Here is a 57,671-nt window from a genome sequence, read left to right as displayed (position 1 = left end):
AAAACAACTTGAAACATGTGTCGTTGAAAATTCCGAAAAAGAAAATCACGGTTTTTACCGGTGTGTCCGGTTCGGGCAAATCATCGCTCTGCCTTGATACGATTGCGGCAGAGTCGCGGCGGGAGCTGAATGTGACATTTCCAAGTTTTGTCCAGCAGTTTCTGCCGAAATATGGTCGTCCAGAGGTTGAGCGCATGGAGAATCTTCCGGTCACGATCGTGATCGATCAGAAAAAGCCGGTGGCAAACTCCCGCTCAACGGTCGGCACATACACCGATATATATGCGCTGCTGCGCCTACTCTTCTCACGTGTGGGCAAACCGTTTGTCGGCTATTCGGACAGCTTTTCCTTCAACCATCCGAGCGGCAAGTGTGAGCGCTGTGAGGGCCTGGGCGTTGTGACGGAGCTGGACATCCACAAGCTGGTGGATTTTGATAAATGCCTAAACGATGAGGGCGTTATCCAGTGGCCGGCGTTCACGACCGGTGCATGGCGGTGGAAGCGGTATGCGTACAGCGGTCTGTTTGATTTGGACAAGAAGATCAAGGATTATTCGAAGGAGGAAATGGATTTATTTCTCTATTCGCCGCAGATCCGCCTGAAAAACCCGCCGGCAAACTGGCCGAAATCCGCGAAGTACGAGGGCATTTATCCGCGTATGTACCGCAGTATCATTACATCTAAAGAAGGACAGCTTCATAAGAAAGAGCTGGATCGCATTGTCAGCACCTTTACGTGTCCGGAGTGCCACGGGGCGAGACTGAATGCGAAGATCCGGAGCTGCCTGATTAACGGAAAAAATATCTGCGAGGTTTCGGATATGCCGATCCCGGAGGCGGCAGAGTTTATCCGCCAGATCGATGATCCGCTGGCGCGCGATATCAAGACCGAGATCCTGAAGCGGATGAATGCGCTGATTGAGATCGGACTCAGCTATCTTTCTTTAAGCCGTGGAACAGACACTCTCTCCGGCGGCGAGGCGCAGCGTATCAAGATCGCGCGTTACATCAATTCGCCGCTTACCGATATGATGTATGTGCTGGATGAGCCGAGCGTCGGACTGCATTCGCGCGATATCCAGAATCTCAAAAATTCGCTGATCAAGCTGAAAGAGCACGGAAATACCGTGATGATTGTGGAACACCACCGGGAAGTCATCGCTCTGGCGGATCACATTGTGGATATGGGACCGGAAGCGGGCATAAACGGTGGACAGATCATGTATCAGGGAAGCTACGAGGATCTTCTGAAAGCGGACACTGTGACCGGGCGAATGCTGCGGACGAAAACGCCGATGAAGATGGAGTACCGCAAGCCGACCGGATGGTATCAGGTTGAGCACGCGAAGCTTCATAACTTAAAAGATCTGAGCGTAAAACTGCCGCTTGGCGTGATGACGGTCATCGCCGGTGTGGCTGGTTCGGGAAAAAGCTCCCTGATGGAATATTTTACGAGCCAGTATCCAGGCGAGGTGATCTCGATCCGGCAGAAGGATATCGGTATCAATCTGCGTTCAACCCCGGCGACGTATCTGGATATCGCGGATGCGATCCGGGCGCTTTTTGCGAAAGCGAACCATGTCGCACAGGCATATTTCAGTTTCAATTCCAAGGGCGCCTGCCCGGCGTGCCAGGGAAAAGGTGTAATTATATCGGATATGGCATATATGGACTCGATCGAGACGGTCTGCGAGGTCTGCCATGGAACGCGGTATTCGGAGGAAGTGCTGAAATATCAGTACAAGGGAAAGAATATTGCGGAAGTCATGGATATGACCGTCCGTCAGGCGATCCAGTTTTTTGAAGATGCGGATTTTGTGAGGAAACTCGATACGCTGGTACAGGTCGGACTCGGTTACCTGCACCTGAATCAGTCGATGACGACGCTTTCCGGCGGCGAGCTGCAGCGTGTGAAGCTGGCGAGCAAGCTGGATGAGCGGGGACAGATATTCATTCTGGATGAGCCGACTGACGGGCTGCATCTCGACGATATCCGCCGTCTGATGAAGCTTTTCAACCGGATGACCGATCAGGGCAATACGCTGTTTATCATCGAGCACAGCCTGGATGTGATGAAGGATGCCGATTATATTGTGGAGCTCGGACCGGGCGGCGGACTCGCAGGCGGCGACCTGCTCTTTGCCGGGACGCCGAAGGAGATGCTGGAAGCGGAGCGGAGTGTGACACGGGAGTATCTGCGGGAGAGCTTATAGATAAAGAAAAATATCCCGAATGCATCGGAAAGTGCATTCGGGATATTTTTAATCAATCAATTCGTTCAATACCATGGCAGCTGGAAAGATATTTCTTCGCATCCTTAAAAAACGCCGCCACGATCAGGAGAATGATAAACGCGATCGGAAATGCTGCAATGATGGACACGGTCTGCAGGTTTGCCATTGAATTATCACTGAAAATGAGGACCATCGGCAGTAGAATCAGGCTCAGGGACCAGAAGGTTTTGATCGCCATGTGCGGTTCGTCCTCGCTTGTCAGGTTCTTGTAGGAGTAGGCGGAGGCAACCAGTACGATCGCGTCAAAGCTGGTGGCATAGAAGGCGATCATCGCCGCCGCGAGCAGAACGAGGACCATCGGGGCGAGCGGAAGCGTGCGGATGATGGCAGTGATTGTGGAATAGAGGTCGCCACTGGCGGCATAAAGCCCCATGACATCCAGTTTTCCGAACACCTGGAGTCCCAGGCTGTAGTTTCCGAGGATAATAAAGCTCACAAACGTGCCGCCAAGCCCGAACACGTAGCCGCCGAGGATTGTCTGCCGGATTGTACGTCCACGAGAGATGGTTCCGATGAAGAACGGGGCAGCGACGCACCAGACCATCCAATATGCCCAGTAGAACATTGTCCATGTCTGCGGAAATGAGGTGGTGCGCTGTGGGTCGGTGTAGGTGGACAGTCCGATAAAGTTCTGTACCAGATTTCCGATGGAGGAAAAGCCGGTTTCGATGATATAGCGAGCTTCACCGCCAAACAGCAGCACATAAGCCAGAAGAGCGAAGAAGAGGTAGACGCAGGACGCCGCGAGCTTCTGGATGCCCTTCATGCCACGCACGACGGAAACGGTATATACCAGGCAGGTGACTGCCAGAATCGCGATGGTGATGAGGCGGGTGTCGCCGAATCCGAAGAGTTCGGAGACGATCTGGCTCATCAGAGGGGTCGCCAGCGTAAAAGTCGTGGTTGTGCCGGCCAGCAGTGCGAAGACCGCCATCAGATCAATCAGGGTTCCGGCAAGCCCGTCTGTGTGTTTTCCGAGGATCGGGCGGCAGGCTTCGGAGTATTTCTGTTTATGGCAGCCGCGCACATGAAGCATGAAGCCAAAGGCAGCGGCGAGCACGACATAGAAGCCCCACGGGATCGGACCCCAGTGAAAGAGCGGGTATGTGCTCGCCCAGTCCTGAATACTGCCCATTTCTGCCAGATGCGGGTCATTGGCGTAGAGAACCCACTCACACAGGGAGTAAAAGAGAATGTCCGCCGCAAGTCCGGAGGTAAACATCATCGAACCCCAGGCAAAATTGGAATAGAGCGGCTTCTCATCCGGTTTTCCGAGCCGGATGGTTCCGTAGCGGGAAAAGGCGATGTAGATTGACAGAAGAAAGATGCCGAGTCCGATGGCAAGATAGCCGACACCGAAGTTTTCCCCGAGAAAGCTCCGGAGATTTTCCAACACTGCCTTGGATGCATCTGGCGCAGCCAGAAAGCAGAGACAGAGTATTATAATAAGAAGAAATGGGACGACCATCGTGGTCCAGTCCAGGCGTTTCGGCTCTGGCACTGTTTGAGATTGTGGATTTTGCATGGGAAACCTCCTTTTAAATCATTTGTAAAAATGAGGATTTTTGCAAATGGTTCATGTTCATTTTTTGATAAATAAATTAAATATTGAACACATTATAGCATTGGGTGGAAAAAAAATCAATGAAAAATTTGGGAAAAAATAGAGAAACAAGGAAATAGATGTTACCGGTTCACGGGTAGGCACTTTTGGAACCGAAAGTGCCGTAAGAAAATGTGGTGGCAGCAGGAATTTGCCGTATTGAAATGCGAAGCCACGGCAAATTCCGTTACTGGGCACGTATGCGTGAACAGTAACGAATAGATGGAAAAATGTATGGGAGGCGGCAATGGAAAAATCCTGCCGCCTCCCTACTGCTCAATCTGCACATCAAATCCCAGTCCGCGCAGCATGTTCGCATAATTCTCCATATCCTGGCCGGAGAAGGTCTGCTCGCGGGCAAGCGTCGGAGATTGCATGTATTTTTCATATTTAATGATCCCCAGATTTGAATAGGAGAGCAGAATTACATGTCTGATGTGGTGCTCAGACAAAAGGTGGGCATACCTGCGGGCATCGATGAGCGTGTCGTTGATGCCGGGGGTAATGGTAATGCGGACCGCCACTTTTTTTCCGATAGAGATGGCAAAGTCCAGATTTTCCAGAATCGAATGATTTGAGACACCGGTGAACTGGACATATTTCTTTTCAGAATAATGTTTTAAATCGATGATAATCATGTCCGCGTTGGCGATGAAGCGGGAGAAAGCCAGCGGTTTGGCGAAAGCGGTCGTCTCAATCGCGGTGCGGATGCCGTGTTCTTTACATTTTTTCAGGACAGCGGTGGCTGCTTCCGGCTGCATCAGCGGATCGCCGCCGGAGAGAATGACGCCGCCATTTCCATAGAGCTCCCGGTCGGCAAGAATTTTTTCCATGATTTCATCCATATCCATCATCTGACCGACGAAATGAAGCATTCGGGACGGACAGTGATCCGTACAGGCACGGCAGAATGTACAGGTGTCCGGGGTAAAGGTGAGACGGTTGTCTGAAAATGCCAGACTTCCGGTGGGACATTCGCTGACACAGAGATTGCAGTAGAGACAGTGCTTGCTGTCCCAGAGAATCCGGGTCGGGCGCTCATGCGCCTGCGGTGTTGAACACCAGACACAGCGCAGGGGGCATCCTTTAAAATAAATCGTAGTCCGCAGCCCGGAACCGTCAGCCAATTCATTTCGTTTGATCTTAAATATATTCGCCTGCATGAATACAATACTCCTGAAAATCCTTCTGATATTTATAAAACACGATAAGACATTGAGAATTCCGGCACGGGATGACACCGGAATTTCGGAATGGATTCGTAATACATCTGAATGCAAAATACAGGCTAACTATAGCATAAAGAAGATAAAAAGTAAATGAGACAGTTTCTCCAATTTGCTACTTGATTTTTTTACAAAGATTTGACAAAAAAGCGGAAATAAATTTTACAAAAAAGCGCTATAATAAAACAGGTTCGAGAGAGAATATGTGTGAACGCTGCGAAAGAGCAGGTTATACAGCGGCAGATTTGCCAACTGGCACATATCGAAAAAGAAACCACGAAAGAATACCGCGAGAGATCGGGCGGCTGGCTTAAAATGAAGCGCGAAAACAGCTGCAGGAAAAAGATGGAAGATGGCGGGGAAGATATGGAATTGAAATATGAACTCTGGAAAGAGAGTATAGTTCAAGAGAAAGTTATATATGAATGTAGGAAGCGTCTGTCGGGATATCGGCGGGCGGTTTTTTGTGTAATGGGAAATTCCTTGGAATCCCCTATTACACAAAAAGGCACTAACGTGAAATTACAGTATTATACATAATTTCTATACACAAAAGAGGTATTTGTTTATGTTATGAGTACAGACTTACAACACTTATTAGTAAGAATTAATATAAGGTACTTTTAACGAAAAATTTACGGAAAATCACGCTTACAACGTGAAAAACACGGTTGTAATTAGGAAATAAACTTGTTATAATGGGTGGCTGAAATGGAAAAATGTAAAACAAAAAAGAAAAAAGTTGGGAGGTTACGAAGGTGAAAAGATTGAGTGCGTTTTGCGCGAGCCTGGGATTATTTTTGATGGCAAATCCGATGACGGCTCTGGCAGCAGAACAGGAAGGCGGTGCATCGGCATCCTCTGTGCCGCTCTGGATGTGTATTCCATTTGCGGGACTGCTTCTCTGTATTGCGATTCTGCCGCTTGTGAAGGCAGAATGGTGGGAAGAGCACCAGCCTCATGCGGTTGCTCTTTGGTCAATTCTTTTTATCATTCCGTTTGCGATGCGTTACAGTGCGGGGACAGCACTGGAAACGGTTCTGGAATGCCTGGTCAATGACTATTTGACCTTTATTATTTTGTTATTTGGACTTTTCTGCGTTGCCGGTAATATCACGATGTCCGGTGACCTGGCAGGTTCTCCGCGTGTCAATGTGGGATTACTGGCACTGGGAACCCTGCTTTCAAGCTGGATCGGTACGACCGGTGCCAGTATGCTGATGATTCGTCCGGTTGTCAAGATGAATGCATGGAGAAAGAAGAAACGTCATATCATTATCTTCTTTATTTTCCTTGTATCCAACATCGGCGGATGTCTGACCCCGATCGGTGACCCGCCTCTGCTGATGGGCTTCATGCGCGGCGTACCGTTCTTCTGGAGCTTACATCTGGCGCCGATCTTATTCTTCAATATGCTGGTGCTGCTGACAATCTTCTATTTTATTGATAAGAGGGCATATCGTCAGGATATCGCGAGCGGTCTGAAACCGGATATCAGCAAACCGGGTACCGAAGTGAAGCTGCGCGGCGCGCACAACCTGATTTTCCTGGTCATGATCGTGGCAGCCGTTATTTTAAGCGGTACCTTACCGTCCATGCCGCAGTTCCAGGATGCAGCCGGAAGGTGCTTGGCATCCACCTGTTTGGAGAGGTAGAATTAAGCTATCCGGCCATCATTGAGATTGTGATCATTCTGGTGGCGGCCTTCCTGTCCTTCAAGACCACGAAGGTTGAGATCCGCCGTGAGAACCACTTTACCTGGGGCGCGATTCAGGAGGTTGCGGTTCTGTTTATCGGTATTTTCATCACGATGCAGCCAGCCCTGATGATTCTGAAAGCAAATGGCGCGAACCTGGGCATCTCCGAGCCGTTTGAAATGTTCTGGGCAACCGGTCTGCTGTCCAGCTTCCTGGATAACACGCCGACCTATCTGGTATTTTTAACAACGGCAGGTGCGCTTGGATTTACGGAGGGCATGGTGACGACGTTAGGAACGGTTCCGATCAAGATGCTGATGGCGATCTCCTGTGGTGCGGTATTTATGGGTGCGAACACCTACATCGGAAATGCACCGAACTTCATGGTTAAGTCGATTGCGGATGAAAACGGTGTGCGTATGCCGTCCTTCTTCGGATATCTGCTCTGGTCGTTCGGTATTCTGGTTCCGGTCTTTGCACTTGATATGCTGTTATTCTTTTTATAGGGGGTGAGTGACGATGAGCAACAATCAGGAACATACCAATACAGATAATATGGAAAATCAGACGCAGCAGGCGCTTGAAAAGGACAGCGCCCAGTATGCGAATGAAGTAACGGGTGCGGAAAATGCAGCCGAAAAGGATTCAGCAGGGAAGAAGCCGGGCAGCACGGTGCCTGGAAGAGATGAAAAACGAATCCGTGAACTGGCGGAGAGTATTTACGATCTGGATGCGGAGGTTTATGCACAGTTAGGTTCTTCTCTGGGACGTGTTTTCAACCGTGACCGGAAGCGCTGCGTGGATGAGCTGACTCATCTGATGCTGACACGCCCGCAGGGTAACCTGGTTCGAAGTGAGATTGCCCTGATCGGAAACATGGCGCGTACCATCGAGAATAAGGAAGAGCGGAAGCTCGTCATGACTGAGTACAACCGGATTCTGACCGAAGTCATGAGTCTGCCGACCAGTTTCGCGAGCGGCGACGTTATCAACGCAGAGCTGGCGAAGCTGAATACATTTAACCTGAAAAACCGTTTCTCCGAAAATGACCACCTGATCGTATGTATCAGCTGGACCTACGGAAGCGGCGGTGTAAATATCGGATTTAAGCTGGCAGATAAGCTGAAAATCAATTTCTACGACGCGGAGATCTTTGAAGCGGTTCTGAAACGTCTTGAGGCTCAGAAAGATTCTATACAGGATTCTGTCAGCTACGGAATCAAGCCGGGAATCAAGAAAGAGCCGGCGCACGATCAGGATGCCAATGTAAACCCGAGTGAGGCATTCATCCCGGAGCGCCATCTGACCCTGCGCCAGCGCATGCGCGAGTTCAGCCGTTTCCACGGACTGCCGAAGCGTGATGCGGTCTTCTTCAACGAGAGCGACCTTCTGGTTGACATGGCGAAGAAGGAAGATTTTGTTATTCTGGGACGATGCGGAGATGCCATCATGGCAAACAACAACATCCCGCATATCAGTATCTACATCACGGCGCCGTTTGAGCAGCGTATCAAACGTGCGATGGAGATTGACAGCTCCCTGACGGTCAAGCAGGCACGCCATATGTTAAAGCATCTGGATCATGTCCACAGCCAGTACTATCATTACTATACAAACCGAAACTGGGGACATTCCAACAACTATGATCTCTGTATCAACAGTGCCAGCTACGGTATCGATGGAACCGTGGATTTCATCTATCGGATGATCACGGCGCGGGAAGAGGATAAATAAGAGAACGGCTGAAGATGATGGGAGTCAGCGAAAGACAACAGACGCTGTCCCCAGATTCTTCGGCCGTTTTTTTACATTTATAGTTTACTGCCAATAGAATGTATAACTAAAAAGATTCAGAATTTTTTGCGGCGGAATACTTGCAAATTTGAGGGAAAGCCAGTATACTAGGTACCATATCACAGGGAAGTCCTTCGAAAGCGGGAGATTGGAAGAGGCATCCTTCTCGAAAGGAGAAATAAATTATGGAAGAAAGAATTATGCGCCGCGTAGCGGATTCAGCTGTTATCCAGACACAGCTTGTATTAAATAGTCACTTAAATGGTGCTGGTCGTTTGTTTGGCGGTCAGCTGATGGAATGGATCGACGTTGTAGCGACCGTTGTTGCGCGCCGCCACGCGCACTGCAATCCGACAACTGCATCGGTTGATAACCTGCAGTTCAAAGAGGCAGTCCACCTGAACAATACCCTGATTATCGAGGGAAAGCTGACTTATGTCGGCAGAACCTCCATGGAAGTGCGTGTCGATACATTCGTAGAGTCTTTAAGCGGCGCGCGTAAACTGGTTAATACCGCTTATGTGGTTATGGTAGCGCTGGATGAAAACGAGCATCCGATGGAAGTTCCGGGACTGCTTGTCGAGACCGATGAGGAGAAGGCAGAGTGGGAAGCTGGCGTGAAGAGAAACGATTTGCGGAAGCACCGCCGTGCGGAGAACTACTAATCGGCAGTGTTTTTGTTTGGGAAAGGGAATTTGCATAAACCGGAAACAGATGTAATAAGATGTAAAAAACGTTCTCAGGGGAACTCCCATGAAGGAATATATCGAGGAACGGGCGGTTGCGATCGCTAATTACATCATAGACTACAATGCGACAGTGCGGCAGGCGGCGCGGAAATTTGGGATCAGTAAATCTACCGTGCATAAAGATGTGGCCGAGCGCCTTTCCCATATCAATCCGCCGCTTGCATCCCGGGCGCGTGTAGTACTGGACATCAACAAAGCGGAACGCCATATCCGGGGCGGGATGGCGACGAAAGAAAAATATGAGCATGAGCACCAGCTGCGCGCGTGCAGCCGGGACGAGAAATAGAAAAGCTGGTAAAATTGGAGCTGAAAGCAGAAAAAGGGGCATTCCGCCTGGACGGGCGGAGTGCCATTTTTTCTGCTTCATTGCAAACTATTTCAAAATATGCTATAGTAGCTTCGATTCATAAAGCTATATGTCAGCCAGATTCAGGCATATGGCAGCGTAGGAGGAACGGGAAAATTCTGAATCGAAAGATAAAAAACAAAGAGGAAGAATGATAGATGGAACCAAGACAGGCAATCCTGGTAGTCAGCTTCGGGACAAGCTACAATGATAGCCGGGAAAAGACGATCGGAGCGGTTGAGCGTGCAGTGGCGGAGGCATTTCCGGCATATGAGGTGCGCCGGGCATTTACCAGCCAGAGGATCATTGATAAATTGAAAAAGCGGGATCAACGGTCGATCGACAATCTGAAGGAGGCACTTGACCGGGCAGCAGCCGATGGGATTAAAAGTCTGATTGTGCAGCCGACCCATCTGATGGATGGATTTGAATACATGGATGTAAAAGCGGAAGTGGAAGCGAATCAGGGGCGTTTTGAACGGCTGGCGCTGGGAGCACCGCTTCTTGCCAGTGAAGCGGATCTGGATGCGGTGATCCTGGCGATGGCAGGAGAACTGGGCGGATATGACGATGGAAAAACGGCACTCTGCCTGATGGGGCATGGGACGGACGCGGCTTCCAATCAGGTGTATCAGAAGATGCAGGATAGGATGATCGCGGGCGGCTATGCAAATTATTACATCGGAACCGTGGAGGCGCAGCCGGATTTACAAGCGGTGATCGAGAAATTGGGCGCGCAGAAACACTATCAGAGGGCAGTGCTGCAGCCGCTCATGGTGGTTGCAGGCGACCATGCGAATCAGGATATGGCAGGTGAAGAGGAGGATTCCTGGAAGAGCCGCCTGGAACGCGCCGGATACCAGGTGGAATGCCGCATCCGGGGACTGGGAGAGGTTGAGGCGATCCGGAAGCTGTATGTGGCGCACGTGAGAGAGGCAGAGTGGGAAAAATGAAGAAAATAGGATGGATAACGGGAAAGAAAAGGTTACTGTACACGGGTAGGCACTTTTGGAACCGAAAGTGCCGTAAGAAAACGTGGTGGCAGCAGGAATTTGCCGTATTTAAATGCGAAGCCACGGCAAATTCCGTTACTGGGCACGTATGCGTGAACAGTAACAAGAAAATGGCACTTAGGATGGCAGGACTGTCGCTTATGGGGGTGCTGCTCTTGAGTGGCTGTGGAAATATGGGAAAGAGTGCGGTGGCGGCAGCGTCGTCTACATCCGCCAGTGAGATATCCAATGAGGCGGGTAAAGGTACGAAAGTGTCCCAGCCGGCAGAAAACGTGGATGCACAGGTGGCGGAGGCATCACTTCCACAGCCGGGTGAGGCGATCAGTGCGTCCCTGGCCTGGAAATCGCGGATGGAGCTTGCCTATGCGACCCAGTTTGCGGTCGATACCTATGAGGATGCGGACGGGATGCAGTACGAAGCAGTTTCGGTTGCGGATGGAAGCCGTTTTCTTCTGATTCCAGAGGGCGGAAAGGTGCCGGAAGATCTTCCGGATTCGATCCAGGTGCTTAAGCGCCCGGTCAAACAGATTTATCTGGTAGCGACCGCGACCATGGATATGTTCCGGATGCTGGGAGCGCTCCCGGATATCCGGTTTTCGGGAACCGATGCGTCGGGCTGGTACATCCCGGAGGCAAAGGAGGCGATGGAGAATGGGTCAATTCTCTACGCAGGCAAGTACAGCGAACCGGATTATGAGCGGATTGTCTCGGAGGGCTGCGGTCTGGCAATAGAAAATACGATGATTCTCCATTCGCCGGAGGTAAAAGAAAAGCTGGAAAGTTTCGGAATCCCGGTGCTTGTGGATCATTCCAGCTACGAAGCACATCCGCTGGGGCGGACGGAATGGATCCGCCTGTATGGAGTGCTGACCGGTAAAGAAAAAGAGGCGGAAGCGGCATTTGCAAAGCAGGAAGCGGCTTTGCAGCGAGTTACAGAAGAAGGTTCGGATGCGGAGAACGCAGGCGGGAGCGTAAAAACAGAACAGACGGCACAGGCGGAAAAGCCGTCGGCGGCATTTTTCTATATTACGAACCAGGGCAGCGTGAACGTGCGCCGTTCCTCTGATTATATACCGAAAATGATAGAATTAGCGGGCGGCAGATACATATTCGGGCATATGGGGGATGACGGAAAGCGGTCTTCGACCGTCAATATGCAGATGGAAGAATTTTATGCAGCCGCGAAAGAATCCGATTATCTGATTTATAACAGTACAATCGACGGGGAGATTCACTCAATTTCGGAGCTTTTGGCAAAAGCGCCGGTTCTCAAGGATTTCAAGGCGGTACAGGCGGGAAATGTCTGGTGTACGACGAAGAATCTCTATCAGGAATCCATGTCAGTTGGAGCGATGCTGGAAGATATCCATGCGATTTTCAGCGGAAGCCAGGAAGATGGGACATATCTGTATAAATTGCAGTCGTGAGGAAGGAAAGTGTAATAAAGATAGATAGGAGAAACGATGCGTTCAGTATCAGAAGCAAACAGACAAAAACAGGAAAAAAAACAAAGAAACCTGGCGCAGTCAGGCAGACAGGTGCGGATCGCAGGTGCATTTCTGCTTCTGATTATGCTTCTGCTCCTGTCGCTTATCTGGAGTGCCTGTTCAGGCAGTGTATCGGTTCCGATCATGGAATTTTTACAGGAACTGCGGGAGCCTAAGCTGCGTGGAATGGCGTGGACGATCATCTGGGAGATCCGTCTGCCGCGCGCGCTGGCGGCGCTGATCCTTGGCGGGGCGCTGGCACTGTCAGGGTATCTGTTACAGACCTTTTTCCACAATCCGATCGCGGGTCCCTTTGTGCTGGGAATTTCTTCTGGTTCAAAGCTTTTGGTAGCACTTGTGATGGTCGGATTTCTGGAATGGAATATTACGATCAATTCGGGGATGCTGGTGGCAGCGGCATTTGCCGGAGCGCTTCTCTCTATGCTGTTTGTGCTCCTGGTCGCGCGGAAGATGGAACAGATGGCGATGCTGATCGTCGGGGGCGTGATGATCGGCTATATTTGCTCAGCAATCACGGATTTTGTTGTGACCTTCGCCAGCGATGCGGATATTGTCAACTTGCATAACTGGTCGCGCGGAAGTTTTTCTGGTATGACCTGGGAAAATGTGGCAGTCATGGCGGGCGTGACCTTTGTCTCAGCGGCAGCGGTGTTTCTGTTATCCAAACCGATCGGCGCATACCAGATGGGGGAGACGTATGCGAGAAGCATGGGAGTCAATGTCGCACATCTGCGTTTCTTTATGGTGATTTTGTCCAGCATCTTATCTGGCTGCGTAGCGGCATTTGCCGGTCCGGTTTCCTTTGTTGGAATCGCGGTTCCGCATCTGATCCGCTGGCTGTTTGCCGATACAAGACCGCTGGTGCTGATTCCGGGCTGTTTCCTGGGCGGAAGCGTGTTCTGCCTGTTCAGCGACTGGCTGGCGCGGACGGTCTTTGCCCCGACGGAATTGAGCATCAGCACGGTAACAGCTGTCTTCGGTGCGCCGGTCGTGATTTTTGTGATGATGCGGAAACATCGAAAGAGCACCTGAAGCATAGAGCAGCAGAGGAGAAAATACCATGAATCCAGAAACTGAGGAGAAGATCTACTTTTATACAGAGAACTTACAGGTTGGATACGGTGGAAAACAGATCTTAAATCCAGTCCGGATCGGGATAAAGAAGGGTGAGATCCTGACTTTAGTCGGACCGAATGGAGCCGGAAAATCGACCATTTTAAAGAGTGTCGCCGCGCAGCTTCCCCCTCTGGGAGGCGCGGTTTACCTGGACGGCGCGGACCTTCTGGGAATGAAGGGAACGGAGCGCGCACGGCGGATGGCGGTCATGTTTACGGAAAAGGTCCATGCAGAGTGGATGACCTGCCGGGATGTTGTGGCAGCCGGGCGTTATCCGTACACGGGGCGGTTTGGTGTCCTCTCGGAGGAGGACTGGAAGGCAGTTGATGAGGCGATGGAGGCAGTGCAGGTATCAGAGCTTCGGGAGCGGGACTTCCAGACGCTCAGCGACGGTCAGCGGCAGCGGGTGATGCTGGCGCGGGCGCTCTGTCAGGAGCCGGAACTGCTGCTTCTCGATGAGCCGACTTCCTATCTGGATATCCGTTATAAGCTTGAATTTATGTCGGTCTTGCAGGAGCTGGCGCGCCGCAAGAAGGTGGCAGTCATTTTATCCATTCATGAACTTGATCTGGCGGAGCGCGTCTCCGACTGGGTGCTGTGCGTCAGCCCGGGGCAGGAAAGCCGGTTTGGACGCCCGGAAGAGATGCTGACTCCGGAACATCTTTCCGAGCTTTTCCAGATCGAGGAAGGGCGCTTCCGTCAGACAGGCGGCAGTATGGAGCTTCCGCGTCCGGAGGGGGCGCCAGAGGTATTTGTGCTGGCAGGAGGAGGAAGCGGGCGCGCTGTCTTCTGGCAGCTTCAGAGAGCTGGAACTACGTTTGCGGCAGGGATCGTATCGGAAGCCGACTTAGATTATCCGGCGGCTTGTACATTGGCGTCCAGATTGATTGCAGTCCCCGCATTTGAAGAAATATCAGAGGAAAAGGAACAAGAAGCCAGAGAATGTCTGGATGCGTGCCAGTGCGTGATTGCGTGCCGCAGGCAGTATGGGGGCTGGGCGGCGGCGAACGACCGGCTGCTGGCGTATGCCAGGGAAAAAGGAAAAAAGATAGAATATCACAACCTTCCGCTTCATAAAATGCAGTAAATCAAAGCATTTTGCCGCGTGGCTGCGTGCAGGGGAGCGGGAGGTTTTTTATTTGATGAAAAGTAAGAAAAGCAGGAAAAAATGGCTTCTAAGCCTTATGGCTGTGATGGGAATCTTTCTGGCGGGGGTCTATGCGGTTGCATGCGGCGGTGAAAAACAGGCAGAAAAATTGCGGGATCTGGAATTTGCCGTCATAGGTCCCGATGAGACGCCGCAGGAGCTGGCGCAGATCATAGAAGAAAAGAAGAACGATTCCTTCCGCCTGACTTACACAAGCGGAAATGACCTCTACATAGCTGCCGGGTACGGCAAGCAGGAGACCGGCGGCTACAGCATTACGGTTCCGGAGTTGTACCTGACGGACAATTCGATCGTCGTCAAGACCGAGTTAAAAGGACCGGAGAGAAGCGAGCCGACCGGGGAAGAGCCGTCGTATCCGTATATTGTGCTGCGGACGGAACTGCTGGAGGAACCAGTGGTATTCCAGTAGTTTCCTATGAAACAAAAAAACAGGAACCGGCGAGAGTATCATCCGGTTCCTGTCTTTATGCAGTTTCTGCAGAACGATTTCCGCAGGATTTCCTATATGAGTATAAGACTGGTTTCCTGATTACAGGGAAAGAGCCTCTTTTACCTTGGAAATGATGTGAAGTCCGATGTCTCTGGAAGCATCTACGGACTGAGCGCCGATGTGCGGGGAAACGATGAAGTTGTCGCACTCGAACAGCGGGCTTGCGAATGTATCATCACCTGTCAGACCGCTGCCAGCCAGCTCGTTCTCCATAACGTCTGCTGCGTAGCCGCCGATCTTGCCAGCTTTCAGAGCCTCGTACATATCTTTCTCGTTTACGATACCACCACGGCTCATGTTCAGAACAACTGCATCATCCTTCATCTCAGCGATGGACTTAGCGTTGAACAGATCCTTTGTCTCTGGTGTCAGCGGTACGTGGATAGATACGAAATCAGCTACCTTTAACATCTCGTCTACGGACATGCCAGTTGCATGCTCTTTCTCGAAATCTTCCGGTTTCAGGAATGGATCGTAAGCAACGACAGTCATACCAAATGCACGACCAAGTTCGCCGACTCTCTTACCGATACGACCGAAGCCCATAACACCCAGAGTCTTGCCGCGAAGCTCACGACCTTCGAATTTATATTTGTTCCACTCGTGTTTTACTTTTACATCGTAGTTAGCTGTGAAAGTACCACGGGAGATATCTAACATCTTGGAAATGGTCAGCTCTGCAACTGCGTTAGCGTTTAAGCCCGGTGCGTTGAAGATCTGGATTCCTTTGGATTTTGCATAGTCCATATCAATGTGGTTCAGACCAACGGAGCAAACGCCGATAACCTTCAGGTTCTTAGCAGCGTCGATGATCTCCTGATCGATCTTCGGATCTACACGCATGATCAGAACGTCTACGTCACCGATTTCAGCTAATAACTGATCCTTGGTGGACGGCAGATTCTCTGCAGTTTTAACTTCCATGTATTTGCTGAGTTCTTCAGCAATACCAGCGTATACTTTGTCAATGATAAGACACTTCATAGTTTAATTTCCTCCGCTCTTATTTTGTAAAATGTACCTATATGCAAGTATACCTAAAATCTGCTGTCCAGTCAAGTCATTTTGCCGTACCAAACAGAAACTCGTATTCGATTTTTTGTATAACACTTATAAGTAAATGCTGGATGAAAAGGGGTTTTTGTAGAAAATGCCGCGGGAGCGATTTATAAATTGTATTTTGAGATAGGGCAGACTATAATAAAGGTACGATGCAGTTCAAAGTCCGGTTCCGGACGGCATTCGATGATTCTGCCCGCAAAGAGGGCATCTGTGATTCACAGAAATATCCGGGTATTTATGAAATTTCATAATGCATTTTTTGTTTCAGGGGAAACTGCGTCCTATGAAACAAAAAAGCAGTCATATGATTTCGTGGTGCTGAATATAAGTATCATATCGGCATTTAGAAAACATGGCATCTTATATCTTGAATGATATTTGTGTGTGATGTGGTATTTTATGCCGATTTAAACTCAGCACAGAAAATTTCAGGTTACTGTTCATTTAATGCGAAGCCACGGCAAATTTCGTTACGGGGCACGTATGCGTGAACAATAACAATTTTAGAAAGGATGGAGAAGGTTGAGAGAGGAGTACGGAAATTTAGAACGTGCTTACGAAAGAATGCGGTTCGGCTGGCAGGAGACATTTGCCGGGGAATGGCAGAAAGGGAGAATGTATGGGGAAAAGAGAAGACAGAAGATATGGCTGGAGGCTGGCAGTGCTGACATTTGTGCTGCTGTGCCTGCAGGGCACCGGCGGACAGGCTTACGCACAGGAAGATAAGGCGGGAGAACGGCGGATCCGTTATTCTTCTTCCTATTTGAAAGAGGCTGAGATACCAGAAGCGCCGGAAGAATATCTGGAAGAGGGGGAAATAACCTATCGGCTTGTGGGGACAGAGATAGAGGCGGTGCCGGTGCGCGGCAGAACGCGGGAGGTTTCGGGGGAGATGGTCTATCCGTCCGTGACGCGGGAACAGGAGATCCCGGCGAGAGCGCCGATGGAGGTGGAGGATCGGGAGAGCCAGAAGACGGTATCGGTTATGCTGGATCTGAAAAGAACCTCTTATGAGAACGAACACTGGCAGGATGGATTTGAGATTTCGGTCGTATTTCACGAATACGGGGCGGATACATACCAGCTGGGTGGGGCTGTCGTGATGCATGATGAGAAAGTGCCGCCATTGGAGGCGTGCAGAGAAGAACTGCTTGCAAGTGTGGGGCTATCGGAGGATGATGTGCAGATTGAGTCCGCAAGCTGGGAGGGAGATGCCTATCAGGATGAGGCTGGCATCTGGTGCCGCAATGCGGCGGTACAGGCAAAACGCCGCGTATGGGACTGCCGGGCAGTGTACGGGGGAACGGTCAGACTTCCGGCATATGAGCGTTACCGGAGGCGGATGGAGTATGAAAAAGCGGAACTGGATGTGGAAGAGATGACAGAAATAGAAGCGGATCCAGGAACTCTGGTGGAAACAGAGACTGCGCCGGTGGAAAACCTCCCGCTTCCGTTCTGGAGACGGTGGATTCACTACGGACTGACGATCAGTATAAGTTTGCTGCTGCTTTTACTGGCATGGCTTGGATTTCGGCAGCTGCGGCGGATGGCGCGTAAAAAAAACGAACGGTAGGTTATGTGAGCGCAGTTGATAAAAGGAAAAAAGTGCCGTATACTAGAAAACTGGTAAGCTGGCGGTTATGGTTCGTGTAAAAAAAATTTGAAATCAGAGGCACGGCGTGAGGATATGCCGGCAGCCAGAATCGGGGATCAGACCAGAAAGAAGAGGGAAAACGGCGTGACAAGAGATGTTGTATTTAAAATGGAACGTCCGGGACTGGTAGAAGTCGGACAGACAGTAGAGGTGACGGAGTCGGTGACGCCGTTTAATGTCAATTATATGATTGAACCGGCGGTGGCGATGTCGGGGCTTTTTAAGCTGAATGACCGGATTCCCGCCGATCACGGCGTGGTAAAGGCGATCGAGGAAAATGACCGAGGTTACTATGTGACGGTTACGTTTGAGTATGAATAAAAGGACAGAAAGGGAAAAAGATGACAGGAAAAATACCGAACGATCCGATTATGTGCCTGAGTTTTGTGAACACACAGCTCAGAGATTTTTACCCGGATTTAGATGAATTATGCAGTGCGTTTGATACAGAACGGTCGGAGCTTGAGAAGAAGCTGCAGGCGGTGGGATATACCTATGACAGAGAAAAGAACCAGTTCCGCTAGGGCACGGTCAGGCTTTACGCTGGCAGAGCTGCTGATTGTGACAGGGATTGTGTCGATTCTCGTTGCAGTTTCGATCCCGATCATGTCCGGACAGGTACAGAAAGCGAAGGAAGTGCGGGCGAAAGCCGAGGCGAGGATTCTATGCATGGCGCTCTGGATGTATCTACATGATTTGGATGAACAGGACATTCATCCGGAAAGCTGGGAGCTGATGATGGAGCTGGGTGGTTCTTTCCGGGATCTGGGAGAAAATCCGCTGGAAAACTATCTGGATGGAGAGATTTCTGAGGATGTGTCTATCTACAGCGTGTATTACAGCGATACACTGGAAAGCTATGAGGGAATCTTGTGCGAGATAGGTGGAATCGAGGTGGAAGCGCTGATCAGCGGAAAGACGGAGATTGTGAATCCATAAAAAATAGAGAGGCAGGTTACTGTTCACAGGTAGGCACTTTTGGAACCGAAAGTGCCGTAAGAAAACGTGGTGGCAGCAGGAATTTGCCGTATTTAAATGCGAAGCCACGGCAAATTCCGATACTGGGCACGTATGCGTGAACAGTAACAGAGGCAGGATGTCTTACAAGGAAAGTCTTGTAAAACCCTGCTTCTTTCTATATAATGAGACAGTAAAGCTGTCTGTCTGGAAATGAAAATAGCAGGATAAAAACCAGACGATTTCGGACAGATACAAGAGAAAAGAGAGGTATCAGTATGTTTCGCGCGATAAAGATAGTAGGAACGATCGTCAGTTTCCTTGTTGGTTCCATCGGCACATTGCACCGTATGGATAAACAGGGACAGGTAGATCCGGTCGCAGTGGAGGAAGAAAGCACCCAGATGGTGCGTAATATTTTTGAAAAACTGCTCAAAATGGCAGGTGTGACGGTAGAGGTGCGCGGATATGAAAATATTCCGCAGGATCGCCCGGTGCTCTATGTGGGAAACCACCGGAGCTATTTTGATATCCTGGTTGGCTATACGACGGTTCCGGGACTGATGGGATTTGTGGCAAAGAAAGAGATGGAGAAGATTCCGCTCTTGTCAAAATGGATGCTCAATGTCAACTGTCTGTTTTTAGATCGGAATAATATAAAAGAAGGTTTAAAAACGATTCTGGCGGGGATCGAGAAGGTGCGCCGCGGCGTTTCTGTCTGGATTTTTCCGGAGGGAACCCGCAATAAAAATGAACAGCTTTCAGATCTGCTTCCATTTAAAGAGGGAAGCTTGAAGATTGCAGAGAAATCTGGCTGTCCGGTTGTTCCAGTGGCGATCAAGGGAACAGCGGAGGTCTTTGAGAAGCATATTCCGCTTATTTGTCCGAGCCATGTCGTGATTGAGTTCGGCGAGCCGTTCATCGTGAAAGAGCTGGATCCGGAGAACCGGAAGTTTGTCGGCGCATATACGAGAGAAAAGATCGCAGGGATGCTTTCAGAGATGGAAAAGGAGAACAACTAAGAGATGGATTTGCTGGAGATAAGAGGGCGTCTGGACCAGATTGACACCCAGATAGAAAAGTTATTTGAGGAGAGAATGCGCCTTTGCAGCGAGGTGGCAGAGTATAAGATCGCGACCGGAAAGGCGGTTTACGATGCCGAGCGTGAGAAACAGAAGATCGAGTCAGTTCAGGCGATGGCGGAGGGCGAGTTCAACAAGCAGGCGGTTGCCGAGCTGTTTTTGCAGATGATGACGCTGAGCCGCCGGTATCAGTATCAGACGATCGCAGGGCGCGTCGGCGGTCCGGATCTGGGTTTCCATAAGGTGGAGAAGCTTGAAACAGCCGGAAAACGCGTGGTGTTCCAGGGATTAGAGGGTGCTTACGGTCATGCGGCGGCGCTGCAGTTCTTTGGAAAAGACGCGGATATCCATCATGTACGCCGGTTCGAGGATATGATGGTGGAGATTCAGGAGGGAAAAGCTGATTTTGCGGTGCTTCCGATTGAAAATTCTTCCGCCGGTGCCGTGACGGACAACTATGATCTGCTTTTAAAATACGACAATGTGATTGTGGCGGAGACATTTCTGCCGGTACACCACTACCTGCTTGGCACACCGGATGCGGAACTTTCCGATGTGAAGCGTGTTTATGCACATCCGCAGGCGCTGATGCAGAGCAGCGATTTCTTAAACCAGCACGACTGGCAGCAGCTAAGCATGGAAAATAATGCTGTGGCGGCACAGAAGGTACGCGATGAGAAGGATCCGTTACAGGCGGCAGTCGCAGGTGAGGTAGCAGGAGAGATTTACGGACTCAAAAAGCTGGCAGGTCCGATCAACAATTGTCCGGACAACACGACCCGTTTCCTGATTCTGGCGAGGGATCGCGTCTATCAGGCGGGCGCAGAGAAAATCAGCCTCTGCTTCGAGCTGCCGCACCGCAGCGGTACGCTGTACAGCATGCTCGGCAATTTTATTTTCAATGATGTCAATATGCGGATGATCGAGTCCCGCCCGATCCCGGAGGAGAGTTGGCAGTACCGCTTCTTCGTGGACATCGAGGGAAACCTGGAGGATGCCGGTGTGCAGAATGCACTGTACGGAATCATGCGCGAAGCGAAAAATGTAAAAATATTAGGAAATTACTAGACTCTTTAGCTTAGGACAAGATGAAATGGGTTACTGTCCGCGGGAGGCATTTTTGGAACCGAAAGTGCCGCAAAAGAATGTGATGGTAACCGGAAAGGCAAAATGATGGAAGAAAGAAGAAAAAATACGATGATTTTATACCGCAACCTGCGGTATCAGCAGTTATTTGACGATATGTGCAGCCTCTTAAAACCAGAGGAAGGCGAGGCACGCCCGGATGCATATGCATGCGCGAGTCAGCTCATCGATCTGGCAGTGACCTATGGATTCCGCGGAAACCTGTGGCATTGTTTCCTGGCGTTCTGCATGACAAACAATGAAAATGCCTACAGCACATCCTGTGAGATCATCGGACCGGTCGGCGGCAGCTTGAGCGAGCTTGCACGCCACGATTTTGCACAGGTCAGAGAGCTTTTTTCCCTGGATATTGCCCGTCTGGACGAGACTGAGAACGGCATCTGGTCGGAGATGAAGCATTACGAAAATGCGCTGGAAAACAGCAAGGCGTTCAACCACCGCATCCGCGACCGGATCGTTGAATTATCGGTTTCCCTGGAGAATGCGGAGAGTGATCAGGAATTTCAGGATATCGTGACCGAATTTTATAAAGAATTTGGTGTCGGCAAGTTTGGTCTTAACAAAGCATTCCATATTATCATGGATGACGAGGCAAAGCAGGTCGATATCGAGCCGATCACGCGCGTGGAACATATCGAGCTGAGCGATCTGGTCGGCTATGAGCTGCAGAAAGCCAAGCTGATTGAGAATACCGAGGCATTTATCGAGGGGCGCGCGGCAAACAACTGCCTGCTTTTCGGTGACAGCGGTACCGGTAAATCATCCAGTATCAAGGCGATCTTAAATCAGTATTATGACCGCGGACTCCGCATGATCGAGGTGTACAAGCACCAGTTTCGCGGACTGTCAGATGTCCTGGAGCAGATCAAAGACCGCAACTACAAATTTATCATTTATATGGACGATCTTTCCTTTGAGGAATATGAGCTGGAATATAAATATCTGAAAGCAATCATAGAGGGTGGTCTCGGCATTAAGCCGCAGAATGTCCTGATCTATGCGACATCGAACCGTCGTCACTTAATCCGCGAGAAATTCAGCGATAAGCGCGAGCTGGACGACGATCTGCACTCCAACGATACGGTGCAGGAAAAACTGTCCCTGGTTGCGCGTTTTGGCGTCACGATCTACTACGGCTCACCGGACAAGAAAGAGTTCCAGAACATCGTCCGCGTATTGGCAGATAAATACCACATCCATATGCCGGAGGCAGATCTGCTTCTGGAAGCCAACAAGTGGGAGTTAAGCCACGGCGGGCTGTCCGGACGTACTGCCACCCAGTTTATTGCAAACTTACGCAGCAAGCTGAAAGGAGAGATCAAGTAATATGACCGTTAAAACCTTTGCCGCTATTGATGTGGGTTCCTTCGAACTGGAGCTGGGAATTTTCGAGATTTCTGCTTCCGCCGGAATCCGCGAGATTGATCATGTGCGCCATGCGCTGGCGCTTGGCAAAGACACGTACAATGACGGACGTTTGAGCCACGAGATCGTGGAGGAAATGTGCGAGGTCCTGAATAAGTTCCGGGAAGTGATGAAAACATACCGGGTATCGGATTACCGGGCCTTTGCGAGCAGCGCGCTTCGGGAGGCGCGGAACAGCCAGATGGTACTGGACCGGATTCTGGTGCGTACCGGACTCCGGGTTCGCACGATGAACAACTCGGAGCTTCGTTTTAAGAGTTATAAAGCCGTTGCAGCCAGGGAGGAAGAATTCCAGCACACCGTGAAAAACGGTGCGGCGCTGATGGATGTCGGATTCGGAAGCACCCAGATCTCCCTCTTTGATGAGGAGGTACTGGTATCGACGCAGAACCTTCTGCTCGGCGTGCTGCGCTTAAGCGAAATGTCAGCACACTGGCGCGTCGATTACCGGAAGATCCCGGCGATCATCGACGAGCTGGTAGAAAATGAATTATACACATTCCGGAAGATATTTTTAAAAGAGCATCAGATCGAGACGCTGATTGCGACCGGCGAGACAATGAACTATATGATCAGCCGAGGCATGCATGAAAAAGGCGGGGCGCGGTTCACGGCAAAGGAATTTGGCGTGTTCTGCGAGAAGCTGATTGGAATGTCCTCGGAGGAGATTCAGGAGCGCTATGAGCTGCCGCAGGATTACGCAGAAGTGCTGATTCCAAGTGCGATTCTCTACCGGAAAATATTAGACATGACGGGTGCTTCCTATATCTGGGCACCGGGGACGACACTCTGCGATGGTATCGCGGCAGAGTACGCACAGGAAAACCGTCTGGTCCGCTTCCATCATGATTTTGAGGCAGATATTCTCTCAACGGCGCGCCAGATGGCGAAGCGCTACCGCTGCCACGGCGCACATGTGCGCGAGGTAGAGCGGTCGGCGGAGATGATCTTTGATGCAACGAAAAAATACCATGGTCTGGGAGCGCGGGAACGCCTGCTTTTAAAGATCGCAGCGACCCTGCATGACTGCGGCAAGTTTGTCAGCATCACGCGCGGTTCGGAAAGCTCGTACCAGATCATCATGGATACGGAGATCATCGGAATTTCCCATCTGGAGCGCGAGGTTGTAGCTAATATCGTGCGCTACAACATTCAGGAATATGCCTACGATGAGGTCATCCTGGAGTCGGATCTGTCCCAGTATGCGGGGCTTGGAACCTCCCGGAGAGAGCTGACGATCCTGATTGCGAAGCTGACGGCAATTTTGCGTCTGGCCAATTCGATGGACCGCAGCCACCGCCAGAAGCTGAGCGACAGCCGCATCGCTGTGCGGAACGGCAGTCTGGTGATTACGACGGACTGTCCGGAGAGTATCGTGCTGGAGCAGTATTCATTTGACCAGAAGGCAGATTTCTTTGAGGAAGTCTTTGGAATACGGCCTGTACTCAGGCAGAAAAGAGGGGTATAAGGATGTCGGATGCAGTGTTGAAATACGGAGAACCTGAAAATTATGTAAACCGTGAACTGAGCTGGCTGGAATTTAACTACCGGATTCTGGGTGAGGCGCGCGATAAGACGACCCCGCTGTTTGAACGCCTGAAATTTTTAAGCATCACGCGTCGAACCTGGATGAGTTTTTCATGGTCCGCGTGGCATCCCTCAAGGACATGGTTCACGCCAATTATACGAAGCGGGATATTGCGGGTATGACGGCACAGGAACAGCTGGATGCGATTGATGGAAAAACGCATGAGCTGGTCGAGAATCAGTACCGGACCTACAACCGGATGCTCCTGCCGCTCTTAAAACAGCACGGTCTGCGCGTGGTCACCGAGCATGAGAAGCTTACGAAGGAAGAAGCGGTGTACGTTGATCGGTATTTTGAGGAATCGGTCTACCCGGTCCTCACGCCGATGGCGGTTGATTCCTCTCGCCCGTTCCCGCTTATTCACAATAAATCGTTAAATATCGCCGCGCTGGTTCGCAAGAAAAAGGGAGACGGCGAGCTGGAATTTGCGATGGTCTGCGTGCCGGGTGGGCTTCCACGCGTGGTGGAGCTGCCGTGCCAGGAGGGCAAATCGATCATTTATCTGGAAGAAGTCATCGAGCGGAACATCGACAAATTGTTCTTAAATTATGATATTATCAGCTGTCATCCGTTCCGTGTCATGCGAAATGCCGATCTGAGCATCGACGAGGATGAGGCGGAGGATCTGCTCAAGGAGATCGAGCAGAAGCTCAAGAAACGCCAGTGGGGCGAGGTCATCCGCCTGGATATCGAGAAAAAGGCGGACAAGCGCCTCTTAGACATCCTCAAAAAGGAGCTGCACGTCGGCGGGCACGCGATCTATGAGATTGACGGACCGCTTGATCTGACCGTTCTCATGAAGGTGTTCGGTCTGCCGGGCTTTGACGAATTTAAGACACCGCCGTACACGCCGCAGCCGGTTCCGGCGCTGATGAATGAGGATGATATTTTTGCTAATATCCGCAAAGGCGATATATTGCTGACCCACCCGTTTGAGACCTTTGAGCCGGTCGTCAATTTTATCAAGAAAGCTGCCCGCGACCCGGAGGTGCTGGCGATCAAGCAGACACTCTACCGTGTCAGCGGTAACTCCCCGATTATCGCGGCGCTCGCCGAAGCGGCGGACAATGGAAAACAGGTGTCGGTTCTGGTTGAGCTGAAAGCCCGTTTTGACGAGGAAAACAATATTCTCTGGGCGAAGATGCTGGAAAAAGCCGCTGCCACGTTATCTACGGTCTGCTGGGGCTGAAAACACACAGTAAGATCACGCTGGTGGTGCGCCGCGAGGAAGAGGGCATCCGCCGCTACGTCCATCTGGGAACTGGAAATTACAACGATTCGACGGCAAAACTCTACACCGACTGCGGTCTTTTAACCTGTGATCCGCTGATCGGTGAGGATGCGACTGCAGTCTTTAACATGCTGTCGGGTTATTCGGAGCCGCTTGGCTGGAACAAGCTGTCGCTGGCGCCGCTGTGGCTGCGCGGACGTTTTCTGCGCCTGATCCAGCGGGAAACGCGCAACGCCCGCGAAGGTATTCCAGCGCGGATCGTGGCAAAGATGAACTCCCTGTGCGACCGTGAGATCATTGCGAGTCTTTACGAGGCGTCCAATGCGGGGGTAAAAATACAGCTCATCGTTCGCGGCATCTGCTGTCTGCGCGCCGGGATTCCGGGATTAAGCGAGAATATAACGGTCTGCTCGATCGTTGGAAATTTCCTTGAGCACAGCCGTATTTTCTACTTCGAGAACGACGGTGAACCGCAGATTTTCATGGGAAGTGCCGACTGGATGCCGCGAAACCTCGACCGTCGTGTGGAGATTCTCTTCCCGGTTGAGGATGAGAAGCTGAAAGCACGCATCTGTCACATCTTAGAGGTACAGCTTGCCGACAATGTCAAGGCGCAGTACCTGAGACCGGACGGAACCTACGCTAAACGCAACCGCCGTGGCAAAGAGCCGGTCTGCGCGCAGGATACCTTCTGTGCGGAGGCAGTGCAGGCGGCGAAGGAAGCTGGAAAAAAGCAGGACCCGGCGGCGATGAGGGTGTTTATTCCGCTGGAACAATAAAGAAATTGCAGTTCGCAGATAGGCAAAATTCTCCAAAAATGTAATAAATTTTTAAAGCATAAATCCTCCCCATATGGTAAACTGGAAACAGGTATATTCGTCTGGTGTTTCGCATAGAGATACCGGGAACCTGCATTACATATGAGGGAGGTTTTTTTATGTCTGAAATACACGTTCTGGTGGTGGATGATGAGAAAGAGATTGCCGATCTGGTGGAGATTTATCTGGTCAGTGATGGTTATAAAGTATATAAAGCATCCAATGCGTTAGAGGGATTGGAGATTCTGGAGAAGGAGACGATTCATCTGGTGCTTCTCGATATCATGATGCCGGGGATGGATGGTCTGGAGATGTGCCGCAAGATCCGGGAGACGAACAATATCCCGATCATCATGCTGAGCGCGCGCTCAGCGGATCTGGATAAGATTCTGGGACTGGGAACCGGCGCGGATGATTACGTGACGAAACCATTTAACCCGCTGGAGCTGACGGCGCGCGTCAAATCACAGCTTCGCCGCTATACGCAGTTAAATCCGCAGAGCGGTGCAGGAAATCAGGTTAAAAATGAGATCTCGATCAAAGGACTCACGATCAACAAAGATAATCATAAAGTGATGGTGTACGGCGAGGAGATCAAGCTGACGCCGATCGAATTTGACATTCTGTATCTGCTGGCATCCAATCCGGGGCGGGTCTTCAGCACCGATGAAATCTTTGAGAAGGTGTGGAATGAGAAAGTCTACGAGGCAAATAACACGGTTATGGTACATATCAGACGGCTTCGCGGCAAGATGAAGGAGGACACCCGACAGAACAAGATCATTACAACGGTCTGGGGGGTAGGATACAAAATTGAAAAATAAAAAAGATATGAGTCGCCGATTCCGGACACGGATGGTCATGAACATCGTTTACAGCACCGTGGTGGCATGCCTGGTGGAGGTGTTTCTGATTGCCAATGTTTCGATGATCAGCAGCTATCTGCGGGAGACGCGGTACCGGGATTCTTTTTTCCTGCGCCTGACGGAGACAGAGACACTGATGGCATTTGTCTATCTTCTGTCGGGCATCGCGATCTTCTCAGTCACTTTTTTTGCCCTCCAGGAGCGGTCCATGCGCTATATCAGCCGGATCTCGTCCGCGATTCAGAATATTTCCGAGGGCGATTTGAATACGACGATCGAGGTGCGGGGCGATGACGAGTTTACGGCGATGGCGGTTAATTTAAATAAGATGGTCGGGGATATCCGGAATCTGATGGACAAGGAGCGCGAGGCGGAGCGCACGAAGAACGAGCTGATTACCAATGTGGCACACGATCTGCGGACACCGCTGACCTCGATCATCGGCTATCTTGAACTTCTGTCCGGCAAGGTGGAGATTCCTGCAGAAATGCAGAAAAAATATATTGATATTGCCTATGCAAAATCGAAACGTCTGGAAAAACTGATCGAAGATTTGTTTGGTTTTACCAAAATGAATTATGGAAAAGTGGCAATGCACGTGTCGAAGGTGGACATCGTCAAACTGCTCAGCCAGCTGTTGGAGGAATTTTATCCGAGCTTCAAGGACAAAAACCTCTCCTACGAGCTGCAGAGCAATGTCCCGGGCAAGGTTATCACGGCAGACGGAAATCTTCTGGCGCGCCTCTTTGACAACCTGATCAATAACGCGATCAAATACGGTGCAGACGGAAAACGGGTGCTGGTGCAGATTCATGCGGAGGAAGAGGTCGTGACTGTCTCGGTGACGAACTACGGTTACGTGATTCCGGCGGACGAGCTGCCTCTTTTATTTAATAAATTCTACCGCGTGGAACAGTCGCGATCGACCAACACGGGCGGCACAGGGTTAGGTCTGGCGATCGCCAAAAATATCGTCGATATGCACGGCGGCACGATTCAGGTGACGAGCGATCTGAATGGAACGGTGTTTACGGTGCGCCTGCGGACGAATTTTGACATCAACAGGGAAAATTTCCAGATGCCGTAAAGGCGAGTGTGGGAAAGAATCTAATAGACATTTTAATGGATTTTTGGTTACTGTTCATAGGTAGGCACTTTTGGAACCGAAAGTGCCGTAAGAAAACATGGTGGCAGCAGGAATTTGCCGTATTTAATGCGAAGCCACGGCAAATTCCGTTACTGGGCACGTATGCGTGAACAGTTACAGATAGGGAGAGAAAGGATGCAGAAAAAGAGGGGAATACAGTTCTTTTTTGCGATATTGATCGGATGGATGGCACTATTCTGCCTTCCTGCAGGGTACGCATATGCCTCACAGAAGGAAGCAGATGCGCCGCTGTCGATGGATGTTTCCTATGGATTTGACAATACGGCAAAGAGTGACCGTTACCTTCGGGTAACGGTCCTTCTGAATAATGATACAGCGCCGTTTGAGGGAACGCTGGAGTTTCTGACCGCGCAGTCCAGTCTGGAGGCGTACCAGTATTCCTATCCGTTATCATTGGCAGCGGGGGAGAAGTTTGAACAAGAATATTATATCCCGCTGGGTGTGCGGGCGGATCAGATGTTTGTATCGGTACAGGATGTAAACGGGGAAACGGTCATCCGGAAACGTCTGAAACTTGGTTCTGAGGAGGACGTTGCGGAGAGTTATATCGGAATTTTGACGGATACGCCGGAGGCACTTTCTTATTTAGACGGCGCGGGCATCCGATATGGGACGCTTCGGACGCGGGCGGTTTTTCTGGATGCCGAGCAGGCACCGGATGACCGGCTGGGTTACGATCCGCTGGATCTGGTAATTGTGTCTGGATTTGACCTGGATTCGCTCAGCGATGTCCAGTATGAGGCGCTGCGGCGCTGGGTGGAAGACGGCGGTACGATCCTCTTTGGCGGCGGTGTGGATTGTGCGAGAAATTATGGCAGGTTTGCAGAGAAGGTGCTGGAGCCGCCGTATCTGGATGCGGTAACCGTTCCGGTCAGTCTGGGCGGGGAGACGGCACCGGGCGAGCAGACGGGGGAGATCCAGGCAGAATGCGTCGATGTGAACCTGAAGAACGGCAGCACTCTGCTGGCGGGGGAAGTGTTCCCGCTGTTATCCCATACGAACTGCAAACAGGGGCGGATCGTGGCAGCTGCCTTTTCGATGGATGCGATCAGCGATTTGTGTCTGACCAATCCATCCTCATTTGAAAAGCTGTATACGCTGGTGCTGGGAAGTGATACCGTGGACGAGCTGGCACAGGAGGATTATTACGGTTATTCGGGCTCGTATTTCAGCGTACAGGGGCTGGTCAACACCGGCAATGCGGGGCGGCTTCCGAAGGTTGCGGCATATACGGTGATCGTGGTGGTCTATCTGCTTTTGATCGGTCCGGGCATCTATTTCTACTTAAAAAAGCGAGGGATTTACCGGTATTATCTGCCGGCGGTGACACTGGGGGCGTTTTTGTTTACCGGCATTATTTATGCGCTGGGCGTAAAGACACGCTTCCGGGAGCCGTTTGTGACGTATGCGTCGATTCTGGATACCTCGGGAGAAGAGGCGGAAGAAGCCACTTATATGAACATCCGAAGCCCTTATAACAAGCCGTATTCGGTGAGCTTAAAGCCGGGCTATGAGGTGCGCCCGATGACGCGCAGTTACTATTACGATGCGGTTTCGGCGGTGCGCTTTACCGGTGAGGAAGAGTATCATACAAATTTTGTTTATCAGCCGGAACGGGTCGAAATTAAAATGCGGGATACGGTCGCATTTTCACCGAATCTGTTTACCCTGCGTCGTGAGCTGGAGAAAACGGACGCGATGGGCGTTCAGGGAAATATTTCCTATTTTGACGGCGTGGTGTCGGGAACGGTAAAAAACTGTTTTGAGGAACCGCTGGAGAATGCGGCTCTGCTCATCAATGGGAAAGCGGTGCTGCTGGGAAGATTAGAGCCTGGGCAGACGGTTTCTCTGGATGGAAAGGAGAGCTGCGATTATCCGGTCAGCTATTCGTATGCGGCAGCACAGATGGTGACCGGAGCGGATCAGTATGAGAAAGCGGAGATTGAGGATCCGGACTATTTAAAGGCGCAGGAGCGGACGAGACTTTTGAGCTTTTATCTGGATTCCGGCGCGGGGCGCAATCCGTCTGAGGCGTGCCTGGTGGCATTTTCAACCCGGAAGCTCCAGGGAGAGGAAGATTTTCTGGCGGATACGAGGACACTTCGGGAAGGATTTTGCATGGTGACCGAGTCAATCCCGCTGAACCGTGAAAAAGACGGAAAACTTTACCGTTCGGCGCTTGAGGAAGATCCAACGGTGCTTGCCGGAAATTATGAGGCGGCGTACAACACAATGTATAGCGGGGAAACAGCGGAGGCTGCGACGGTCGAATATTCGCTGGGAAGTGACCTTGTCATTGAAAAGCTTACGTTTGAGACTCTGTCACCGCGATTTTCGGAAAATCCGCTCTATCCGTATATGTCATCCTTCTCCGGAAGCATGTATTTCTATAACTATGAGACCGGGCGCAATGACCGGATTGAGCTGAAATCAGAGTATTCGGCAAAGGAGCTTTCGCCGTACCTGTCTCCGTCGAACACATTGACCGTCAAATATGTGCCGGAACAGACGGGAGAGTATGGCTGGGAAAGCCAGCTTCCAAGAATCTATGTCGTAGGGAGGAGAGAGTGATGCTGACGATTAAAAACCTCAGAAAACGATATGGCAATTTTCAAGCGCTGGATGGGCTGAATCTGGAGGTCGCGGACGGGGAACTCTTTGGATTCGTGGGTCCCAATGGGGCAGGCAAGACGACGACGCTCAAGATTCTTGCGGGACTTCTCGTTCCCGATGAGGGCGAGGTGGAGATCGGCGGACTGGATGTTTACTCAGACGGAAAAGAACTCCGGCGGCGGATCGGCTATGTGCCGGATTTCTTCGGAGTATATGATAACCTGAAAGTATCGGAATATATGGAATTTTTTGCATCCTGCTACGGAATTACGGGGCTGCAGGCGCGGACGCGCTGCCATACGCTTCTGGAACAGGTGCGGCTGGAAGATAAAGAGGACTTTTTCGTGGACGGGCTTTCGAGAGGTATGAAGCAGAGCCTCTGTCTGGCGCGGGCGCTCATCCACGATCCGGATCTTCTGATCCTGGATGAACCGGCTTCCGGGCTGGATCCGCGCACCCGGGTGGAGTATACGGCGATTCTGAAAGAACTGCGCGATCAGGGAAAAACGCTGCTCGTCAGCTCCCATATTTTATCGGAATTGTCAGAGCTTTGTACCTCGATCGGCATCATTGAGCAGGGAAGAACGATCCTGCAGGGCAGCATGGATCAGATTTTTGCGCGGATCAACTCGTCCAATCCGCTTCTGATTTCGATTTTCAGCCAGAAAGAAAAGGCACTTGCGATCCTGAAAAGCCATCCTTGCGTGCAGACGATCGCGGTGCAGGGGGATGAGATCAAGCTGGGCTTTTTGGGGGATCGGCAGGATGAGGCGCTGCTTTTGCAGCAGCTTATCGATGCGGATGTGATGGTCAGCAGCTTTATGCGCGAGAAGGGAAGCCTGGAATCACTGTTTATGCAGATCACAGGACATGAAGAAGAGAGGGCGGTGCTGAAACATGAGATGGAATCCGGTATTTAGGAGGGAAATGACAGTCGGAAGCCGCAGCATCCGCATGATGGCGATTCTGTTTGTTTTTAACAGTATTCTGGCGGCGGTGGCGCTGTTTAATATGTATTCGGTGGCGGAACAGGTCAGGACGACGGCGGAGATCCAGTATTCGCAGTTTCTGGATCTCTACACGTTCGTCTCCTCGATCGAATTTATTATGCTGCTTTTTATCATGCCGGCGCTGACTGCCAGCAGTATCAGCGGCGAGCGGGAACGCCAGACGCTGGAACTGATGCTGACGACCACGATGGAGCCGCGTGACATGGTGCTTGGAAAACTGGCGTCCTCGCTGGTGACGATGCTGGTGCTGGCGGTCTCGGCGCTTCCGGTACAGGCGCTCGTATTTGTCTACGGGGGCGTTACGCTGCAGGACATCGGGATGCTGTTCCTGTGCCACGGCGTTGTGGCAATTTTAACGGGTAGTATCGGGATCTTTTATTCATCGGTGCTGCGCCGCTCGACGGTATCGACCGTCTGCTCCTATGTGACGGTGGTGGCGCTGACGGCGGGAACGATGGCAGTCAATCTGTTTGCATACCGGATGGCGCTCCGGGCGGCAAATTCGTATGCATCTAATCTCAATGCATCGGAAATGGCAAGTTCTGGCATTTTACGCTATCTCTTTCTTTTCAATCCGGCTGTCTCGTTTTATAATGTAATTAACGGACAGGCGGGAAGCGGCGACATGAGAAAATGGTTCGAGCCACTGTTTGGCGTATTTCCAGACAATGCGATCACAGCACACTGGACGGCGTGCAGCCTGATTTTGCAGTGTATGCTGGCGATGGTGCTGATCGCGGCAGCAGTCTGGGCGATCACGCCGGGAAAATGGAATCGGCATGGGAAAAATAAAGGAAATGATAACCGATAGATAGAAAAAGCAGAAAAACAGAGAAACTATGAATTTGGAGAAGGAGGCAGTGAGTATGGGAATTATCAGAGCAGCGGCACACGCGGTCGGCGGCGGGCTGGCAGATCAGTGGCTGGAAGTGATTGAACCGGAAAATATGGGGGAACAGACCGTATTTTCAGCGGGTGTGCAGACACGCCGCGGGGAGAACCGGAAGAGAACACCGGAAACGGTGTCCAATGGTTCTGTGATCCATGTGTACCCGAATCAGTTTATGATGCTGGTGGACGGCGGTAAGGTCGTTGATTATACAGCGGAAGAGGGTTATTATACAGTGCAGAATTCATCCCTGCCGTCTCTGTTTAACGGACAGTTCGGCGATGCACTGAAAGAATCCTTCAACCGTGTGCGTTATGGCGGACAGACGCCGTATGCACAGAAGGTCTACTATATAAATCTCCAGGAGATCAAGGGAATCAAGTTCGGTACACGGACGCCGATCAACTATTTTGATTTATTCTATAATTCCGAGCTGTTTCTGCGCGCACATGGAACTTACTCCATCAAGATTACGGATCCACTGAAATTTTATGCGGAGGCTATTCCGAAAAATCAGGATCAGGTGGAGATTGATTCCATCAATGAGCAGTATTTAGCGGAGTTTCTGGAAGCGCTGCAGACCTCGATCAACCAGATGTCGGCGGATGGCGTGCGGATTTCCTTTGTAGCCTCCAAAGGCAGGGAACTGGGACGCTATATGGCGGAGACGCTGGATGAGGAGTGGAACCGTCTGCGTGGCATGGAGATCCAGTCAGTCGGTATCGCCAGCATTTCCTATGATGAAGAATCGCAGAAACTCATCAATATGCGGAATCAGGGCGCGATGCTCGGCGACCCGTCGGTGCGCGAGGGGTATGTGCAGGGCGCGATGGCACGCGGCTTTGAGGCAGCCGGTTCCAACGGAAGCGGTGCGATGGCAGGCTTCATGGGAATGGGCGCCGGCATGAACTTCGGCGGCGGATTTATGGGCGCCGCATCGGCGTCCAACCTGCAGCAGATGCAGATGCAGCAGGCGGCGCGGCAGGGATATGCGGCACCGCAGGGCGGCTATGCGCCGGGGCAGGCGAATGGAGCGCCGCAGGGTGGTTATGCACAGCAGCCGGGAGCACCACAGGGCGGCTATGCACAACCGGCAGGACAGAACGCAGCGCCGCAGGGCAGTGCGGCAGCTCCGGCAGAATCCTGGACTTGTGAGTGCGGCAATGTCAACCACGGAAAGTTCTGCTCCGAGTGCGGCAAGCCAAGACCAGCCGGTCCGTGGACCTGCAGCTGCGGAACGGTCAATACAGGTAAGTTTTGTTCCGAATGCGGAAAACCGAGGTCATAGGGCGTATGGAGATACAATCATATAAGTGTCCAAACTGCGGCGGCGGACTGGTGTTTGATCCGAAGACGCAGAAATTTAAATGTGAATACTGCCTCTCAGCGTTTACGGAAGAGACGTTGAAAGAGATGGAAGAGGTAGCCAGAAAGTCAGAGGAAGCTTCGAAGCCGGGTGGAATGCCGGAAGCGGAAAAGATAGAGAGCCAGAAGCAGGCGGAGTCTAAGATGGTTCTCTATACCTGCCCGAGCTGCGGCGCGGAGATTGTGGCACAGGAGACGACAGCATCCACGTACTGCTGTTACTGTCACAATCCGGTGGTTCTTTCGGGAAGTCTGGACGGTAAATACCGCCCGGACGGTCTGATTCCGTTTGAGATCGACAAGAAAAAGGCAAAAGAAATCTTTAAAAACTGGATTCAGAAGAAAAAGTATGTGCCGGATGATTTCTACTCGCCGCGTCAGATGGAGTATCTGGAAGGAATTTATTATCCATATTGGATGTATAGCTGCCAGGTATCCGGTGAGATGCAGGCGGAGGCGCTGCGGAAACGCGTGACGGTGGCGGGGGAGATCGAGTATATCGAGACGAGCCGTTACCATCTGGAGAAAAAGGCGGAGCTTCCCATCAAGGATGTGGCGCGCAACGCGTTAAAGCAGGCGGACCGCAGCCTTGCCGAGACCGTGCTTCCGTTTGATATGAAGAAGCTGCGCCCGTTTCAGGCAGGCTATTTTCTGGGATTTAGGGCGGAGCGGCGCGACCGGGAAAAGGAAGAATTTGCACAGGAGATTGAGCAGGAGATCAAGCAGTATACGAGAGAATCCCTGCAAAATAGCGTCTCTGGCTACGATCATGTGGATATCCGGAACCACCGGGAGACCATCACGGGGGAAAAATGGAACTATGCCATGCTTCCGGTGTGGATGATGACCTACCCGGATCCGAAGAACGGGCAGATGTACTATTTTGCGATGAATGGGGAAAATGGAAAGGTCTGCGGCGTCCTGCCGGTTGATTCGAAAAAACTGGTGCGCCTGTTTTTGACGATTTTCATTCCTGTGTTTGTACTTTTGCTGCTGGGAGGATACCTGATATGATAGAGAATCAAAATGCGGGAGTCACACAGAAAAAGAAGAAATATGGACGGCTGAAAGGTTTTATATGCTTCTCCGTTGCAGCATTTATTTCATTTTCACAGGTCAGCCCTATATGGGCGGCGGAAGGCACGCGCGTCTTCGACGAGGCGGGACTGTTCAGCGCGGAAGAAGTGCAGGAGCTGGAGACACGGATCGATGAGGTGCGTGATTCACAGGATGCCGATCTGGCGGTACTGACAGTCGAGGACGCACAGGGAGAATCGGCGGAAAGCTATGCCGATGATTTTTACGACAGCCACGGACTGGGCGTCGGGGACGATGCGAGTGGTATTCTGCTTTCGATCGATATGGACAACCGGGAGATATACGTTTCTACCACCGGGTATGCGATGAAAGTGCTGACGGATGCGCGGGTAGAGAAGGTGCTGGATGCGGCATATGACAGCGTGGCGGATGGAAACTATGCGGAAGGCGCGCTGGGGGCGATCGACAGCATCGAAAATTATCTGGAGATGGGCGTTCCGGCGGGACAGTATATGCAGGTGCGCGAGGAGAAAAAACATTCCCTGGAATGGTATGAGGTGCTGTTTGCGGCGGTTGCGGCTGCAATCGTGGCGGCACTCCCGTGCTTTTCGGTGATGCGCCAGTATAAGATGCAGAAAGAACACCGCCAGTCGCTGGGTTTCCATATGGCATACCGGGCGGACAGTGCGCTGCATTTTGTCCAAAATGAGGAGCAGTTTGTAAACCGGTCGGTAGTGACCAGACGGATTCCGAAAAATCCGGGTCCGGGCGCTTCGGGCGGTTCGGCTGGAAGGACGACCATACATCAGGGCAGCAGCGGAAGGATGCACGGCGGCGGAGGCAGAAAGTTTTAATTGATACAATTTCGTGTGGAAGGCGGATGAATGATATATGACAATCCTGATGACAGGCTTATGTGAGAAAGGTGCAGACCAGATTTGGAAACAGTGTAACGATGCGATGTACGCCCAGGGAGTTACCTGGCTGGAAGAGGCGGCGTATGCGGGCGATGCGGAAGCATGGTTCTTTTTAGGACACTGTTACAGCTGGGGGGACGGGGCTGTCGGGTTCAATGAGAAAAAAGCGTATGAGTGTTACCTGCGGGGGGCTTCGGCGGGAAGTGCCCGGGCAGTGTTAGGAGCGCTGCGCGCCGGTCAGTATGACGAACAGATGAAGCAGTCGGCACGTTATTCCATCGAGGAAAGTTACCGTCAGGTGCGGGATGCCGCTGAGATGGGCGATGTCTATGCCGCGTGGCAGATGGGCGAGGCAGTTGAGTGGGAAGATCTGGCCGATTATATGCCGCAGACTGAGAGCGCCCGTGAGCAGTGCCTCTTCTGGTACGAACGTGCGGCGGACGGCGGCATTATCCCGGCGATGGTTAAGATGGGAAAATGCTGCCAGAATGGTACATACCGGGAAAAAGATGAAAAAGAGGCACTTCGCTGGGCGAACCAGTGCGCCGCCAGCGGGGAGGTCTGGGGACTCTTCCAGATGGGGGAACATTACCGCCAGGAAGAAGACTGGGAAGCTGCATTCCAATATGACTATGCGGCGGCAAAGCAGGGGTCTTCCCGCGCCATGCTGTATCTGGGGCAGATGTACTTAAACGGACAGGGCACAGAGCGCGATATCCAGGCGGCCGTCCAGGCGCTGGAAGGAGCCGCGGCGCGGAACGAGGCGGAGAGCTTTGAAGAACTTGGAAATCTGTTCTATCAGGATGAGCTGGTGGAGCGCGATGATGAAAAAGCGTTTTACTGGTATGGAAAAGCATATGCGGCAGGCATCAAAGAGGCGGCGCTTCCGTTAGCCCGCCTGTATCTGCGCCCGTCCGATGAGCAGGACACTGTCCGGGCAGAAAAACTTCTGCGGGAGGCAGCTGGGATCGAGACGGACGGACAGGCAAGTCTGGCGCTTGGAAATATCTATCGGGATGGTCTGAACGGCGAGATTGATATGAAGCAGGCAGTTTCCTGGTACGAAAAAGGCGCTTCGCAGGGAAATCCAGAGTGCATGGAGATTCTTGGATGCCTGTATTTCCAGGGCGAAGAGGGAGTAGACCGCGATTATGCAAAAGCATTTGAGTGGCTGAACCGGTGCGAGGAAGCCGGAAGCCTGCAGTCTGCATCCAAGTTAGGCTATCTCTATATGAAGGGAGAAGGCTGCACCGCCGATGAAAATAAGGCGAAGGAGCTTTTTGAGCGGGCGGCACAGACGGAATGTGACGGATATGCACTCTATGAGCTTGGATTTATCTACGAACGGAAAAATGAATCCCCGGAAGATCTCGAGCGGGCGGCACAGTGCTACCAGAAGGCGATCGAGATGGGAAATGAGAGTGCTTCACGGCGGTTTTCCCATTTTAAGAAGGGATTGTTTGGGCGCTGGAAGATCACGTATTAAGGGGGAATTTTTCTTGCGCTGTGCCATAAAGTATGATAGAATTTTTAACTAAAGTGAGCAGGGGGTCCCGTAACTTTGCGGGAGAACTGCAAAACCACACAGAACACTTACATGGCAGAAAGTTTGACTCCGGCATCCTTTGCAAAGATGGGGACGATGGGGAAAGATAAAAAGAGAGGATGAAAATCATGGCAATCAATTACAGCAGTACCCGTGGCGGTGAAAACAACGTAACGGCTTCGATGGCGATCTTAAAGGGACTGGCAGCAGACGGCGGCCTGTTCATGCCGGATCATATCCCGGTGTTAGATTGCAGCCTGGAAGAATTATCCCATAAAACATATCAGGAAGTAGCTTATGCAGTTATGAAGCAGTTTCTGACTGATTTCACAGAGGAAGAGCTGAAAACCTGTATCGAGCGCGCTTACGACAGTAAGTTTGATACGGAAGAGATTGCGCCGCTTGTCAAAGCAGACGGAGCATATTATCTGGAGCTGTTCCACGGAAGCACGATTGCCTTCAAGGATATGGCGCTCTCGATCCTGCCGCATCTGATGACCGTATCGGCGAAGAAGAACCATGCGGAGAATACGATCGTGATCCTGACCGCAACCTCCGGCGATACCGGAAAAGCAGCGATGGCTGGTTTTGCAGACGTTGAGGGAACCAGAATTATCGTATTTTACCCGAAGGACGGCGTCAGCCGTGTGCAGGAGCTGCAGATGCTGACCCAGAAGGGCGCGAACACAAGCGTTGTCGGTATTTCCGGAAACTTTGATGATGCACAGAGCGGTGTCAAGAAAATCTTTGGTGACAAAGAATTTGCCAAAGAATTAGCAGGCAGAGGCTATCAGCTCTCTTCCGCAAACTCCATCAACATCGGTCGTCTCGTACCACAGGTTGTGTACTATGTATATGCGTATGCAAAGTTGCTTGAAAACGGCGAGATCGAGAACGGTGAGAAGATCAATGTAACCGTTCCGACCGGAAACTTCGGCAATATCTTAGCTGCTTATTTTGCAAAACAGATGGGTGTGCCGATCGACAAGCTGATCTGCGCGTCCAATGACAATAAAGTTCTGTACGACTTCTTTAAGACAGGCGTATATGACAAGAACCGTCCATTCATCCTGACCTCTTCCCCGTCGATGGATATTCTGATTTCCAGCAACCTGGAACGTCTGATTTATCTCTCCACCGGCTGCGATGCGGAGGAGACCAAGAAACGCATGGAAGAGCTTTCGAAAGATGGCAAATATTCGGTTACCGACGAGATGCGTGCGCGCATGGCAGATTTTGTCGGCGGTTATGCTGATCAGGCGGCAAATGCAGCCGAGATCAAGCGTCTCTATGATGAGACCGGTTATATGATCGATACGCATACCGGCGTTGCATCCTGCGTATACCATAACTATGTGAAGGAGACAGGCGATACCAAGAAGACAGTTATCGCATCGACGGCAAGCCCATATAAATTCTCCCGCAGCGTCATGGAGGCAATCTTCGGCAGCGAAGAAGGCAAGGGCGAGTTCGAGCTTATCGACGAGATGGAGAAAGCATCCGGCGTGAAGATCCCGCAGGCGATCGAGGAGATCCGCAAGGCAGAGATCCGTCACAACCGCCAGTGCAAGCCGGAGGAGATGGAGAAGACCGTTTCGGAGATTTTACAGTAAAAGTTACAAAATATTAAAATAATTGCCTGTTATTTTTTTGACAGGCTAGGCAAATACTGAATTATGGTATATAATAGACTCTGGTTAGATCAAAAAGAGACAACGAGGAGGTTTGTATATGTTAGTTAGTGCGAAGGAAATGCTTCAGAAGGCAAGAGATGGCAAATATGCGGTTGGTCAGTTCAACATCAACAATCTTGAATGGACCAAAGCGATTTTACTGACGGCACAGGAGCAGAACTCACCGGTTATCTTAGGTGTTTCTGAGGGCGCAGGCAAGTATATGACTGGCTTTAAGACAGTATCTGCGATGGTAAAAGCGATGATCGAAGAGCTGAACATCACGGTTCCGGTTGCGCTGCATCTGGATCACGGCACCTACGAGGGCTGCTACAAATGTATCGATGCTGGATTTTCTTCCATCATGTTTGACGGCTCCCATTATCCGATCGCCGAGAACGTAGAGAAAACCAAAGAATTAGTCAAAGTCTGCGCGGAGAAAGGTATTTCCCTGGAGGCTGAGGTTGGTTCCATCGGCGGCGAGGAAGACGGCGTGATCGGTATGGGCGAATGTGCAGATCCGAACGAGTGCAAGGCGATTGCAGACCTCGGAGTTGATATGCTGGCAGCAGGTATCGGCAATATCCACGGCAAATATCCGGCAAACTGGCCAGGCTTAAGCTTTGAGACGCTGGCAGCCGTAAAAGAAAAAGTAGGCGATATGCCGCTGGTTCTTCACGGTGGTACCGGTATTCCGGAAGATATGATCAAGAAAGCCATTTCTTTAGGTGTAGCGAAGATTAATGTAAATACTGAGTGCCAGCTGGCATTTGCAGAGGCAACCCGCCAGTATATCGAGGCTGGTAAGGATCAGCAGGGCAAAGGATTTGACCCGCGTAAACTTCTTGCACCTGGTTTTGAGGCGATCAAAGAGACGGTTAAGACAAAGATGGAACTGTTTGGTTCTATCGGAAAAGCCTGATGAATAAGTAAGGTTCATGACCGGACTGCAGGGATGTACATTTCGCAACGCGGATATACATACCGGCGGTCCGGTCTGTTTTCATATTAATGTGAGGGATTGAATGAGCGAGATTATCAATGTACCGGAAATTTTCGGAAAAAATGTGTTTAATGACAAGGCGATGCAGGAACGCCTTCCGAAAAGTGTTTACAAAAAACTGAAGAAAACCATTGAAGACGGAGCTGAGCTGGATCCGTCCATCGCAGATGTTGTCGCACACGCGATGAAAGACTGGGCGATCGAGCGCGGTGCGACGCATTATTCCCATTGGTTCCAGCCGCTGACCGGCATTACGGCAGAAAAACATGATGCGTTTATCTCCGTACCGGATTCCAACGGACGCGTTATCATGGAGTTTTCCGGTAAAGAGCTGATTAAGGGCGAGCCGGATGCATCCTCGTTTCCGTCGGGCGGACTTCGTTCCACCTTTGAGGCACGCGGCTATACAACCTGGGATTGTACTTCCCCGGCATTTCTGCGGGAAGATACGCTGGGGGTGACACTCTACATACCGACTGCATTCTGTTCGTACCGCGGCGAAGCACTGGATAAGAAGACACCGCTGCTGCGTTCCATGCAGGCAATCAACGAGCAGGCACTCCGGATTCTCCGCCTGTTTGGAAATACGACTTCCCACCGTGTGATTCCGTATGTGGGACCGGAGCAGGAGTATTTTCTGGTTGATAAGAACAAATATTTACAGAGAAAAGACCTGATCTATACCGGTCGTACCCTGTTTGGCGCGATGCCGCCGAAAGGACAGGAGATGGATGATCACTATTTTGGAAGCATCCGTCCGAGAGTCGGTGCATTCATGAAAGAGTTAAATGAGACACTGTGGCGTCTGGGCGTCAGTGCAAAGACACAGCACAACGAAGTTGCACCAGCACAGCATGAATTAGCACCAACCTATTGTCAGGTCAATCTGGCAGTCGATCACAACCAGATGGTCATGGAGGCGATGAAGCGTGTCGCAGGACATCACGGTCTGACCTGTCTGCTGCATGAGAAACCATTTGACGGAATCAATGGTTCCGGTAAGCACAACAACTGGTCCCTGACGAGCGACGACGGCATCAACATGATGAATCCGGGCGAGACGCCGCACGAAAATGTACAGTTCCTTCTGGTTCTGGCATGCATCATGAAAGCAGTTGACAGACACGCGGATCTGCTGCGCGAGTCCACCGCGATTCCGGGCAACGATCATCGTCTGGGTGCGGCAGAGGCGCCGCCAGCGATCATCTCTATTTTCCTGGGCGAGCAGCTGGAGGATGTTATCGATCAGCTGTGCAGCACGGGCGAAGCCGCACATTCTAAGAAAGGCGAGGTACTTCAGACGGGAGTAGCGACACTTCCGGATTTCGTCAAGGATGCAACCGACCGCAACCGTACTTCACCGTTTGCGTTTACCGGTAACAAATTCGAGTTCCGTATGGTTGGTTCTTCGGATTCTGTTTCATCCCCGAACGTCGTGCTCAACACGATCGTGGCAGAAGCGTTTAAAGAGGCTGCGGACGAATTGGAAAACAGCGATGATTTTGACAGCGCAGTCCATGATATCATCAAGCGTCTGTTTGCAGAGCACCGCCGTATCATTTTCAGCGGAAATGGTTATTCTGAGGAATGGGTTAAAGAGGCAGAGCGCCGTGGACTCCCGAACCTGAAAGCGGGTATCGATTCTGTCGAGGCAATCCGGACCGAGAAAGCGATCAAGCTCTTTGAAGAATTTGGCGTGTACACCCGGACCGAGCTGGAATCCCGTGCCGAGATCGAGTATGAGGCATATTCCAAGACCGTCAACATCGAGGCAAAGACGATGATCGACATGGCGGGCAAGCAGATCATCCCGGCGGTTGTCAAATATACGACCCAGCTTGCTTCCTCCCTGACAGCCGTACGGACTGCCTGTGAGGAAGCCGATGTCAGTGTCCAGAAAGAACTGCTTTTAGAGACCTCTGATAAACTCTCAGAGATGAAGGTGGCATTGGCGGCACTCAAAGATATTCTGGCAAAGGCATCTGCGATCAAGGATAACAAAGAAAAAGCATTCGCCTATCTGCATGAGGTATGCCCGGCGATGGTAGCTCTCCGTAAACCGGCAGACGAGCTGGAAATGCTGGTAGATAAAGAGTTATGGCCGTTCCCGAGTTATGGGGATTTGGTGTTTGAGGTGTAGGCAGCTTTTAGAAGGTATGATTTTAATTAAAAAGATTTTGACCATCGATATAGGCTATGAATCGTTGGTCAAAATCTTTTTTTAACAACACTTATATATTTTGCAAATACGGTTTATTTCCGTCCAGGACCCTGCGTCTGTCCCTCCTGAATCGTATCGCCCTGATTGGAGGTAAATCCGTTAATCCGTTTATCGGACGAATTTGACGAAGAGCCTGACGAGCTGGAGCTTGATGTCGTCGGTGCGGTGTAAGTCGTGCCGTTGCTGTAGATGCGGCTTGGTACATTGCCGGTATCGCTGGTGGAACTGCTGCTTGTCTGGTTATTCGAAGAGCCTGACGAACTGAAAGTCCCGCCCGGCGTGGAAGTGGAGCTGCTGTAGCCGCTTCCAGGAATCGGAACGGTTGTGCCCGACGAAGAACCATTTGACGAGCTGGAGCTGTTGGAACTTCCCGGTGCAGTAAAACTGGTCGAAGGATCGGAACTATTCGAATTGTTGGTGTTACCTGAACTGGAGGTCCCTGAATTGGAATTGTTCGAAGCCGTTCCGCTTGGCCCCGAAGTGCTGCTTGAAGAAGAACTGCCAGACGAAGTCCCTGTTCCCTGTGAAGCACTTGGGTCAAAATAGCTGTCGCTCATGCCGGAGAGACTGGACGGTGGATTCTGGCACGCACCGCTCTTGGCAAAGGTGTATTTCACCGAATCAATCGTCCGGGTTGTGTTCGAAGCCATCTTACCGTTCTCATCCAGATAATAGTAGGTGCCGGATACCTTAATCCAGCCTTTCTGACGGTGTCCGTACTCATTGAAATAGTACCAGGTGCCGTCGATCTGCTTCCAGCCGCGGCTCATATTGCCGTCTGTCTTGTCCATGTAGTAGGTGTTTCCGTTGCTGTCATTGAGCCAGCCAGTCAGCATCTTGCCATCATGGAGATAGTAGTATTCATTTTTAATAAGCTGCCAACCGGTCAGCATTTTTCCATTTTCGTCGAGATAATACCAGGTGCTGTTTACCTTCTGCCATCCAGTCCGCATCGCCCCGTCCGTGCCGAAATAATACCAGGTGCCGTTGTCCATCTTCTGCCAGTTGGTAAACATCCGTCCATCCTCACCCAGATAATACCAGACCGTATCAAGCTGGAGCCAGCCCTTCTGCATCACACCATACTGGTTAAAATAGTACCAGTAGTTGTTGATTTTCTGCCATTTGGTCATCATCTCGCCGCTCTGGTTGAAATAATACCAGGCGGAAGTGGATGAATCCTGACGCCATCCGGTCACCATCTTGCCGGTCGAATCATCCATATAATAATATTTCTCTCCGATATGTACCCATCCGGTATGCTTCTGACCGTCGTCGGTCATGTAGTACCAGTAGTTTCCGTCCTTCAGCCATCCGGCCGCACGGCTCTGGGAAGAAGGAAGCAGCCCCATGGCACCGATCAGGCAGGCAAGCCCAAGCAGTTTTGCATATCTTTTCCGCATCGCGTATCCCCCTTGCAATGTGATTTATCGTTATTTATGATTACAGTAGAAATTAATATCAAAGATGTTGGGGTCAAAAGGCATTTTGACCCCTCTGATACCAGATGCTCCGCACTATATGCTCCCGCAATCTTCAAAAATATTCGTAATTCGCTCATTTTTCTTTGAAAAATGGCTACTTACTCATGTTTTTGGCGGGTCCCAAGGTCAAAAATTCTCCTGCAAGCAAGCTTGCGTCGAACTTCTGACCTTTTGATCCTGGTATCATATCAAATTACTTTATAAGTATAACATAGATAAATGTAAAATACCTAACGGAAATATTACAATTTTAACAAGTCCTCGGAAACAATTTTTCGATAATAATTTTTCGCATACCGGTACATCACGATCGTGTAATCGCCAAATTCGCGTCCTTCCATACTCTTGAAGACCGCCCAGAGCGCCCACAGGAAACCGCCGAGCGCCGCATAGGCATACGTGACAAAGCGTTCTTCGTCTGATGGGGCGTGCTGGAGGTATTCTTCCAGAAGGTGGTCAAGCTCTTCCTGTGAATAATATGAATAAATACTGCACATCGCAATATCAATGAGCGGATCGCACATGCCTGCATACTCCCAGTCGATCAGACGCAGGGAGCCGTCCGGCAGAAACAGGAAATTGTCCGCAACTGAGTCAATATGGGAGAGGCAGCAAGGACGTTCCAGTGTATCCAGCCGATCCATCAGTTCATTCATCCGGGCGCGGACCGCCGGGTAGTCCTCGAACAGCATTTCCTCATGTCCGCGGCAGATCCTTTCATAAAAATCAATCCGTTCCCGAATGCGGAACGTGTGCGGAACCGTCACGCCGGAATGATGCAGCTTCCGCAGCATCTCCATGCAGGCGGCCATCTCCTGCGGATTCTTTGCATCCGCATTCCGAGCGCCCTCATAATACTGGGCGATCTTGTAGCCGGTTTTTCCGTCAAAATACAAAATATGTTCGGTAATGCCAAGCGGTGTGACCGCCTTGTAAACAGCCTCCTCCTCTTTCCGGTTAATCAGAAATTCTGTTCCCGGACCCGGAATGCGGCAGATATAATGTTTTCCATCCAGTTCAAACAGGAACGACTGGTTTGTCATACCAGATTTGAGACAGCGGATGTTGTGTATCGCTTCCTCTTTTACATTGAAAACGTGTGCGACCAGCTGCATGGCGGCATTGTCCGAATGATTCTGATATTTCGGATCAAACAGGCGCAGCTCTTCCAGGTTTTCAAACTCATAGACCTGATCCGCCGGCTGGCAGTTCATCGAAAAATCCAGTTCTTTGATATGATCGACGACAACCTGTTCCCAGTACCATTGTTCTGTGCCAGGCTGATGATAGGCTTCCTCAATGAGCGGAATCAGCTGGTTAGAAAAATCACGCGAGAGGAACGCAGGTCCATACATGACCCAGGAATCATGCCCACCGACCTGCACCGATGTGATACGCCCCTTTTTATTAGAAGAAAGACACCACTCTGACGTCTCACCTTCCATGTAAACGGAAGAGTACCACGCGCCGCACTCATACTTATGGTACATATTATTTCGAATCCAGTTGTCCGAGACAAGCAGATACATATTGCGACCGCGGAACAGCTCGCGGGCATGGTAGATCGTAGCCAAATTATTTTTGGTGGCGTACTCCGGGTTATAGAGGAGTTTGACCTGATATTTGTCGATCAGATATTCAAACTTTTCCTTTAAATAACCGACGATAATTGTGATATCCGTGATCCCCGATTCATGGAGCTGCTTGATCTGGCGCTCAATCATCCGCTCGCCAAACACTTCCAGAAGCCCCTTCGGTGTCTCAAACGTCAGCGGCACAAACCGGGAGCCAAACCCGGCGGCGGTAATGACGGCGCCATCCACTTTAAATTGTTCCAGATACTTAAGCCCCTGTTCGGTCAGCAGATATTTCCCCGTATCCATATCCGTCATGAGAAATGCCTTCTCCAGGCAGTCCCCAAGCAATTTATTCACAGTCCCCAGGGAAAGATTCAAAATCGAAGCAAGCTCCCGCTGGGTTACATCCGGATTCTCATAGAAACTCCGGCAGATCAGTCCATAGCGATCCATATAAAACCTCCTGAATTATTAAATTCTTTTATTTTTCTCTTATATATTCACGTATTTCGTCATCATTATAGATGGATAAGAGTGAAAATAGGTTCTAGCTGTTGTGTGTTCAAAAAATAAAATTAAAAGTGATATATGAACATTATAGCATAAACACAGAGAAAGTAAACGGAAAAAGCAATGCTGCGGGGGGAGAATAAAGACTGTTACTGGGCACGTATGCGTGAATAGTGACGAAAGGCTTGATAAGGTGGTCTGTGGGAAATAAGAAACGTAAAAAATACTGGAAATACAGGCATTTTAGCGGTTAAAACAGGATTGTACAAATATAAATACAATTACGAAACTATAAAGAATTTTCGTAAAAAATCCGTAAGAAAATGCACAGATAAATGTTATGGTATTTTGGAAAAACGTGTATTATAATGTGGATGTATCGGAGAAAGGCAGTACTTCACAGGGAAGAGAAACATAGGAAATACAGACAATATTCCACTTCAAAATAAAAAGTTGGAAATTCTGTAAAAAAACTATTGATAATTTTCCATATCCGAAGTATAATGACCTAGTAATGCAGTTAGGATTTCGAGAAAAATATTTCAAAAAGTAAAAAGGAGAGTGCATTAATTATGAGAAAGCAGACTAAATTAGTTGCAGTACTTTCTGCAGCAGCTTTACTCGCTATGGGTGCTTCCATGACTTCTTTCGCAGCTGGTTGGGAGAAAGATGACGCTGGAGTTTGGCACTACTATGACAGCGATGATGAGATGGTAACCGATGAGTGGAAGAAAGATGGCGGTAAATGGTTCCATCTTGACGAAGATGGTGAGATGGAGACAGATACATGGGTAGATGATGACTACTATGTAGCTGAAGATGGTCATATGCTGACCAACGAGTGGAAGAAGACCGTAGCTGACGAGGATGAGGATGATCCGGAAGACGGCGGCGAGCATTGGTACTACTTCAACAACAAAGGTAAAAAAGTTACCGATACTGATAAGAAGATCAATGGAAAGACCTACTACTTCAACGAAGATGGTGAGATGCAGTATGGCTGGCATGAGGATAACGGCAACGCTACTACTTAGGTACAGAAGACGAGGTTGGAGAGCTGAGTCTCAGTGGCTGTGGCTGGAGAAATCCGGTAACAACGAGAACGATCTGGATGATGATGACGATCTGGAAGTAGTTCTTGATTGTTCCGAAGATGACGACTGTGATGATGAGGGTTGGTACTGGTTCCAGTCTTCAGGTAAAGTTTATCACGGAACAGATAAGAAGAAAATCAACGGCAAATACTACATGTTCAATAATCATGGTCAGATGCTGTATGAGTGGGTTGATGGCAAGGCTGTTAAGGCAGGCTCCAACGCACAGCTTGATGGTAACCTTGGTAAAGGTGAATATGCTACAACCGGCGATATGAGATACTACAACGTAGTTGAAGATGGTTCCAGAGGTAACGGCTGGTATCAGATCGACGGCGCTGAGGATCTGGATGCTGATGGCGATACAGACTGGTACTACATCGATGACGGCGAAATTAAATACGCTGATGGCGGCGCCAAAGATTTCGCTACTTACGATGATGACGGAGCTGTATACGTTCAGAGAATCAAAGTTGAAGGCAAATACTTCTCCTTCAACGAAAAAGGTCAGATGCAGGATGGCTTACAGTACTGCAACGCTGACGGCGGATTCTACTACTTCGATAACAACGGCTATCAGAAGACTGGCCGCGTAACATCTGTAGAGAACGACGATGATGATTACACATTCTACTTCAACACCAAGAATGGTAAGAATGGTCTTGGCTACACTGGTCTGAAAGATGATTATCTGTACTTTAATGGTAAGAGACTGGATGCAGATGATGACTACAGACTGTACTACTATGATGGAGACATCTATCTGACCAATACCAAGGGTAAAGTTCAGAAGAGCTCCAAGAAGTATGACATCGAGAACAAGGGCATCGCTGAGGATGATGTAAAAGTAGAGATCAGCGGCAAGAAAGTTGTATCCGTTACTTTAGCTAGCGGTAAGACAATCAAAGCTGAGGATCTGATTGCTGATGCAGAAGCTCAGTTTGGTAAAGATGTTGTTACAGAGGATCAGATCGTATCTGTACCGTTCATCCAGCTGTATGATGACGATATTTATACCTACACAGAGCTGGCTGGTACTAAGGCTGTTGAAGGTTGGTTAGAATTAAACAAGCCAAACAAATAATTAATCTGAATTTTATTCGATTAGTCATTTGACCTAGGATAATTGAGAAGCGGTATTTCAGGATATTTCCTGGAATGCCGCTTCTTTTTTAGTAAAAAGAGCTCCGATACCTCGAAGTGTTTCGAGATACCACTATATTTGCCCTCTGTCAGTTAAAGAATAGAATATGCAAAACTCTCTGCAGTACTATCATTTTGAGTTTAAGCATATCTTCCAAGTCTTGTTTCACTGATTCTTTCATGATATGATAATAAAAACAACAAATTATCATGATGTGTGATAAACGTGCAGTTTATTAAAAAGAGAGGGAGCTATATGGTATATATTTAAATCCCGGAAACGCAGCTTTTTCAGAAGCGGTGCATTCTCAGATCTATGTAGATAAAACAGAGCTGATTTCTTATACCAACAATGTGCTGGCAACAAACCAGAAAAATATCTGCGTCAGCCGCCCAAGGAGATTTGGAAAATCCATTACAGCCAATATGCTGGCTGCTTATTATAGTAAGGGATGTCAGTCTGATACTTTATTTAAAGACCGAAAAATCAGCTGTTCAAAAGATTATAAAAAATATTTAAACACTTACACAACTATATTTTTAAATATCCAGGAATTTTTAAGTCGAAGCTCTAATGTCGAAGAATTGATTCAGCGGATCCGGCGTTCACTCATGAGAGAAATTCGCCGTGAATATCCAACGATTGATTTTTATGATGAATTAGATCTGACGGAAAATATGAAGGAAATTTATGCTGAAACAAATGAGCCATTTATTATAATCATTGATGAATGGGATTGTATTTTTAGGGAATACGCAGAAGATAAAGCGGCTCAGGAACGATATCTGGATTTCCTTCGTGATTTTCTAAAGGATAAGGCACATATACATCTGGCATATATGACAGGAATATTGCCAATAAAAAAATACGGTACCCATTCTGCGCTCAATATGTTTGATGAATTCTCGATGGCAAATCCAGGTGTTCTGGCGCAATATGTCGGTTTCACAGAAAATGAGGTGCGCTGCCTCTGCTCAGATTATCAAATGGATTTGGCAGAAATCAAAGAATGGTATGATGGATATCGCTTTGAAAAAGCCTCTTCTATTTACAGTCCGCGTTCGGTTGTGGCTGCTATGACTTCTGGTATCTGCGATTCTTATTGGAACCAGACCGAAACATTTGAGGCACTGCGCGGATATATTGACATGAATTTTGATGGGCTGAAAGACGACGTTCTCAGCATGATGGCTGGAGAAATGGTACCGGTCAATACAGGCAGTTTCAGCAATGATATGACGACATTTCACAGCGAGGATGATGTCCTGACTTTGCTGATTCATCTGGGCTATCTGGGATACGATTTCAGCCATAAATCAGTTTTTATTCCTAATAATGAAATCCGTGGAGAGTTTGTAAATGCGGTTTCGGTTTCCCATTGGGGAGAAGTCTCGAAAGCATTGAAAAACTCAGCTGATTTACTTAATGCTATCTGGAAAAAAGACGAAGAAAAAGTAGCTGCTTATATGGAACAGGCTCATTTTGAAACATCCCATTTACAGTATAATGATGAAAATGCACTGAGTTATACTGTATCACTGGCACTCTACGCTGCCAGAAACTTTTATCAGGTTTATCGTGAATTTCCATCGGGATCTGGATTTGCAGATATAGTTTATTTACCGCGAAAAGGATTTCTGGATAAGCCGGCTTTGATTGTCGAACTAAAATGGAACAAATCGGCCGAAGGCGCAATTCAGCAGATATTAAAAAAACAATATTTCCAGAATCTGGAAGATTATTCAGGAAATATGCTGCTGGTTGGAATCAATTATGATTTAAAGACGCGAAAACATGAATGTAAAATTTTAGAATTTAAAAAATGAAAAGCAAGTTATTTGTCACGGCGGCAGTAAAAAGAGATGTTGATTGAGAAATCCTCTTTTTGCGGCCGATGTGATTTGACATCCAATTCAAATCTGAATCATTAAGCTGATAGCTTGATATAAGAGGACTCCGTCACTTCAGAGAAGTCTGAGGTGGCGGAGTCCTCTTTTTGTCAAGGTCGAACGTTGTACCGTTTACTAATTCAATCTTTCAAATATACCAGGCAGCGTTTCTTAAAAAAAGCAATTCCATAACACAAAATTTTATCATAGGAATCCTCAAATTCTTTTGCATACATTTTTTCATCGATCTGGGCAAGTGCTTTTTGGCAGGATTGTTTCATCTGGTCAAGCGTGCTGGAATATTTCACTTCAAAAAGGGCCAATTGTCCATTTTCAGAGTCGTAGACAATCACATCGCTTCGTCCTTCTCCATGCTCTTTATTCGACTCCACCACATAACCGGCACCAGTAAAAATACCTGCCAGAAATGCATGGTAAAAGTCTTCTCGGTAATCATGATAACTGATGGTTTTTCTTAAAAGTTTATTCATCTCATCCGTCATCCTGTCGCTGTTTCCATCCCATACCGCATGAAATAATTCTGTGCGGTTCCAATGTTGTGTTGATTCGTTAAACCATTTTATAATTGTTGACTCAAAAATATCTTTGATTTCCCTATTCGGAATCATCAACGCGGTTGTTCCATCTGGAATAGTTTCTTGAATATCCATCTCTCGAACGCGCGTCAGATAACCGGTTAAATATAAAATACTCCATAAGTTATCCTCGGAAGAATGAAGATAATCATAGGTTAAATTTTCTTCAATCTTTTGGAAAATATATCCGCCGGACAATAATTTTTCCAATTTCATTGTGATACTGCTTCCAGCATAATCAATGAAAGAGCGAATAATTGCATTATCGCTTGTATTCTTCCAATAACTCTCAGGCTTCATGGAAGGATTATGCTGAAGATCCCGAAGATAATTCATCACATCCCACGGGCAATATACATCAAAGCATCCGAAATGATAACCGTCATACCAGGCTTTAATTTCATCCGAATATTCGGCAGTATTGGATTCCTTTAAAATCTGATTTACATCGTTTTGTGTAAAGCCAAAATATTCATTTAATCGAGAATCTGTGATGGTATCCGAAACAAAATTATTGGTTCCAGTGAAGATACTTTCTTTAGCAATTTTCAAGCATCCTGTCACAACCGCAAAGCAGAGGCTGGAATTATCTTTTAATGAGGTACTCATCATTGCTTTCATGATTTCCAGCATTTCCTGATAATACCCATTGCTGCTTGCTTTCGCAACGGGAACATCGTATTCATCCAACAAAAGAATAACTGTCTTCCCATAATAAGCCTGCATCATTTTCATCAAAATCAGGATAGAACCCTTTACATCTGTTGCAGATGCAGTCTGATTTTTTAGTCGTTTAAAAATCTCTTTATATGCATCGCTGACGGCATCGCTTTGCTCCAAATAAGAGTATTCGATGCATATCTGGGATATGACAAATTTCAGCATATCAAAAGCACTGTCAAATGTAATCCCATCTACATCCTTAAAGGTAATAAAAAGAGTCGGACGCTGATTCATCCATGTTTGACAAATAGCTGATTCATGACTGATTTCCAAATCTTGAAATAACGAATGGTTATCATGTCGAATATCGAAAAAATGTTCCAGCATACTCATAGCCAGCGTCTTTCCAAATCGTCTGGGGCGAGTAATCAGCGTGACGTTTGCTGTGCTTTTCTTTAATAATTCCGAAATGAGTCCCGTTTTATCCACATAGTAATATCCATTTTCACGTATCTGAGAAAAATCCGAGACGCCAACCGGAATATTAAGATTCGTCATAGAATCATCGCTCCTTTCGAAAAATCAGGCTGTTTTTATTATCATATCATGAAAGGCTGGGGGAAACAAGGTGGAGAAAGAGATTGAAAAGATAGAAAAAGTCCCCTGGGAATCACCCTAACAAAAAAGGGTTGTTACACCATATAAGTGCACAACCCTTTTCATTTTATTCAGATCTGCCACACGTTTGTGTAACAGCTCTTCTTTAAATGTTATTTGAGATATAGATTATTTATTAGCTACAGCGTTCTGTGCTGCCTCGTAAGCATCTGTATTCTCGTAGTGTGTAACGCCCAGTGCATCCTGATAAATTGCATTGTCGAACAGCTCAATCTTCGGTAATGTAGCGGCGTTCTTATAGGTGCCCTCAGAACCATCTTTAGTAGAAGAGGCAATCTCGTATGTGTTTCTGAACGTAAACTTAACGTCATCACCAAAATTTTCTACATCATACTCTTTAGAAGTAGATTTCTGAAGTTTACCTTTGTTGTTTACCAGATAGTATTTCTCGCCTACAACATAGATTCTGTAATCATCATCTGCTTCCAGTCTCTTGCCATTCCAGTAAAGGTAACCGGATTTCTCACCTGTATAACCCTGACCATTCTTGGTCTCGAAGTAGTAGGTGTAGTTATCATCCTCTTCTTCAACATTAGCAATCTTGCCGGTCTTCATATAACCATCATTGTCGAAGTAGTAGAATTTCTTATCGATCATCTGTAAACCAGTCTGCATCTGACCAATTTCATTGAAGCAGAAGTTCTTGCCATTGATCTTGATCTTCTTGGTATATACTTTAGCACCGTCATCAGTTAAGTCAGTATTGTTCTTCTCACCGTCATCAGCTTTCTTAGCCTTACCGTCTTTGAAGTAATACCAATCGGTATCATCGCCTGCCTTAAGTGCATCAGCACCATCGATCTGATACCAGCCATCAGCTCTCCAGCCCTCTTCAACTACGTTCATGTAACGTACTTCAGAAGCGGTAGCTTCGATGGAATCGCTATCCAGTTTTGCATTGGAAGCCACGTTTGCTTTAACACCATTGATCCACTCATACAGCATCTGACCATGATTGTTGAAGTAGTAGTATTTACCGTTGATCTTTTTCTGCTTAGCGTCTTTGTACATCTTACCGTCGCTACCGAACCAGTACCAACCTTCTTCATCACACGGATCATCATCATCCTGAGAATCATGGCTTACGGCATCTGCTGCATCTTTCTCATCATCATCTTCGGAATCCGGAGCAGCTAACCACAGCCAAGAAGAGTTGGTTCTAGCACCGTCATCCTCTTCGCCTAAGTAGTATACGTTGTTGTTAGAATCAGCATACCAGCCATACTGCATTTTTCCATCTTCATCGAAGAAGTAAGTCTTGCCATTGATCTTTTTATCATCAGAAGTGGTCTTTTTACCCTTGCTGCCGAAGTAGTACCAGCTTTCGCCATCCTCGTCCGGATCATCCTGATCGTCATCGGACACGGTCTTCTTCCACTCGTTAGTCAGCATATGACCATCTTCAGCTACATAGTAGTCATCGTCTACCCAAGAATCTGTCAGCATGTTGCCGTCATCATCCAGATAGAACCACTTACCACCGTCTTTTTTCCACTCGCCTGTTACCATCTCATCGTCGCTGTCATAGTAGTGCCAAACACCAGCGTCATCTTTCTCCCAACCAGCTGCGAAAGAAGTCATGGAAGCACCCATAGCGAGTAAAGCTGCTGCAGAAAGTACTGCAACTAATTTAGTCTGCTTTCTCATAATTAATGCACTCTCCTTTTTACTTTTTGAAATAATTTTCTCGAAATCCTAACTGCATTACCAGGTCATTATACTTCGGATATAGAAAAGTATCGGGAGGTGGGATTTGTCGATTTTTCGTTTCTTTTTTTCGTTGACTTTTCTTTCTTTCCCAAATACAATAGAAGAAAGAAAGAAAGAAAGAAAGAAAGAAAGAAAGGTGAATAGTATGCTTTCGTTTGAGAATCAAGAGGTGGAATTTAAGCAAGAATATGTACCTGAGATTCGAAAAGAAGTAATTGCCTTTGCAAATGCTTCTGGAGGTACTATTTTGATTGGTGTTAGAAAAGATGGAGCAATTATTGGCGTAGATGATCCAGATGCAATCATGCTTCAGGTTGCAGGTTCTTTAAAAGATTCTATCGCACCTGATATTATGCCTTTTGTCAATATAAAAACTGTGGAAATTGACGGAAAAACGGTCGTTGAAATTAATATTGCAACAGGAACGAATCGTCCATATTATATTCGGGAAAAAGGTCTAAAGCCCAGTGGTGTATATGTTCGAAAAGGAAGTTCTTCACAACCCATGACAGATGAGGGCATCCGGGAAATGATCATTCAAAGCGGCAGATGTTCCTATGAAACAAGCCGAAGCATGAATCAGGATTTGACATTTGAGTATTTTGAAAATGAGATGCACAAACGAAAAATTGCGTTTGGAAGATCACAGATGCAAACATTAAAACTGATAGGTGATGATCATTTATACACAAATCTTGCATTGCTATTATCGGATCAATGTGAAGTAACAACAAAAGTGGCTCTTTTTCAAGGAACAGATAAAGCGGTTTTCAGAGATAGAAAGGAATTTTCTGGTTCTATTTTAAAACAATTGGAAGACGTTTATCAGTTTATTGATTTAAACAATAAAACGCAAGCCAGTTTTTCGGGTTTAATCCGTATTGATAAAAAAGATTACCCAGAAGAGGCAATCAGAGAATCTCTTTTAAATAGTATTGTTCATCGAGATTATTCGTTTAGCGGAAGTAATCTTATAAATATTTATGACGATCGTATAGAAATTGTCTCATTGGGAGGATTGGTTTCCGGACTGGAATTAAATTCTATTTTTCTGGGTGTATCGCAGCCAAGGAATCCTAATTTAGCAGCTATTTTTTATCGCATGATGTTAATAGAAAGTTATGGTACAGGAATTGGAAAAATTCAACGAGCCTATGGAGATAACGAAAAAAAGCCTTTTTTTGAAACAGCAAAAGGTGTTTTCCGTGTTACACTTCCAAATAGAAACGAAGGAATACAAAAGCTGTCAAAACCAAGGAAACGTCTGGTAGCAGTTTACCGACAGCCGCTATCTTCTGAAAAAGCTGAAATTCTCTCATATGTAGCAGAGCATAAAAAAATAACAAGAAAAGAAACCGAAGCGCTTTTAAATATAGGTACAACAAAAGCGTATAGGATCTTAAAGGAATTATCCAGTGCCGGAAAATTGCATATAAATGGTTCTGGAAAAAATGTTTATTATACAGGAGAGTAAGCGATTAGCTAAATCAGAACTTAAACGTGCAAACTGGAAGCTCGGATTCCGATTCAGCTTTGCTGACCTGAAAAGATGAAAGAAACCAAATATACCGTTAAATACACGACCGGTTTCAAAAAAGACTACAAACGAGCCATAAAGCGTGGCATGAAGATCGAGCTGCTGGAGCAGGTCGTAGCATTGCTGGCAATGGGCGAGCCGCTGCCGGATAAGAACCGCGACCATGACCTGTCCGGCGATTGGGCAGGTCATCGGGAATGTCATATTCTCCCGACTGGCTGCTTGTGGATGGTGTTTGTCAGCGTGTCAAAATTCTCATACTTGTCAATCAAGGCTATAAATTTCTCTGCTGATTTCTGGCTCTGCTCGTAGCCGGTAACAGCCTTTTCCAGTTCCGCGATCTCAATCTCAAGTTCGTCTTGAAACAAAAATGCTCTAAGTGATTTCTTCACTAACCATGACAAATATCATGATTAAGAAGTCACTTAGAGCATATATCACTTCTTGTTTATCTGTCTTTATTTTTCTTTTGGCTGCACGCAGCGGCTGAATCCCCGCTCGCTTACATAAAGTACGGCTGCGGCCGGAATTGCTGTTACGCAGACAACCAGCAGGTTAAAAATCCATTTAAAATTGGTAATGAAGTGCAGGCTCTGCGGAACTGTGATTTTATCATATAAAAATGCCAGAATCTGTGGATCTCTGGTTAAAGTAAATGCTAAAAATGCCACTCCGATTCCCAGCACAATCGCCATGCCAAAAAGGATTCCCCAGACACTCCAGGTTGTTTTTGTATTAGCTGTCATACTCGATTGCCTCCTTAAAATTGATGGCTTTAGTGTAACGCAAAGATGTGTTCCTTTTGTGAAGAATACATAAAATTTCTGGTTATCTTTGTAAAAAGTATTTTATATACAAAAAGCAGCATACAGAGGCACGATTTTCTTGTTTTCATCAAATACAATTAATGTTGTTTCGCGGACAATCGTCTGACTGGATATATGAGAAAGAATCGGAACCAAGTATTCAGGACTAATGTCTTCATCAAATGTCTGCTTAAGCTTTGGATTTGTATCAAAATTAAAGTAAACAGTATTTTCGTAATGGGTACGTCCAAATTCGAGAACAGAATAGGTTTTGCCTACCTGTCTGGCCCCCTGCAATATCAATGGTTTGCGATGTTTACTGTTTTTCCAGTATTCTAAAAATATTGTAATTTTTCGATACATGAAAACACCTCCCGATACTTTTCCATATCCGAAGTATAATGACCTGGTAATGCAGTTAGGATTTCGAGAAAAATATTTCAAAAAGTAAAAAGGAGAGTGCATTAATTATGAGAAAGCAGACTAAATTAGTTGCAGTACTTTCTGCAGCAGCTTTACTCGCTATGGGTGCTTCCATGACTTCTTTCGCAGCTGGTTGGCAGAAAGATGACGCTGGTGTTTGGCACTACTATGATAGCGATGATGAGATGGTAACAGGCGAGTGGAAAAAAGATGGCGGTAAATGGTTCCACCTCGATGATGAGGGAGATATGGAGACCAACACATGGGTAGACGATGACTACTATGTAGGCGAAGATGGCGCTATGCTGACAAACGCTTGGAAGTATACTATGTCTGATGATGATCAGGATGATCCGGATTCCGATGGTAAGCATTGGTACTATTTCAACAACAAGGGTAAAAAAGTTGCTGATCAGGATAAGAAGATCAATGGTAAGACATACCTTTTCAACGAAGATGGTGAGATGCTGTATGGTTGGCAGGATTGGCAAGGAGCTATTTACTACTTCGGTGAAGAGATGGATGGCGCAAGAACAGAGAATAAGTGGCTGTGGCTTGAGAAATCCGGTATGTTAGATACTGATGAGGATGTACAGAAAACAGTTCCTGGTTGCAGTGAAAATGACATCTGTGATGACGAAGGTTGGTACTGGTTCAATGCTTCCGGTAAGATGTACAAAGACGCCGCTAAGAAGAAAATCAACGGAAATCCTGCAAGTTTCTGCAGTTCCTTCGGATTGTTGAAGCGGCTGATATCACCTACTTCTGCAAGGAATCCTGACACTGTCCTGATTCCCACACCTTTGATCTCTAACAGCTTTTCAGCCATCGGAATCTTTCTTATCAGTTCTTCAATTAGAACCATAACTTCCTGTAGACGCGTATTTCTGGATTCATAGTCCTCCAGAAGCATTCGAATTTCCATTCTTGCAGACACCGCACCTTCTTTGCTTCCAACGCTGTGCTCAGCAGCTTCTATCAGGGTCTTCGCCCTCGCCTTTCCAACTGCTCTTAACTTCTCATCACGCCAGATTTGGTTCACTCCATCGATACCTAACGTCAGGATATCTTCAGGGAGTGGTGCTGCTTTAAGGATTAGCATTCCGCTCTTGGCATCCGGCTTTCCGTATACCGTCTTATATTCAGGAAAATATATATTGAACCAACGACTGATTCTGTTTTGAATTCTTGTAAGTTCCGCCTGTAACTGGAATCTTATGTTTGATGCTGTTCTAAGATCAGCATAAACACCATCCGGCAGATATGGGATCATGTAACGTCCCT

General features: G+C 48.6%; 46 protein-coding genes and 4 pseudogenes (1 of these 50 running past the window's edge). 39 read left to right on the top strand and 11 right to left on the bottom strand.

What is annotated here, in order from left to right; all coding sequences use genetic code 11:
* Positions 1-2,213: the 3' portion of an ATP-binding cassette domain-containing protein gene (locus DWX91_RS06755; protein WP_118472604.1), read on the top strand. Its footprint begins 46 nt before the window's first position; only the last 2,213 of its 2,259 coding nucleotides appear in the window; its start codon lies off the left edge, out of view; its stop codon occupies positions 2,211-2,213.
* Between the two features lie 52 nt (positions 2,214-2,265).
* On the opposite strand, the gene DWX91_RS06750 is transcribed toward DWX91_RS06755, so the two are convergent.
* Positions 2,266-3,819 (bottom strand): BCCT family transporter, encoded by a 1,554-nt coding sequence (locus DWX91_RS06750; RefSeq protein ID WP_118472605.1) that lies wholly within the window; start codon positions 3,817-3,819, stop codon positions 2,266-2,268.
* A gap of 347 nt (positions 3,820-4,166) precedes the next feature.
* Positions 4,167-5,060, bottom strand: a complete 894-nt coding sequence (locus DWX91_RS06745) for a glycyl-radical enzyme activating protein (RefSeq protein ID WP_118472606.1) — start codon at positions 5,058-5,060, stop codon at positions 4,167-4,169.
* A gap of 270 nt (positions 5,061-5,330) precedes the next feature.
* On the opposite strand from DWX91_RS06745, the gene DWX91_RS06740 reads away from it, so the two are divergent.
* The 11 genes from DWX91_RS06740 to DWX91_RS06695 all read left to right on the top strand — a co-directional run bounded on the left by DWX91_RS06740 (position 5,331) and on the right by DWX91_RS06695 (position 14,923).
* A complete protein-coding gene (locus DWX91_RS06740; protein ID WP_118538559.1) occupies positions 5,331-5,663 on the top strand; it encodes a hypothetical protein in 333 nt (110 codons plus the stop codon).
* A 218-nt stretch (positions 5,664-5,881) separates the two neighbouring features.
* Positions 5,882-6,778: a sodium:proton antiporter gene (locus tag DWX91_RS17970; RefSeq protein ID WP_412693849.1), complete on the top strand. Its 897-nt coding sequence runs from the start codon at positions 5,882-5,884 to the stop codon at positions 6,776-6,778.
* A complete protein-coding gene (locus DWX91_RS17965; protein WP_412693848.1) occupies positions 6,748-7,326 on the top strand; it encodes a sodium:proton antiporter in 579 nt (192 codons plus the stop codon). Before DWX91_RS17970 ends, DWX91_RS17965 begins: the two co-directional genes overlap by 31 nt.
* A 13-nt stretch (positions 7,327-7,339) precedes the next feature.
* Positions 7,340-8,554, top strand: a complete 1,215-nt coding sequence (locus tag DWX91_RS06730) for an AAA family ATPase (protein WP_022360314.1) — start codon at positions 7,340-7,342, stop codon at positions 8,552-8,554.
* Positions 8,555-8,799: 245 nt separating this feature from the next.
* On the top strand, positions 8,800-9,279 hold the full coding sequence (locus DWX91_RS06725) for an acyl-CoA thioesterase (RefSeq protein ID WP_107001412.1): 480 nt from the start codon (positions 8,800-8,802) through the stop codon (positions 9,277-9,279).
* Between the two features lie 88 nt (positions 9,280-9,367).
* Entirely contained in the window at positions 9,368-9,649 is a 282-nt protein-coding gene (gene spoIIID / locus DWX91_RS06720; protein ID WP_117796058.1) for a sporulation transcriptional regulator SpoIIID, read from the top strand.
* A 218-nt stretch (positions 9,650-9,867) separates the two neighbouring features.
* The gene (locus tag DWX91_RS06715; RefSeq protein ID WP_118468380.1) at positions 9,868-10,662 is read left to right on the top strand and encodes a sirohydrochlorin cobaltochelatase; all 795 of its coding nucleotides are present in this window, start codon (positions 9,868-9,870) and stop codon (positions 10,660-10,662) included.
* A 152-nt stretch (positions 10,663-10,814) separates the two neighbouring features.
* Positions 10,815-12,149, top strand: coding sequence for an ABC transporter substrate-binding protein (locus DWX91_RS06710; protein ID WP_243098997.1), 1,335 nt, complete (start codon positions 10,815-10,817; stop codon positions 12,147-12,149).
* Positions 12,150-12,185: 36 nt separating this feature from the next.
* Positions 12,186-13,262 (top strand): FecCD family ABC transporter permease, encoded by a 1,077-nt coding sequence (locus DWX91_RS06705; RefSeq protein WP_181986215.1) that lies wholly within the window; start codon positions 12,186-12,188, stop codon positions 13,260-13,262.
* A 28-nt stretch (positions 13,263-13,290) separates the two neighbouring features.
* Positions 13,291-14,433 (top strand): ABC transporter ATP-binding protein, encoded by a 1,143-nt coding sequence (locus DWX91_RS06700; RefSeq protein WP_117796055.1) that lies wholly within the window; start codon positions 13,291-13,293, stop codon positions 14,431-14,433.
* A gap of 55 nt (positions 14,434-14,488) precedes the next feature.
* Entirely contained in the window at positions 14,489-14,923 is a 435-nt protein-coding gene (locus DWX91_RS06695; protein WP_118472610.1) for a protease complex subunit PrcB family protein, read from the top strand.
* Between the two features lie 120 nt (positions 14,924-15,043).
* On the opposite strand, the gene DWX91_RS06690 is transcribed toward DWX91_RS06695, so the two are convergent.
* A complete protein-coding gene (locus DWX91_RS06690) occupies positions 15,044-15,988 on the bottom strand; it encodes a D-2-hydroxyacid dehydrogenase (RefSeq protein WP_022360306.1) in 945 nt (314 codons plus the stop codon).
* Between the two features lie 697 nt (positions 15,989-16,685).
* Here DWX91_RS06690 and DWX91_RS06685 point away from each other — a divergent pair.
* The 21 genes and pseudogenes from DWX91_RS06685 to DWX91_RS06585 all read left to right on the top strand — a co-directional run bounded on the left by DWX91_RS06685 (position 16,686) and on the right by DWX91_RS06585 (position 42,195).
* Positions 16,686-17,639 (top strand): hypothetical protein, encoded by a 954-nt coding sequence (locus DWX91_RS06685; protein WP_118538557.1) that lies wholly within the window; start codon positions 16,686-16,688, stop codon positions 17,637-17,639.
* A gap of 114 nt (positions 17,640-17,753) precedes the next feature.
* The gene (locus tag DWX91_RS06680) at positions 17,754-18,041 is read left to right on the top strand and encodes a hypothetical protein (protein WP_243098996.1); all 288 of its coding nucleotides are present in this window, start codon (positions 17,754-17,756) and stop codon (positions 18,039-18,041) included.
* A gap of 20 nt (positions 18,042-18,061) precedes the next feature.
* A complete protein-coding gene (locus DWX91_RS06675; RefSeq protein ID WP_118538555.1) occupies positions 18,062-18,244 on the top strand; it encodes a DUF4250 domain-containing protein in 183 nt (60 codons plus the stop codon).
* Complete coding sequence (locus DWX91_RS06670; protein WP_182435062.1) at positions 18,216-18,659, top strand: type II secretion system protein; 444 nt, start codon at positions 18,216-18,218, stop codon at positions 18,657-18,659. Before DWX91_RS06675 ends, DWX91_RS06670 begins: the two co-directional genes overlap by 29 nt.
* 296 nt (positions 18,660-18,955) lie before the next feature.
* Complete coding sequence (locus tag DWX91_RS06665) at positions 18,956-19,699, top strand: lysophospholipid acyltransferase family protein (RefSeq protein ID WP_118538551.1); 744 nt, start codon at positions 18,956-18,958, stop codon at positions 19,697-19,699.
* A gap of 3 nt (positions 19,700-19,702) precedes the next feature.
* The gene (locus tag DWX91_RS06660) at positions 19,703-20,827 is read left to right on the top strand and encodes a bifunctional chorismate mutase/prephenate dehydratase (RefSeq protein WP_118538549.1); all 1,125 of its coding nucleotides are present in this window, start codon (positions 19,703-19,705) and stop codon (positions 20,825-20,827) included.
* Positions 20,828-20,932: 105 nt separating this feature from the next.
* Positions 20,933-22,231: an ATP-binding protein gene (locus tag DWX91_RS06655; RefSeq protein ID WP_412693851.1), complete on the top strand. Its 1,299-nt coding sequence runs from the start codon at positions 20,933-20,935 to the stop codon at positions 22,229-22,231.
* Position 22,232: 1 nt separating this feature from the next.
* Positions 22,233-23,798 (top strand): HD domain-containing protein, encoded by a 1,566-nt coding sequence (locus tag DWX91_RS06650; protein WP_118538547.1) that lies wholly within the window; start codon positions 22,233-22,235, stop codon positions 23,796-23,798.
* A gap of 2 nt (positions 23,799-23,800) precedes the next feature.
* Positions 23,801-25,928, top strand: a pseudogene (locus DWX91_RS06645) (RNA degradosome polyphosphate kinase).
* Between the two features lie 158 nt (positions 25,929-26,086).
* Positions 26,087-26,791, top strand: coding sequence for a response regulator transcription factor (locus DWX91_RS06640; RefSeq protein WP_118492379.1), 705 nt, complete (start codon positions 26,087-26,089; stop codon positions 26,789-26,791).
* A complete protein-coding gene (locus tag DWX91_RS06635) occupies positions 26,781-27,920 on the top strand; it encodes a HAMP domain-containing sensor histidine kinase (protein ID WP_333490916.1) in 1,140 nt (379 codons plus the stop codon). The genes DWX91_RS06640 and DWX91_RS06635 overlap by 11 nt, the downstream gene beginning before the upstream one ends.
* A gap of 195 nt (positions 27,921-28,115) precedes the next feature.
* The gene (locus DWX91_RS06630; protein WP_118538545.1) at positions 28,116-30,572 is read left to right on the top strand and encodes a hypothetical protein; all 2,457 of its coding nucleotides are present in this window, start codon (positions 28,116-28,118) and stop codon (positions 30,570-30,572) included.
* Positions 30,572-31,534 (top strand): ABC transporter ATP-binding protein, encoded by a 963-nt coding sequence (locus DWX91_RS06625; protein ID WP_118538543.1) that lies wholly within the window; start codon positions 30,572-30,574, stop codon positions 31,532-31,534. Before DWX91_RS06630 ends, DWX91_RS06625 begins: the two co-directional genes overlap by 1 nt.
* On the top strand, positions 31,512-32,435 hold the full coding sequence (locus DWX91_RS06620; RefSeq protein ID WP_118538541.1) for an ABC transporter permease: 924 nt from the start codon (positions 31,512-31,514) through the stop codon (positions 32,433-32,435). The genes DWX91_RS06625 and DWX91_RS06620 overlap by 23 nt, the downstream gene beginning before the upstream one ends.
* 55 nt (positions 32,436-32,490) lie before the next feature.
* A complete protein-coding gene (locus tag DWX91_RS06615) occupies positions 32,491-33,801 on the top strand; it encodes an SPFH domain-containing protein (RefSeq protein WP_118481937.1) in 1,311 nt (436 codons plus the stop codon).
* A 5-nt stretch (positions 33,802-33,806) separates the two neighbouring features.
* A complete protein-coding gene (locus DWX91_RS06610; protein ID WP_118538539.1) occupies positions 33,807-34,892 on the top strand; it encodes a TFIIB-type zinc ribbon-containing protein in 1,086 nt (361 codons plus the stop codon).
* The gene (locus DWX91_RS06605) at positions 34,889-35,770 is read left to right on the top strand and encodes a TPM domain-containing protein (RefSeq protein WP_118538537.1); all 882 of its coding nucleotides are present in this window, start codon (positions 34,889-34,891) and stop codon (positions 35,768-35,770) included. The genes DWX91_RS06610 and DWX91_RS06605 overlap by 4 nt, the downstream gene beginning before the upstream one ends.
* A 37-nt stretch (positions 35,771-35,807) precedes the next feature.
* The gene (locus DWX91_RS06600; RefSeq protein WP_022360287.1) at positions 35,808-37,319 is read left to right on the top strand and encodes a tetratricopeptide repeat protein; all 1,512 of its coding nucleotides are present in this window, start codon (positions 35,808-35,810) and stop codon (positions 37,317-37,319) included.
* 188 nt (positions 37,320-37,507) lie between these two features.
* Entirely contained in the window at positions 37,508-38,992 is a 1,485-nt protein-coding gene (gene thrC / locus DWX91_RS06595; protein WP_118472626.1) for a threonine synthase, read from the top strand.
* Positions 38,993-39,110: 118 nt separating this feature from the next.
* A complete protein-coding gene (gene fba, locus DWX91_RS06590; RefSeq protein WP_022360285.1) occupies positions 39,111-39,974 on the top strand; it encodes a class II fructose-1,6-bisphosphate aldolase in 864 nt (287 codons plus the stop codon).
* A gap of 103 nt (positions 39,975-40,077) precedes the next feature.
* Complete coding sequence (locus DWX91_RS06585) at positions 40,078-42,195, top strand: glutamine synthetase III (RefSeq protein ID WP_117796044.1); 2,118 nt, start codon at positions 40,078-40,080, stop codon at positions 42,193-42,195.
* A gap of 113 nt (positions 42,196-42,308) precedes the next feature.
* On the opposite strand, the gene DWX91_RS06580 is transcribed toward DWX91_RS06585, so the two are convergent.
* On the bottom strand, positions 42,309-43,679 hold the full coding sequence (locus tag DWX91_RS06580; protein ID WP_118538535.1) for an N-acetylmuramoyl-L-alanine amidase family protein: 1,371 nt from the start codon (positions 43,677-43,679) through the stop codon (positions 42,309-42,311).
* Between the two features lie 323 nt (positions 43,680-44,002).
* Positions 44,003-45,790 (bottom strand): phosphotransferase, encoded by a 1,788-nt coding sequence (locus DWX91_RS06575; protein WP_118523982.1) that lies wholly within the window; start codon positions 45,788-45,790, stop codon positions 44,003-44,005.
* Between the two features lie 629 nt (positions 45,791-46,419).
* Here DWX91_RS06575 and DWX91_RS17960 point away from each other — a divergent pair.
* From DWX91_RS17960 to DWX91_RS06565, 3 genes are all read left to right on the top strand, one after another.
* Positions 46,420-46,881, top strand: coding sequence for a hypothetical protein (locus tag DWX91_RS17960; protein WP_412693847.1), 462 nt, complete (start codon positions 46,420-46,422; stop codon positions 46,879-46,881).
* A complete protein-coding gene (locus DWX91_RS06570) occupies positions 46,844-48,025 on the top strand; it encodes a hypothetical protein (protein WP_412693846.1) in 1,182 nt (393 codons plus the stop codon). The genes DWX91_RS17960 and DWX91_RS06570 overlap by 38 nt, the downstream gene beginning before the upstream one ends.
* Before the next feature lie 359 nt (positions 48,026-48,384).
* A complete protein-coding gene (locus DWX91_RS06565; protein ID WP_412693845.1) occupies positions 48,385-49,911 on the top strand; it encodes an AAA family ATPase in 1,527 nt (508 codons plus the stop codon).
* Positions 49,912-50,114: 203 nt separating this feature from the next.
* Here the strand turns inward: DWX91_RS06565 and DWX91_RS06560 are convergent, their stop codons facing one another.
* Both DWX91_RS06560 and DWX91_RS06555 read right to left on the bottom strand, forming a co-directional pair.
* Positions 50,115-51,791: an AAA family ATPase gene (locus DWX91_RS06560; protein ID WP_118538531.1), complete on the bottom strand. Its 1,677-nt coding sequence runs from the start codon at positions 51,789-51,791 to the stop codon at positions 50,115-50,117.
* 228 nt (positions 51,792-52,019) lie between these two features.
* Entirely contained in the window at positions 52,020-53,558 is a 1,539-nt protein-coding gene (locus DWX91_RS06555; protein WP_118538529.1) for a glucan-binding protein, read from the bottom strand.
* A gap of 106 nt (positions 53,559-53,664) precedes the next feature.
* Between DWX91_RS06555 and DWX91_RS06550 the strand changes: the two genes are divergently transcribed.
* Together DWX91_RS06550 and DWX91_RS17955 are read left to right on the top strand one after the other, a co-directional pair.
* A complete protein-coding gene (locus tag DWX91_RS06550; RefSeq protein ID WP_243098994.1) occupies positions 53,665-55,095 on the top strand; it encodes an RNA-binding domain-containing protein in 1,431 nt (476 codons plus the stop codon).
* A 75-nt stretch (positions 55,096-55,170) separates the two neighbouring features.
* A pseudogene (locus DWX91_RS17955) lies at positions 55,171-55,385 on the top strand (type II toxin-antitoxin system YafQ family toxin); the annotation flags it as partial.
* 40 nt (positions 55,386-55,425) lie between these two features.
* Here DWX91_RS17955 and DWX91_RS17950 read toward each other — a convergent pair.
* From DWX91_RS17950 to DWX91_RS06535, 3 genes and pseudogenes are all read right to left on the bottom strand, one after another.
* A pseudogene (locus DWX91_RS17950) lies at positions 55,426-55,550 on the bottom strand (hypothetical protein); the annotation flags it as partial.
* Positions 55,551-55,616: 66 nt separating this feature from the next.
* Positions 55,617-55,904, bottom strand: coding sequence for a hypothetical protein (locus DWX91_RS06540; RefSeq protein ID WP_107001445.1), 288 nt, complete (start codon positions 55,902-55,904; stop codon positions 55,617-55,619).
* 102 nt (positions 55,905-56,006) lie between these two features.
* The gene (locus DWX91_RS06535; RefSeq protein ID WP_107001446.1) at positions 56,007-56,327 is read right to left on the bottom strand and encodes an AAA family ATPase; all 321 of its coding nucleotides are present in this window, start codon (positions 56,325-56,327) and stop codon (positions 56,007-56,009) included.
* A gap of 107 nt (positions 56,328-56,434) precedes the next feature.
* On the opposite strand from DWX91_RS06535, the pseudogene DWX91_RS06530 reads away from it, so the two are divergent.
* A pseudogene (locus tag DWX91_RS06530) lies at positions 56,435-56,875 on the top strand (glucan-binding protein); the annotation flags it as partial.
* 14 nt (positions 56,876-56,889) lie between these two features.
* Here the strand turns inward: DWX91_RS06530 and DWX91_RS17945 are convergent.
* Positions 56,890-57,216 (bottom strand): transposase, encoded by a 327-nt coding sequence (locus tag DWX91_RS17945; RefSeq protein WP_412693850.1) that lies wholly within the window; start codon positions 57,214-57,216, stop codon positions 56,890-56,892.
* Positions 57,217-57,671: the final 455 nt, after the last annotated feature.

This window comes from Clostridium sp. AF22-10, assembly GCF_003478725.1.
Taxonomy (GTDB): Bacteria; Bacillota; Clostridia; order Lachnospirales; family Lachnospiraceae; genus Otoolea; species Otoolea fessa.
This window is presented reverse-complemented; position numbering and strand designations above follow the sequence as displayed.

Excerpts from the sequence above, each read along its gene's own strand:
- DWX91_RS06750 (WP_118472605.1), bottom strand. The coding sequence starts at position 3,819 with ATGCAAAATCCACAATCTCAAACAGTGCCAGAGCCGAAACGCCTGGAC.
- DWX91_RS06745 (WP_118472606.1), bottom strand. The coding sequence starts at position 5,060 with ATGCAGGCGAATATATTTAAGATCAAACGAAATGAATTGGCTGACGGT.
- DWX91_RS06730 (WP_022360314.1), top strand. The coding sequence starts at position 7,340 with ATGAGCAACAATCAGGAACATACCAATACAGATAATATGGAAAATCAG.
- DWX91_RS06725 (WP_107001412.1), top strand. The coding sequence starts at position 8,800 with ATGGAAGAAAGAATTATGCGCCGCGTAGCGGATTCAGCTGTTATCCAG.
- spoIIID (WP_117796058.1), top strand. The coding sequence starts at position 9,368 with ATGAAGGAATATATCGAGGAACGGGCGGTTGCGATCGCTAATTACATC.
- DWX91_RS06715 (WP_118468380.1), top strand. The coding sequence starts at position 9,868 with ATGGAACCAAGACAGGCAATCCTGGTAGTCAGCTTCGGGACAAGCTAC.
- DWX91_RS06705 (WP_181986215.1), top strand. The coding sequence starts at position 12,186 with ATGCGTTCAGTATCAGAAGCAAACAGACAAAAACAGGAAAAAAAACAA.
- DWX91_RS06700 (WP_117796055.1), top strand. The coding sequence starts at position 13,291 with ATGAATCCAGAAACTGAGGAGAAGATCTACTTTTATACAGAGAACTTA.
- DWX91_RS06695 (WP_118472610.1), top strand. The coding sequence starts at position 14,489 with ATGAAAAGTAAGAAAAGCAGGAAAAAATGGCTTCTAAGCCTTATGGCT.
- DWX91_RS06690 (WP_022360306.1), bottom strand. The coding sequence starts at position 15,988 with ATGAAGTGTCTTATCATTGACAAAGTATACGCTGGTATTGCTGAAGAA.
- DWX91_RS06685 (WP_118538557.1), top strand. The coding sequence starts at position 16,686 with ATGGGGAAAAGAGAAGACAGAAGATATGGCTGGAGGCTGGCAGTGCTG.
- DWX91_RS06680 (WP_243098996.1), top strand. The coding sequence starts at position 17,754 with ATGCCGGCAGCCAGAATCGGGGATCAGACCAGAAAGAAGAGGGAAAAC.
- DWX91_RS06675 (WP_118538555.1), top strand. The coding sequence starts at position 18,062 with ATGACAGGAAAAATACCGAACGATCCGATTATGTGCCTGAGTTTTGTG.
- DWX91_RS06670 (WP_182435062.1), top strand. The coding sequence starts at position 18,216 with ATGACAGAGAAAAGAACCAGTTCCGCTAGGGCACGGTCAGGCTTTACG.
- DWX91_RS06665 (WP_118538551.1), top strand. The coding sequence starts at position 18,956 with ATGTTTCGCGCGATAAAGATAGTAGGAACGATCGTCAGTTTCCTTGTT.
- DWX91_RS06660 (WP_118538549.1), top strand. The coding sequence starts at position 19,703 with ATGGATTTGCTGGAGATAAGAGGGCGTCTGGACCAGATTGACACCCAG.
- DWX91_RS06655 (WP_412693851.1), top strand. The coding sequence starts at position 20,933 with ATGGAAGAAAGAAGAAAAAATACGATGATTTTATACCGCAACCTGCGG.
- DWX91_RS06650 (WP_118538547.1), top strand. The coding sequence starts at position 22,233 with ATGACCGTTAAAACCTTTGCCGCTATTGATGTGGGTTCCTTCGAACTG.
- DWX91_RS06640 (WP_118492379.1), top strand. The coding sequence starts at position 26,087 with ATGTCTGAAATACACGTTCTGGTGGTGGATGATGAGAAAGAGATTGCC.
- DWX91_RS06630 (WP_118538545.1), top strand. The coding sequence starts at position 28,116 with ATGCAGAAAAAGAGGGGAATACAGTTCTTTTTTGCGATATTGATCGGA.
- DWX91_RS06625 (WP_118538543.1), top strand. The coding sequence starts at position 30,572 with ATGCTGACGATTAAAAACCTCAGAAAACGATATGGCAATTTTCAAGCG.
- DWX91_RS06620 (WP_118538541.1), top strand. The coding sequence starts at position 31,512 with ATGAGATGGAATCCGGTATTTAGGAGGGAAATGACAGTCGGAAGCCGC.
- DWX91_RS06615 (WP_118481937.1), top strand. The coding sequence starts at position 32,491 with ATGGGAATTATCAGAGCAGCGGCACACGCGGTCGGCGGCGGGCTGGCA.
- DWX91_RS06610 (WP_118538539.1), top strand. The coding sequence starts at position 33,807 with ATGGAGATACAATCATATAAGTGTCCAAACTGCGGCGGCGGACTGGTG.
- DWX91_RS06605 (WP_118538537.1), top strand. The coding sequence starts at position 34,889 with ATGATAGAGAATCAAAATGCGGGAGTCACACAGAAAAAGAAGAAATAT.
- DWX91_RS06600 (WP_022360287.1), top strand. The coding sequence starts at position 35,808 with ATGACAATCCTGATGACAGGCTTATGTGAGAAAGGTGCAGACCAGATT.
- thrC (WP_118472626.1), top strand. The coding sequence starts at position 37,508 with ATGGCAATCAATTACAGCAGTACCCGTGGCGGTGAAAACAACGTAACG.
- fba (WP_022360285.1), top strand. The coding sequence starts at position 39,111 with ATGTTAGTTAGTGCGAAGGAAATGCTTCAGAAGGCAAGAGATGGCAAA.
- DWX91_RS06585 (WP_117796044.1), top strand. The coding sequence starts at position 40,078 with ATGAGCGAGATTATCAATGTACCGGAAATTTTCGGAAAAAATGTGTTT.
- DWX91_RS06580 (WP_118538535.1), bottom strand. The coding sequence starts at position 43,679 with ATGCGGAAAAGATATGCAAAACTGCTTGGGCTTGCCTGCCTGATCGGT.
- DWX91_RS06575 (WP_118523982.1), bottom strand. The coding sequence starts at position 45,790 with ATGGATCGCTATGGACTGATCTGCCGGAGTTTCTATGAGAATCCGGAT.
- DWX91_RS17960 (WP_412693847.1), top strand. The coding sequence starts at position 46,420 with ATGAGAAAGCAGACTAAATTAGTTGCAGTACTTTCTGCAGCAGCTTTA.
- DWX91_RS06570 (WP_412693846.1), top strand. The coding sequence starts at position 46,844 with ATGGCTGGCATGAGGATAACGGCAACGCTACTACTTAGGTACAGAAGA.
- DWX91_RS06560 (WP_118538531.1), bottom strand. The coding sequence starts at position 51,791 with ATGACGAATCTTAATATTCCGGTTGGCGTCTCGGATTTTTCTCAGATA.
- DWX91_RS06555 (WP_118538529.1), bottom strand. The coding sequence starts at position 53,558 with ATGAGAAAGCAGACTAAATTAGTTGCAGTACTTTCTGCAGCAGCTTTA.
- DWX91_RS06540 (WP_107001445.1), bottom strand. The coding sequence starts at position 55,904 with ATGACAGCTAATACAAAAACAACCTGGAGTGTCTGGGGAATCCTTTTT.
- DWX91_RS06535 (WP_107001446.1), bottom strand. The coding sequence starts at position 56,327 with ATGTATCGAAAAATTACAATATTTTTAGAATACTGGAAAAACAGTAAA.
- DWX91_RS17945 (WP_412693850.1), bottom strand. The coding sequence starts at position 57,216 with ATGGCTGAAAAGCTGTTAGAGATCAAAGGTGTGGGAATCAGGACAGTG.